Source organism: Pseudomonas sp. 2024-210 (assembly GCF_045062345.1).
In the GTDB taxonomy this organism is placed as follows: domain Bacteria; phylum Pseudomonadota; class Gammaproteobacteria; order Pseudomonadales; family Pseudomonadaceae; genus Aquipseudomonas.
Map to the genome: position 1 here is coordinate 115,343 of NZ_JBJGEJ010000007.1, position 57,671 is coordinate 173,013.

44 protein-coding genes (2 of these 44 running past the window's edge) are annotated in these 57,671 nt (G+C 54.5%); 23 read left to right on the forward strand and 21 right to left on the reverse strand.

Translation table 11 applies throughout. The annotated features are described in order from the left end of the window. The 8 genes from nuoH to ACI7MX_RS12335 form a co-directional block, all read left to right on the forward strand. Positions 1 to 939 carry the 3' portion of an NADH-quinone oxidoreductase subunit NuoH gene (nuoH, locus tag ACI7MX_RS12300; protein ID WP_122784558.1) on the forward strand. Its footprint begins 69 nt before the window's first position, so only the last 939 of its 1,008 coding nucleotides appear in the window; its start codon lies off the left edge, out of view; its stop codon occupies positions 937 to 939. Between the two features lie 12 nt (positions 940 to 951). Beyond that, complete coding sequence (nuoI, locus tag ACI7MX_RS12305; RefSeq protein ID WP_122784557.1) at positions 952 to 1,500, forward strand: NADH-quinone oxidoreductase subunit NuoI; 549 nt, start codon at positions 952 to 954, stop codon at positions 1,498 to 1,500. A 9-nt stretch (positions 1,501 to 1,509) separates the two neighbouring features. After that, complete coding sequence (gene nuoJ / locus ACI7MX_RS12310; protein ID WP_405587664.1) at positions 1,510 to 2,013, forward strand: NADH-quinone oxidoreductase subunit J; 504 nt, start codon at positions 1,510 to 1,512, stop codon at positions 2,011 to 2,013. A 1-nt stretch (position 2,014) separates the two neighbouring features. Next, positions 2,015 to 2,323 (forward strand): NADH-quinone oxidoreductase subunit NuoK, encoded by a 309-nt coding sequence (gene nuoK / locus ACI7MX_RS12315; RefSeq protein ID WP_122784555.1) that lies wholly within the window; start codon positions 2,015 to 2,017, stop codon positions 2,321 to 2,323. After that, positions 2,320 to 4,173, forward strand: coding sequence for an NADH-quinone oxidoreductase subunit L (gene nuoL / locus ACI7MX_RS12320; RefSeq protein ID WP_405587667.1), 1,854 nt, complete (start codon positions 2,320 to 2,322; stop codon positions 4,171 to 4,173). The genes nuoK and nuoL overlap by 4 nt, the downstream gene beginning before the upstream one ends. A gap of 38 nt (positions 4,174 to 4,211) precedes the next feature. Continuing rightward, entirely contained in the window at positions 4,212 to 5,744 is a 1,533-nt protein-coding gene (nuoM, locus tag ACI7MX_RS12325) for an NADH-quinone oxidoreductase subunit M (RefSeq protein ID WP_405587670.1), read from the forward strand. Positions 5,745 to 5,751: 7 nt separating this feature from the next. Then, the gene (gene nuoN / locus ACI7MX_RS12330; RefSeq protein WP_122784552.1) at positions 5,752 to 7,221 is read left to right on the forward strand and encodes an NADH-quinone oxidoreductase subunit NuoN; all 1,470 of its coding nucleotides are present in this window, start codon (positions 5,752 to 5,754) and stop codon (positions 7,219 to 7,221) included. Positions 7,222 to 7,573: 352 nt separating this feature from the next. Beyond that, the gene (locus ACI7MX_RS12335) at positions 7,574 to 9,691 is read left to right on the forward strand and encodes a TonB-dependent receptor family protein (protein WP_405587673.1); all 2,118 of its coding nucleotides are present in this window, start codon (positions 7,574 to 7,576) and stop codon (positions 9,689 to 9,691) included. Here ACI7MX_RS12335 and ACI7MX_RS12340 read toward each other — a convergent pair. Beyond that, positions 9,688 to 10,770, reverse strand: a complete 1,083-nt coding sequence (locus ACI7MX_RS12340) for an AI-2E family transporter (protein ID WP_314490837.1) — start codon at positions 10,768 to 10,770, stop codon at positions 9,688 to 9,690. The two genes, ACI7MX_RS12335 and ACI7MX_RS12340, sit on opposite strands and share 4 nt — an antisense overlap. Positions 10,771 to 11,004: 234 nt before the next feature. On the opposite strand from ACI7MX_RS12340, the gene ACI7MX_RS12345 reads away from it, so the two are divergent. From ACI7MX_RS12345 to yegQ, 9 genes are all read left to right on the forward strand, one after another. Beyond that, positions 11,005 to 12,300 carry an OprD family porin gene (locus ACI7MX_RS12345; RefSeq protein ID WP_314490833.1) on the forward strand — a complete coding sequence of 432 codons (1,296 nt, stop codon included), beginning with the start codon at positions 11,005 to 11,007 and terminating at the stop codon, positions 12,298 to 12,300. 227 nt (positions 12,301 to 12,527) lie between these two features. Further along, on the forward strand, positions 12,528 to 13,355 hold the full coding sequence (locus ACI7MX_RS12350; RefSeq protein WP_405587678.1) for an NAD-dependent epimerase/dehydratase family protein: 828 nt from the start codon (positions 12,528 to 12,530) through the stop codon (positions 13,353 to 13,355). A gap of 45 nt (positions 13,356 to 13,400) precedes the next feature. Continuing rightward, positions 13,401 to 14,288 (forward strand): SMP-30/gluconolactonase/LRE family protein, encoded by an 888-nt coding sequence (locus ACI7MX_RS12355; RefSeq protein ID WP_405587681.1) that lies wholly within the window; start codon positions 13,401 to 13,403, stop codon positions 14,286 to 14,288. 58 nt (positions 14,289 to 14,346) lie between these two features. Further along, on the forward strand, positions 14,347 to 15,330 hold the full coding sequence (locus tag ACI7MX_RS12360; RefSeq protein WP_405587684.1) for a TRAP transporter substrate-binding protein: 984 nt from the start codon (positions 14,347 to 14,349) through the stop codon (positions 15,328 to 15,330). 60 nt (positions 15,331 to 15,390) lie between these two features. Continuing rightward, positions 15,391 to 15,918, forward strand: a complete 528-nt coding sequence (locus ACI7MX_RS12365; protein WP_405587687.1) for a TRAP transporter small permease — start codon at positions 15,391 to 15,393, stop codon at positions 15,916 to 15,918. Continuing rightward, positions 15,919 to 17,199 carry a TRAP transporter large permease gene (locus ACI7MX_RS12370; RefSeq protein WP_314490817.1) on the forward strand — a complete coding sequence of 427 codons (1,281 nt, stop codon included), beginning with the start codon at positions 15,919 to 15,921 and terminating at the stop codon, positions 17,197 to 17,199. A 182-nt stretch (positions 17,200 to 17,381) separates the two neighbouring features. Next, the gene (locus ACI7MX_RS12375; protein WP_405587690.1) at positions 17,382 to 18,296 is read left to right on the forward strand and encodes an EamA family transporter; all 915 of its coding nucleotides are present in this window, start codon (positions 17,382 to 17,384) and stop codon (positions 18,294 to 18,296) included. Between the two features lie 26 nt (positions 18,297 to 18,322). After that, positions 18,323 to 19,195 carry an aldose 1-epimerase gene (locus ACI7MX_RS12380; RefSeq protein ID WP_405587693.1) on the forward strand — a complete coding sequence of 291 codons (873 nt, stop codon included), beginning with the start codon at positions 18,323 to 18,325 and terminating at the stop codon, positions 19,193 to 19,195. Positions 19,196 to 19,345: 150 nt separating this feature from the next. Next, entirely contained in the window at positions 19,346 to 20,680 is a 1,335-nt protein-coding gene (yegQ, locus tag ACI7MX_RS12385) for a tRNA 5-hydroxyuridine modification protein YegQ (protein ID WP_405587696.1), read from the forward strand. Between the two features lie 106 nt (positions 20,681 to 20,786). Here the strand turns inward: yegQ and ACI7MX_RS12390 are convergent, their stop codons facing one another. Next, positions 20,787 to 21,515: a dienelactone hydrolase family protein gene (locus ACI7MX_RS12390; RefSeq protein WP_314490806.1), complete on the reverse strand. Its 729-nt coding sequence runs from the start codon at positions 21,513 to 21,515 to the stop codon at positions 20,787 to 20,789. Positions 21,516 to 21,574: 59 nt separating this feature from the next. Further along, complete coding sequence (gene htpG / locus ACI7MX_RS12395) at positions 21,575 to 23,482, reverse strand: molecular chaperone HtpG (protein ID WP_405587699.1); 1,908 nt, start codon at positions 23,480 to 23,482, stop codon at positions 21,575 to 21,577. 233 nt (positions 23,483 to 23,715) lie between these two features. Here htpG and ACI7MX_RS12400 point away from each other — a divergent pair, with 233 nt between their 5' ends. Further along, a complete protein-coding gene (locus tag ACI7MX_RS12400; RefSeq protein ID WP_314490800.1) occupies positions 23,716 to 23,985 on the forward strand; it encodes a hypothetical protein in 270 nt (89 codons plus the stop codon). A 171-nt stretch (positions 23,986 to 24,156) separates the two neighbouring features. Here the strand turns inward: ACI7MX_RS12400 and brnQ are convergent, their stop codons facing one another. From brnQ to sdhC, 10 genes are all read right to left on the reverse strand, one after another. After that, entirely contained in the window at positions 24,157 to 25,470 is a 1,314-nt protein-coding gene (gene brnQ, locus ACI7MX_RS12405; protein ID WP_314490797.1) for a branched-chain amino acid transport system II carrier protein, read from the reverse strand. 448 nt (positions 25,471 to 25,918) lie between these two features. Then, positions 25,919 to 26,800, reverse strand: a complete 882-nt coding sequence (gene sucD / locus ACI7MX_RS12410) for a succinate--CoA ligase subunit alpha (RefSeq protein WP_095002114.1) — start codon at positions 26,798 to 26,800, stop codon at positions 25,919 to 25,921. Further along, complete coding sequence (gene sucC, locus ACI7MX_RS12415; RefSeq protein ID WP_122784531.1) at positions 26,800 to 27,966, reverse strand: ADP-forming succinate--CoA ligase subunit beta; 1,167 nt, start codon at positions 27,964 to 27,966, stop codon at positions 26,800 to 26,802. Before sucC ends, sucD begins: the two co-directional genes overlap by 1 nt. 224 nt (positions 27,967 to 28,190) lie before the next feature. Further along, positions 28,191 to 29,627, reverse strand: coding sequence for a dihydrolipoyl dehydrogenase (gene lpdA, locus ACI7MX_RS12420; protein WP_405587704.1), 1,437 nt, complete (start codon positions 29,625 to 29,627; stop codon positions 28,191 to 28,193). Positions 29,628 to 29,732: 105 nt separating this feature from the next. Further along, on the reverse strand, positions 29,733 to 30,956 hold the full coding sequence (gene odhB, locus ACI7MX_RS12425; protein WP_405587707.1) for a 2-oxoglutarate dehydrogenase complex dihydrolipoyllysine-residue succinyltransferase: 1,224 nt from the start codon (positions 30,954 to 30,956) through the stop codon (positions 29,733 to 29,735). Between the two features lie 38 nt (positions 30,957 to 30,994). Then, on the reverse strand, positions 30,995 to 33,826 hold the full coding sequence (locus tag ACI7MX_RS12430) for a 2-oxoglutarate dehydrogenase E1 component (protein ID WP_405587710.1): 2,832 nt from the start codon (positions 33,824 to 33,826) through the stop codon (positions 30,995 to 30,997). A 260-nt stretch (positions 33,827 to 34,086) separates the two neighbouring features. Next, positions 34,087 to 34,791: a succinate dehydrogenase iron-sulfur subunit gene (locus tag ACI7MX_RS12435; protein ID WP_405587713.1), complete on the reverse strand. Its 705-nt coding sequence runs from the start codon at positions 34,789 to 34,791 to the stop codon at positions 34,087 to 34,089. An 11-nt stretch (positions 34,792 to 34,802) separates the two neighbouring features. After that, positions 34,803 to 36,578: a succinate dehydrogenase flavoprotein subunit gene (sdhA, locus tag ACI7MX_RS12440; RefSeq protein WP_405587715.1), complete on the reverse strand. Its 1,776-nt coding sequence runs from the start codon at positions 36,576 to 36,578 to the stop codon at positions 34,803 to 34,805. A gap of 3 nt (positions 36,579 to 36,581) precedes the next feature. After that, positions 36,582 to 36,950, reverse strand: coding sequence for a succinate dehydrogenase, hydrophobic membrane anchor protein (gene sdhD, locus ACI7MX_RS12445; protein ID WP_153377267.1), 369 nt, complete (start codon positions 36,948 to 36,950; stop codon positions 36,582 to 36,584). Next, positions 36,944 to 37,330, reverse strand: a complete 387-nt coding sequence (gene sdhC, locus ACI7MX_RS12450) for a succinate dehydrogenase, cytochrome b556 subunit (protein WP_339405114.1) — start codon at positions 37,328 to 37,330, stop codon at positions 36,944 to 36,946. Before sdhC ends, sdhD begins: the two co-directional genes overlap by 7 nt. Positions 37,331 to 37,679: 349 nt before the next feature. Between sdhC and gltA the strand changes: the two genes are divergently transcribed. Beyond that, a complete protein-coding gene (gene gltA, locus ACI7MX_RS12455; protein WP_122784526.1) occupies positions 37,680 to 38,969 on the forward strand; it encodes a citrate synthase in 1,290 nt (429 codons plus the stop codon). Positions 38,970 to 39,323: 354 nt separating this feature from the next. Here gltA and ACI7MX_RS12460 read toward each other — a convergent pair whose 3' ends face one another. From ACI7MX_RS12460 to ACI7MX_RS12470, 3 genes are all read right to left on the reverse strand, one after another. Further along, on the reverse strand, positions 39,324 to 40,982 hold the full coding sequence (locus tag ACI7MX_RS12460; RefSeq protein WP_405587720.1) for a cation acetate symporter: 1,659 nt from the start codon (positions 40,980 to 40,982) through the stop codon (positions 39,324 to 39,326). Then, positions 40,979 to 41,290: a DUF485 domain-containing protein gene (locus ACI7MX_RS12465; RefSeq protein ID WP_314482356.1), complete on the reverse strand. Its 312-nt coding sequence runs from the start codon at positions 41,288 to 41,290 to the stop codon at positions 40,979 to 40,981. Before ACI7MX_RS12465 ends, ACI7MX_RS12460 begins: the two co-directional genes overlap by 4 nt. A 223-nt stretch (positions 41,291 to 41,513) precedes the next feature. After that, on the reverse strand, positions 41,514 to 42,368 hold the full coding sequence (locus ACI7MX_RS12470; protein WP_405587723.1) for a glycine betaine ABC transporter substrate-binding protein: 855 nt from the start codon (positions 42,366 to 42,368) through the stop codon (positions 41,514 to 41,516). Positions 42,369 to 42,648: 280 nt separating this feature from the next. Here ACI7MX_RS12470 and ACI7MX_RS12475 point away from each other — a divergent pair, with 280 nt between their 5' ends. Further along, the gene (locus ACI7MX_RS12475) at positions 42,649 to 44,196 is read left to right on the forward strand and encodes a beta (1-6) glucans synthase (protein ID WP_405587726.1); all 1,548 of its coding nucleotides are present in this window, start codon (positions 42,649 to 42,651) and stop codon (positions 44,194 to 44,196) included. Positions 44,197 to 44,334: 138 nt separating this feature from the next. On the opposite strand, the gene ACI7MX_RS12480 is transcribed toward ACI7MX_RS12475, so the two are convergent. Further along, entirely contained in the window at positions 44,335 to 44,700 is a 366-nt protein-coding gene (locus ACI7MX_RS12480) for a hypothetical protein (protein WP_314482348.1), read from the reverse strand. Positions 44,701 to 44,930: 230 nt separating this feature from the next. Here ACI7MX_RS12480 and ACI7MX_RS12485 point away from each other — a divergent pair, with 230 nt between their 5' ends. The 3 genes from ACI7MX_RS12485 to ACI7MX_RS12495 all read left to right on the forward strand — a co-directional run bounded on the left by ACI7MX_RS12485 (position 44,931) and on the right by ACI7MX_RS12495 (position 47,863). Next, positions 44,931 to 46,229: a serine/threonine protein kinase gene (locus tag ACI7MX_RS12485; protein WP_314482344.1), complete on the forward strand. Its 1,299-nt coding sequence runs from the start codon at positions 44,931 to 44,933 to the stop codon at positions 46,227 to 46,229. Then, positions 46,222 to 47,010 (forward strand): VacJ family lipoprotein, encoded by a 789-nt coding sequence (locus tag ACI7MX_RS12490; protein ID WP_405587730.1) that lies wholly within the window; start codon positions 46,222 to 46,224, stop codon positions 47,008 to 47,010. The genes ACI7MX_RS12485 and ACI7MX_RS12490 overlap by 8 nt, the downstream gene beginning before the upstream one ends. Before the next feature lie 217 nt (positions 47,011 to 47,227). Beyond that, the gene (locus ACI7MX_RS12495; protein WP_405587733.1) at positions 47,228 to 47,863 is read left to right on the forward strand and encodes a response regulator; all 636 of its coding nucleotides are present in this window, start codon (positions 47,228 to 47,230) and stop codon (positions 47,861 to 47,863) included. A 102-nt stretch (positions 47,864 to 47,965) separates the two neighbouring features. On the opposite strand, the gene ACI7MX_RS12500 is transcribed toward ACI7MX_RS12495, so the two are convergent. From ACI7MX_RS12500 to ACI7MX_RS12515, 4 genes are all read right to left on the reverse strand, one after another. After that, the gene (locus ACI7MX_RS12500; RefSeq protein ID WP_405587736.1) at positions 47,966 to 51,559 is read right to left on the reverse strand and encodes a sugar-binding protein; all 3,594 of its coding nucleotides are present in this window, start codon (positions 51,557 to 51,559) and stop codon (positions 47,966 to 47,968) included. Between the two features lie 78 nt (positions 51,560 to 51,637). Then, positions 51,638 to 55,051, reverse strand: coding sequence for a hypothetical protein (locus ACI7MX_RS12505; RefSeq protein ID WP_405587739.1), 3,414 nt, complete (start codon positions 55,049 to 55,051; stop codon positions 51,638 to 51,640). A gap of 78 nt (positions 55,052 to 55,129) precedes the next feature. Then, positions 55,130 to 57,523 (reverse strand): hypothetical protein, encoded by a 2,394-nt coding sequence (locus tag ACI7MX_RS12510; RefSeq protein ID WP_405587742.1) that lies wholly within the window; start codon positions 57,521 to 57,523, stop codon positions 55,130 to 55,132. Between the two features lie 38 nt (positions 57,524 to 57,561). Beyond that, positions 57,562 to 57,671, reverse strand: the 3' portion of a protein-coding gene (locus tag ACI7MX_RS12515) for a hypothetical protein (RefSeq protein WP_405587745.1). It continues 1,684 nt past the right edge of the window; 110 of the gene's 1,794 nt are visible here — the last part of the coding sequence; its start codon lies off the right edge, out of view — the gene reads right to left on this strand; the stop codon is at positions 57,562 to 57,564.

Consider the following 57,671-nt stretch of genomic DNA (forward strand, 5'->3'; position numbering starts at 1 on the left):
GCCGTGGTGGTGTGCGGCGCGCTGCTCAGCTGGGTAGAGCGTCGCCTGCTGGCCTTGTGGCAAGACCGTTACGGTCCGAACCGCGTCGGCCCGTTTGGCGCGTTCCAGATTGCCGCCGACATGATCAAGATGTTCTTCAAGGAAGACTGGACACCGCCGTTTGCCGACAAGGTAATTTTCACCTTGGCACCCGTGGTGGCCATGAGCGCCCTGCTGATCTCCTTTGCGATTATCCCGATCACCCCGACCTGGGGCGTGGCGGATCTGAACATCGGCATCCTGTTCTTCTTCGCCATGGCCGGCCTGTCGGTCTACGCGGTGCTGTTCGCCGGCTGGTCGAGCAACAACAAGTTTGCCCTGCTGGGCGCCTTGCGCGCCTCGGCGCAGACCGTGTCCTATGAAGTATTCATGGGCCTGTCGCTGATGGGCATCGTGGTGCAGGTTGGCTCGTTCAACATGCGCGACATCGTTGAATACCAGGCACAGAACCTGTGGTTCATCATTCCGCAGATCTTCGGTTTCCTGACCTTCTTCATCGCTGGCGTGGCCGTGACTCACCGTCACCCCTTCGACCAGCCTGAAGCCGAGCAGGAACTGGCCGATGGTTACCACATTGAATACGCCGGCATGAAATGGGGCATGTTCTTCGTGGGTGAGTACATCGGGATCGTGTTGATCTCGGCGTTGCTGGTGACTTTGTTCTTCGGCGGCTGGCACGGGCCTTTTGGGCTGCTGCCACAGATTCCGTTTATCTGGTTCGCCCTGAAGACCGCGTTTTTCATCATGATCTTTATCCTGTTGCGCGCCTCCATTCCGCGCCCTCGGTATGACCAAGTGATGGACTTCAGCTGGAAGTTCTGCCTGCCGCTGACCCTGATCAATTTGCTGGTGACCGCCGCAATCGTGTTGTTGAACACGCCTGCCGGCGCGGTTCAGTGAGGATAGAGACCCATGTTCAAGTACTTGTTTGACATCGTGCATGGCACCTACACCCAGCTTCGCAGCTTGGTGATGGTGTTTAGCCACTCCTTCCGCAAGCGTGACACGTTGCAATACCCGGAAGAGCCGGTCTACCTGCCACCGCGTTACCGTGGCCGGATTGTCCTGACCCGCGACCCTGACGGCGAAGAGCGTTGTGTAGCTTGCAACCTGTGCGCCGTGGCCTGCCCGGTAGGCTGCATCTCGCTGCAAAAAGCCGAAACTGAAGATGGCCGTTGGTACCCGGAGTTTTTCCGCATCAACTTCTCACGCTGCATTTTTTGCGGTCTGTGCGAGGAAGCCTGCCCGACCACCGCGATCCAGCTGACACCGGATTTCGAAATGGCCGAGTTCAAACGTCAGGACCTGGTGTACGAGAAAGAAGATCTGCTGATCTCCGGCCCCGGTAAGAACCCTGATTACAACTTCTATCGTGTTGCAGGTATGGCCGTTGAAGGCAAGCCGAAAGGTGCCGCCCAGAACGAAGCTGAGCCGATCAACGTGAAGAGCTTGCTGCCTTAAGGAAGAACGATGGAATTCGCTTTCTATTTCGCATCGGGTGTCGCTGTCGTGTCCACGCTTCGCGTGATCACCAACACCAACCCTGTGCACGCCCTGCTCTACCTGATTATTTCGCTGATTGCCGTGGCGATGACCTTCTTTAGCCTCGGCGCACCCTTTGCCGGTGTGCTCGAAGTGATCGCTTACGCTGGCGCCATCATGGTGCTGTTTGTGTTCGTGGTGATGATGCTCAACCAAGGCCCGGCCTCGGTGACGCAAGAACGCCATTGGCTCAAGCCCGGCATCTGGATCGGGCCGAGTATCTTGTCCGCGATCCTGCTGGCTGAACTGCTGTACGTGCTGTTCGCACAACAGAGCGGTGTAGCAATCGGTCAAACCACCGTGGATGCAAAAGCTGTGGGCATCAGCCTGTTCGGCCCGTATCTGCTGGTGGTCGAACTCGCCTCGATGCTGTTGCTTGCTGCAGCGGTGACGGCGTTCCATTTGGGCCGCAACGAGGCGAAGGAGCAATAACATGCCAGCAATACCACTCGAACACGGTCTGGCGGTTGCCGGCATCCTGTTCTGCCTCGGTCTGGTTGGACTGATGGTTCGCCGTAATATTCTCTTCGTGTTGATGAGTCTGGAAATCATGATGAACGCTGCAGCGCTGGCGTTCATTGTGGCCGGTGCACGCTGGGCGCAGCCGGATGGACAGGTCATGTTCATTCTGGTGATCACCCTGGCAGCCGCCGAGGCCAGTATTGGCCTGGCGATCCTGTTGCAGCTGTATCGCCGCTTCCACACGCTTGATATCGATGCTGCCAGTGAGATGCGCGGATGAACCTACTCTTTCTGACTTTCGTATTCCCCCTGATCGGCTTTTTGTTGCTGTCGTTCTCCCGTGGACGCTTCAGCGAAAACCTCTCGGCCCTGATCGGCGTTGGCTCCATTGGCCTGTCGGCCATTGTGGCTGCGTACGTTATTTGGCAATTCAATGTGGCACCGCCAGCAGGCGGCCAGTACACCCAAGTGCTGTGGCAATGGATGGCGGTAGGTGGCTTCAATGCCAACTTCGCCCTGCATCTGGATGGCCTGTCGGTGACCATGCTCGGTGTGGTGGTCGGTGTCGGCTTCCTGATCCACATGTTTGCCTCCTGGTACATGCGCGGTGAAGTCGGCTACTCGCGCTTCTTCGCCTACACCAACCTGTTTATTGCCAGCATGCTGTTCCTGATCCTGGCCGATAACCTGTTGTTCGTGTACTTCGGCTGGGAAGGTGTAGGCCTGTGCTCCTACCTGTTGATCGGTTTCTATTACAGCAACCGCAACAACGGTAACGCCGCACTGAAAGCCTTTATCGTGACCCGCATCGGTGACGTATTTCTGGCCATCGGCCTGTTCATCCTGTTCCAGCAACTGGGCACGTTGAACATTCAACAGTTGCTGGTGCTGGCGCCACAGAAGTTCCAGGCCGGTGATTTCTGGATCGTGCTGGCCACCCTGATGCTACTGGGCGGCGCGGTCGGTAAATCGGCTCAACTGCCCCTGCAAACCTGGTTGGCTGATGCGATGGCAGGCCCTACCCCGGTGTCGGCACTGATTCACGCCGCCACCATGGTAACTGCCGGTGTCTACTTGATTGCCCGTACCCACGGTCTGTTCACCTTGGCACCTGAAGTGCTGCACCTGGTGGGCATCGTCGGCGGTGTCACGCTGGTACTGGCCGGTTTTGCCGCGCTGGTGCAAACCGACATCAAACGTATCCTCGCCTACTCGACCATGAGCCAGATCGGCTACATGTTCCTGGCGCTGGGTGTGGGTGCATGGGACGGAGCTATTTTCCACCTGATGACCCACGCCTTCTTCAAGGCCCTGCTGTTCCTTGCCTCCGGTGCGGTGATCGTTGCCTGCCACCACGAGCAGAACATCTTCAAGATGGGCGGCCTGTGGAAGAAACTGCCATTGGCCTACGCCAGCTTCATCGTCGGCGGCGCGGCGCTGTCTGCCTTGCCATTGCTGACGGCAGGTTTCTATTCCAAGGACGAAATTCTTTGGGAAGCCTTCGCCAGCGGCAACACCGAACTGTTGTACGCAGGCCTTGTCGGCGCGTTCATGACCTCGCTATACACCTTCCGCCTGATCTTCATCACCTTCCACGGTGAAGCCAAGACTGAAGCGCACCCGGGTCACGGCGTTACCTACTGGCTGCCACTGAGCGTGCTGATCGTCCTGTCGACCTTTATCGGCGCCATGATCACACCACCCTTGGCGGGCGTATTGCCACAAAGCGTTGGCCATGCCGGCGGCGAAGCACAGCACAGTCTGGAAATCGCCTCGGGCGCCATTGCGCTGGCCGGTATCCTGCTGGCAGGCCTGCTGTATCTGGGCAAACGTCGCTTCGTGACCGCCGTCGCCAACAGCGGCATTGGTCGCTTCCTCACGGCCTGGTGGTTTGCCGCCTGGGGCTTCGACTGGCTGTACGACAAACTGTTCGTCAAACCGTATCTGTTGATCTGCCGTGTACTGCGCAAAGACCCTCTGGACCAGACCATCGGTTTGATACCCAAAGTGGCCAAGGCCGGGCATAACGCCCTGAGCCGCAGCGAAACCGGTCAACTGCGTTGGTACGCTGCTTCCATGGCCGCCGGTGCTGTACTGGTCATGGGCGCCATCGTACTGGTAGCGGTCTGATATGAACCTTCGACATTGCGAAAGGAATTGAGCCCGTCATGATTCTGCCTTGGCTAATCCTGATCCCCTTCATCGGCGGCCTGCTGTGCTGGCTGGGTGAGCGCTTCGGCCCTACCCTGCCACGCTGGATTGCGTTGCTGACCATGTCCCTCGAACTTGCCCTCGGCCTTTGGCTGTGGGCACACGGGGATTACCATCTGGCGCCGAACCCCGGCGCCGATCCGGCCTGGGCACTTGAGTTCAAGCACGTCTGGATTGAGCGCTTTGGCATCAGTGTGCACCTGGCGCTGGACGGCCTGTCACTGCTGATGATCCTGCTCACCGGCTTGCTGGGTGTGCTGTCGGTCTTGTGTTCCTGGAAAGAAATTCAGCGTCATGTGGGCTTCTTCCACCTGAACCTGATGTGGATCCTGGGCGGCGTGGTTGGCGTGTTCCTCGCCATCGACCTGTTCATGTTCTTCTTCTTCTGGGAAATGATGCTGGTGCCGATGTACTTCCTCATCGCGCTCTGGGGTCACAGCTCGTCAGACGGCAAAAAAACCCGTATCTACGCCGCGACCAAGTTCTTCATCTTCACTCAGGCATCCGGCCTGATCATGCTGGTGGCGATCCTCGGTCTGGTGCTGGTGAACTTCAATGACACCGGCGTGCTGACATTCAGCTATGCCGAGTTGCTGAAAACCAAGATGTCACTCACCACCGAGTACATCCTGATGCTGGGCTTCTTCATTGCCTTTGCCGTGAAGCTGCCGGTCGTACCTTTCCATTCATGGTTGCCTGACGCTCACGCTCAGGCGCCGACCGCGGGTTCGGTCGATCTGGCCGGTATCCTGTTGAAGACCGCTGCTTATGGTCTGCTGCGTTTCGCCCTGCCGTTGTTCCCGAATGCCTCGGCCGAGTTTGCGCCGATTGCCATGACCCTGGGTCTGATCGGGATTTTCTACGGCGCGTTCCTGGCCTTCGCACAAACCGACATCAAGCGTCTGATCGCTTTCTCCAGCGTTTCGCACATGGGCTTCGTGCTGATCGGCATCTACTCCGGCAGTTTGCTGGCGTTGCAAGGTGCGGTGATCCAGATGCTGGCACATGGTGTTTCGGCGGCTGCGCTGTTTATCCTCAGCGGCCAGTTGTACGAGCGCCTGCACACCCGTGACATGCGTGAAATGGGCGGCTTGTGGTCGAAAATTGCTTACCTGCCCGCCATCAGCCTGTTCTTCGCTGCGGCGTCACTGGGCTTACCGGGTACCGGTAACTTCGTGGGTGAGTTCCTGATTCTGATGGGCTCGTTTGCCAGCTTCCCTTGGGTGACGGCGATTGCAACAACCGGCCTGGTATTTGGTTCGGTCTACTCGCTGATCATGATTCACCGTGCCTATTTCGGCCCGTCCAAGTCCGACGCAGTATTGGCCGGCATGGATGCACGTGAACTGATCATGGTGCTCGGTCTGGCGGTACTGCTGATTTTCATCGGCGTGTACCCACAACCGTTCCTCGATACTTCGGCTGCCACCATGAATGGCGTGCAGCAATGGATCGGCACCGCCTTCACTCAACTCGCTTCGGCCCGGTAAGAGCGCTATGGAATTTACGATCCAACACTTTATCGCGCTTGCTCCACTGCTGATTACCAGCCTCACCGTTGTCGTGGTGATGCTGGCAATCGCGTGGCGCCGCAATCACTCACAGACCTTCCTGCTTTCGGTGGCGGGTCTCAACCTGGCCCTGCTGTCGATCTTCCCGGCGTTGAAAGTGGCTCCATTGGCGGTCACCCCGCTGCTGATGATGGACAACTTCGCCTACCTGTACATCGGACTGATACTGGTCTCCACGCTGGCTTGCGTCACCCTGGCTCACGCCTATCTGGGTGAAGGCGGCACAGGGTATCCGGGCAACCGTGAAGAGCTCTACCTGCTGATCCTGCTGGCCGCTACGGGCGGTATCGTTCTGGTCAGCGCGCAACACCTCGCCGGTTTGTTTATCGGCCTGGAGCTGCTCTCGGTGCCGGTTTACGGTCTGGTGGCCTATGCCTTCTTCAACAAGCGCTCCCTGGAAGCTGGCATCAAGTACATGGTGCTGTCGGCGGCGGGCTCTGCGTTCCTGTTGTTCGGTATGGCGCTGTTGTACGCCGAAGCGGGCAGCCTGAGCTTCAGCGGCATCGGTCACGCACTGGCAGCGACAGGCGCGCCTAGCGCCATTGCACAGCTGGGTCTGGGCATGATGCTGGTGGGTCTGGCGTTCAAACTGTCGCTGGTGCCCTTCCATCTGTGGACGCCGGACGTGTACGAAGGTTCTCCCGCGCCCGTGGCTGCGTTCCTGGCGACCGCCTCCAAAGTTGCTGTGTTTGCGGTGATGGTGCGTTTGTTCCAGATCTCGCCTGCCGCGACAACCGGCGTGATGAGCGACGTACTGACCGTGATCGCGATTGCCTCGATCCTCTTCGGTAACCTGCTGGCCCTGACCCAAACCAACCTCAAGCGTCTGCTGGGTTACTCCTCCATTGCTCACTTCGGCTACCTGGTCATTGCTCTGATCGCGAGCAAAGGCATGGCCATGGAAGCTATCGGCGTTTACCTGATCACCTACGTGCTCACCAGCCTGGGTGCCTTCGGTGTCATCACCATGATGTCCTCGCCGTACAAAGGACGTGATGCGGACGCCCTGTACGAATACCGCGGCCTGTTCTGGCGCCGACCGTACATGACCGCCGTACTGACCGTGATGATGCTGTCGCTGGCCGGTATCCCGCTGACCGCCGGCTTTATCGGCAAGTTCTACATCATTGCCACTGGCGTTGAAGCTCACCAATGGTGGCTAGTCGGTTCGCTGATTCTGGGCAGCGCCATCGGCGTGTTCTACTACCTGCGTGTGATGGTGACTTTGTATCTGGTCGAACCAAAACTGCATCGCCACGATGCTCCGCTGAACTGGGAGCAGAAAGCAGGCGGCGTGATGCTGCTGGCCGTGTCGGTACTGGTATTCGTGCTGGGTGTATACCCACAACCGATGCTGGAACTGGTACAACGCGCGACCTTGGGCCTCGTTGGCTAAGTGATAGCTGCTGTACCCAAACCCCGTTGGAGACTTGGTCTTCAACGGGGTTTTTTGTTGTGGGCAGTGCTGCACTCATGCGCAAAACCACGGTTCTACTGCGGACATATCCCAGTCTCCGCGCCCATCTGAAATGTGGGTTTGGCTCTTACACCGAGTTCCTTCTTGAAGAACACATAAGGAACCAAAACGTCCTCACTCCCCCCAGGTTCACCGGAGCCTGCCCTTCGCGGCTATCAAAGAGGCACGCAGCGCGCCTTACAACGGGATTGCAGCCCATGACAGTTGCGAGTGATTACGGGCTTGTATAGGCTTGCGCGCCGCCCGCCCATCGATGTGGAACTGTCAGCCAATGCGCCCCGCCCTTTCTTCGCTTCTACCCTTGGCGCTCATATGCGCCGCCCCCGTCTATGGCAATACCCTTGAGCTGGGTGAAGTACAGGTGCGCAGCGAAGAAAGCAGCGAGGTGGAAGCCGCTCGGAGCGCGCTCGATGAAGTCCCCGGCGCCAGCAACGTGATTGACTTGAGCCGCGTCGAAAATGGGCGCACCGCCAGCAATACCGATGTGCTGGCGTACCAGCCGGGTATTTATGCGCAGTCGGCCGGTAATGACGGGGCCAAGGTGTCGGTACGCGGTTCGGGTATTAACCGCGCCCCCAGTGCCCACGGCTCTGGTCTGTATGTGATGTTCGACGGGTTGCCGCTCACCGGGCCAGGGGGCACGCCTTATGAGCTGTTCGAGCCATTGTGGCTCAGTCGCGCGGAGGTACTACGCGGTGCCAATGGTTTTGACACGGGTGCTTTAGCGCTGGGCGGCTCCATCAATTACGTCACCCATACCGGCTACGATGCCGCACCGCTGCACGTACGCTACGAAGCAGGCAGCTACGGCTATCAAAAACGCCAGATCAGTTCCGGACAGGTGCTCGGGGATCTCGATTACTACGTCTCTTTGACTGACTCCGACACCGACGGCTATCAGAACCATACCGCAGGCAGCAGCAAAGGCATTGCAGCCAATGTCGGCTATCGCTTCAGTCCGCAACTGGAAACCCGCTTCTATCTGCGCTATCGCGAAACCGACAATCAACTGGCCGGGCGCGTGACCAAAGAAAGCATTAAGCATCACCCGCGTGCCGCCAACCCGGCTTACGTGAGCGGTGATTACAACCGTCCGCAGCCGGGCAGTACATGGTTGGGCAACAAGACCACGATGTATCTGGATGATGACTCGCAACTGGAAGTCGGCCTCGTTTATCACGATTACCCGATGGACCTGCGCGAAGGGCCGAACCGCTTGAAGGTCGCTTACACCGATGTCAGCGGTACGTTGAATTACAAGCGGCGCGACACGCTGTTCGGACTTGAAAGCAAAACCACTGTGGGTCTGCGCTCAACCAAGCATCTGCCCAACAGTGGCGCGTCGGAGTATGTGCGCATTCCCTTAGGCAATACGGCAGGTTATGCGCCGGGCACCAAAATCCGTGATTTCAGCTATCAAGGTTCGGACACGGTTCTTCACGCCAGCAATGATCTGGAGTTGATGCCAGACCTATGGCTTACCACCGGCATGGCACTCATTTATACCCGCCGTGAAAGTGATGTGAGTTACCCCGACAGTGGCGGCAAAGTCAGTCAGCACGACTGGGATTACGCGCCACGGCTCGGCCTGCGCTATGAGTTCAACCCGCACCTGCAGGTATACGGCAATCTCAGTCGCTCGGTTGAGCCGCCTCACCCGTGGTCGATGATCTGGGGGTCACCGTTTACCTTCCCGATTGGCAGTGGCCCGGCAACCGGCCGTCAAAGCACTCCGGTGTCGCTGGACAATCAAACCGCTACCACATTGGAGCTGGGGACTCGTGGCGATGCCTGGATCGGGCAATGGGATCTTGCCTGGTATTACTCAGCCATTCGCCACGAACTACTCAGCGTCGAAACCCAGGCCGCGACCGCCACACAAAGCCCTATTGTTGGTGAGTCCAACGCCAGCCCCACGGTGCATCAAGGCATTGAAGCAGGTCTGAACAGCGTGTTGTGGCAAGGCGAAGCGGCGGGCAAGGTGTCGTTGCGTCAGGCGTACACGTTTAGCGACTTTCATTACCGAGATGATGAGCGCTTTGGTGACAACAAATTGCCGGGCATCCCGCAGCATTACTACCAGGCTGAGATGCGCTACGACCACCCACAAGGTTTTTACGTCGGGGTTAATACCCAAGTGGCCTCACGCATGGCAGTGGATTATGCCAACACGTATTACACCTCGTCCTACATGCTGTGGGGGGCAACACTGGGCTATGCCTCCCCCAAGCAGGACTGGCACACCTGGCTCGATCTGCGCAACCTGAGCAATGAACACTACGCCGCTACGGTCACACCCGGCTATGACGACAAAGGGCAGGACGCCGCACGCTCAACCCCCGGCGAGGGCCGGGGCGCATACGTGGGCGTTTCTTACAGTTTCCGTTAGTCCTCGGTGTGAATGTCCGCAGGCAGCCGCACTTTTCGGCGGGTGCCACTGAACAGTCCCCAACTGGACAGAAAAAGGGCGGCAATCAACGGGCCGATCACAAACCCGTTCAGGCCAAAAATGGCCATGCCGCCCAGGGTTGAAATCAGAATAAGAAAGTCCGGCATTTTGGTGTCTTTGCCGACCAGTATCGGACGCAGTACGTTGTCGACCATGCCGATGACAAACACCCCGTAAAGGGCCAGCACGACGCCTTCCCAGATGGCCCCCGTGACCAGGAAGTAGATGGCTACTGGCGCCCAGACAATTCCTGCACCCACGGCCGGCAGTAACGACAGAAACATCATCAGCACCGCCCAGAACAGCGAACTGTGTATGCCCAGAATCCAGAAAATGACCCCGCCCAAAGCCCCTTGAGTGATCGCGACGGCCAGGTTGCCCTTGACCGAGGCCCGCACTACACGGCGCAGTTTGAGTTGCAGTAATCGTTTTTGTTGTTCCGCCAGCGGCACTGCGTTACGAATCATGCGCACCATTTGCTGGCCGTCACGAATAAAGAAATACAGCAAATACAGCATGATGAAAAAGCTCACAACCAGTTCAAACGTACTCTGGCCGAAGCTGAACACCTGTGTGGCAAAGTACTGGCTGCCTTCCAGCGCGCCCTTAGAAACTTTTTCACTCAAACCATCGATGTTCCCCAGCCCAAAACGATCAAGCCAGTCCTGCACGGTGGGCGGCAGAATATCCTTGAACTGCATCACGAAGCTGGCGACGTTGATCTTGCCACTTTCCACATCCTTGTAGAGTGTGGCCACTTCTTGCACCAGCAAGCCCGTGGTGATGACCACCGGGATAATCGCAATCACCGTACAGGCACCCAAGGTGGTGAAGGTTGCCAGATTACGTCGGCCTCTCAGTTTAAGCAGCATCTTGCGTTGCAACGGCGCGAATAATATCCCCAGCGCAACAGCCCAAAAAATCGCTCCGTAAAACGGCAACAAAATCCAGATAAAGGCAATTGTGACCAAGGCCAGCAACAGAAGCAGGGTTTTTCGTTGAAGGCTTGTTTCGTTCATATGCCGTCCATGTCGATAAGGCGCGTGTGAGGAATTAGCCGAAGCTTAGTCAGCCAATATACAGACGAGTGCCCTCTTTTTTAACAAAGGTCATCGATGTCCATTATTCCCCCCATTTGTAGCGACAACCGTAGTGGCATATTGCATTGACAAGCCAGTGCAAAGGGAAAATAATCCAGCCGCTGTTGTACGACAACAGATAACAAAAATAATAAAAGTCAAGGAACTCACACTATGCTCACGGCTTACTGCTCGCGGACCCGTCTCGCACCCTCAAAAATATCGCCGCACACGCGCTCTCTGGCCTTGATCGGCCTGGGCAGCATGGCCCTGGCCCTGCCTATCACCGGGATGGCCGAGGGGTTTCTTGACGACACCAAAGCCACACTGAATTTGCGCAATGCCTACATCAACCGCAATTTCACCAACCCCGACCACCCGCAAAGCAAGGCCGAGGAGTGGACACAAAACTTTATCCTGGACGTTAAATCCGGGTTTACTCAAGGCACGGTCGGTTTCGGCGTGGATGTGCTGGGGCTGTACTCACAAAAGCTCGATGGTGGCAAAGGCACTGCTGGCACACAGTTGCTGCCGACCCACAGTGATGGCGAACCGGCTGATAACTTCGGACGCCTGGGGGTAGCAGCCAAAGCCAAGCTGTCTAATACCGAGTTGAAGATCGGTGAGTGGATGCCCGTGCTGCCCATTTTGCGTTCGGACGACGGGCGCTCATTGCCACAGACCTTCCGTGGCGGCCAGATAACGTCCAAAGAGATTGCCGGCCTGAGCCTCTACGGCGGCCAGTTCCGCGCCAACAGTCCGCGTAACGATGCGAGCATGGAAGACATGTCGCTCAACGGCAGAGGCGCGTTTACTTCCGACCGTTTTAACTTTGCCGGTGGTGAATACAGCTTTAACGAGAAACGCACGCAGGTCGGGCTTTGGTATGCGCAACTGGAAGACATTTACCAGCAGCAGTTTATTAATGTGTTGCACAGCCAACCCATTGGCGATGTGACGCTGGGGGCCAACCTCGGTTATTTCTGGGGCAAGGAAGACGGCAGTCAACTGGCGGGGGATCTGGACAACAAGACTGCGTACGCCCTGCTGTCGGCCCGTTACAAAGGCAACACGCTGTACCTGGGCCTGCAAAAAGTCAGCGGCGATGATGGCTGGTTCCGGGTTAACGGCACCAGTGGCGGCACACTGGCCAACGACAGTTACAACTCCAGCTACGACAACGCCAAGGAACGCTCATGGCAACTGCGCCATGACCTGGACTTCGCCGTACTGGGCGTGCCAGGCCTGACCATGATGAACCGCTACATCAGCGGCGATAATGTTCATACCGGCGCTATAACCGACGGCAAGGAATGGGGGCGCGAATCGGAGCTGGCTTATACCTTTCAGAGCGGCACGTTCAAAGACCTCAACGTTCGTTGGCGTAACGCGACCATGCGTCGCGACTACAGCACCAATGAGTTCGATGAAAACCGCATCTTTATCAGCTATCCGTTGTCGTTGATGTAAGGCATGAACCGGAGTGTCCATTCGACCCTCACCCCAGCCCTCTCACAGAGGGAGAGGGGGCAGTTTTAGGGTGCGACGCCAATAGGCTTTTTTGCTTTTAGTCCCCTCTCCCTTCGGGAGAGGGTTAGGGTGAGGGGCTCTATTGACAAGCGTTGTAATGGCTGCGAATAATTCAACCCAAGTCATACGACAACAGATGACACTAATAAGAAATACAGGGATATTTGATGACAACCACCCGCACTGTCCAAACCCCCTTCAATCGCCTTCTTCTTACGGGTGCCGCCGGTGGCCTGGGGAAGGTTCTACGCGAAAGCCTCAAGCCGTACGCCAAAACCTTGCGACTCTCTGACATTGCCCCTTTGGCACCCGCCATTGAGAGCAGTGAAGAAGTCGTCCTATGCGATCTTTCGGATAAACAGGCCGTTCATCATCTGGTAGAAGGCGTCGATGCGATTCTGCATTTTGGCGGTGTTTCTGTAGAACGCCCCTTCGAAGAAATCCTCGGCCCGAACATTTCCGGGGTTTTCCATATTTACGAAGCCGCACGTCGTCATGGCGTTAAGCGCGTAATTTTCGCCAGTTCCAACCATGTCATCGGTTTTTACAAGCAGAGTGAAACCCTTGACGCCCACTCCCCTCGCCGCCCGGATGGTTATTACGGCTTGTCCAAGTCCTACGGCGAAGACATGGCCACTTTCTACTTCGATCGCTACGGTATCGAAACCGTCAGTATCCGCATCGGCTCCTCATTCCCGGAACCACAAAACCGCAGAATGATGAGCACCTGGCTTAGTTTTGCCGACCTCACGCAACTGATAGAGCGTTCGCTGTATACCCCAAACGTAGGCCATACCGTGGTCTATGGCGCGTCGAACAACCTCAACGTGTGGTGGGACAACCTCTATGCCGCACATTTGGGCTTTGAGCCTAAAGACTCCTCAGAAGTGTTCCGCGCCAAGGTCGAAGCGCAGCCAATGCCGGCAGCCAATGACCCGAGCATGATTTATCAAGGCGGTGCCTTCGTGGCCGCCGGCCCGTTCGGGGACGAGTAAATCCCTGCGGTCATAACAATAAAAATAAACAAGGATCGAGTCGCCATGACTGCTGAACTCATTCTCGATGCACGCAATGCCACCGGCGAAAGCCCGGTATGGAGTACCACCGAACAGGCGCTTTACTGGGTCGATATTCCTGCCCGGCGCCTGCATCGCTGGAACCTCGCCGACGGCTACAGCCAAAGCTGGGAAGCCGACGAAATGCTGGCCTGCATCGCCAGAAACAGTGATGGCAGCTGGATTGGCGGCATGCAGAGCGGCGTGTTTGCGCTCGAGCCGCAGGCAAACGGCCGTCTCGAAACTCGCCTGTTGTGCAGTGTTGATCACGCACAGCCGCACATGCGTTTCAACGATGGCCGCTGTGACCGGCAAGGCCGCTTCTGGGCAGGCACAATGCACCTGGACATGGCCGCGGGATTGCCAGTGGGCGCCCTGTACCGCTACGACGCCCGACACAGCGAAGAACTCAACGCACAGATAAACGGACTGACCGTGCCCAACGGCTTGGCCTTTAGCCCTGACGGCACCCTCATGTACCTCTCGGACTCACACCCGGACGTGCAAAAAATATGGGCCTTTGATTACGACACTGACAGTGCCACCCCACACAATCGCCGTCTGTTCGTGGACATGAAAGAGTACCCGGGCCGCCCCGATGGCGCCGCCATTGACGCTGATGGCTGCTACTGGATCTGCGGCAACGATGCTGGCGCCATCCATCGTTTTACCCCCGAGGGCAAACTTGATCGCTCCCTGGCCGTGCCCGTGAAAAAACCAGCGATGTGCGCCTTTGGCGGTACCAATATGGACACGCTGTTTGTGACCTCGATTCGCCCGCAAGGTGATATCAGCGACCAACCTTTGGCTGGCGGCGTGTTTGCGCTACAGCCAGGGGTCAAGGGGCTGCCGGAACCCGTGTTCAAAACGTGACCGTTTAACCCTGTTGACTCACCCCCTTAAATAAAAACAACAAGAGTTGGAGTGCCCCATGAATTTCAAACGCACCTTGCTTCTCGCTGCGCTGCCGCTGGCTTTTTGCCTTAGCGGCGTGGCTCAGGCCGAAATCAAAATCAAGTTTGCCGAAGTTCACCCTACCGGCTATCCGCCCGTTCAGGCTGAGCAAGAGATGGGCAAAAAACTCCAGGCGCAGAGTAACGGAGATATCAGCTTCAAGATGTTTGCTGGCGGTGTACTGGGTTCCGAAAAAGAGGTGGTAGAACAGGTTCAGGCCGGTGCCGTGCAAATGACCCGCGTGAGCCTGGGCATCCTGGGACCTGTTGTGCCAGAAACCAACGCGTTCAACCTGCCGTTTGTGTTCCGTGATCAAGCCCACATGCGCAAAATCATCGACGGCGAAATCGGTCAGGAGATGCTGGATAAAATCACCAACTCGGACTTCAACATGGTTGCATTGGCGTGGATGGATGGCGGCACGCGCAATCTGTACACCAAGAAACCTGTGCGCGAAATGGCTGACCTTAAAGGGATGAAAATCCGCGTTCAAGGCAACCCGGTGTTTATCGACACCATCAACGACATGGGCGGTAATGGCATCGCCATGGCCACGGGCGAGATTTTCAGCGCCTTGCAGACCGGTGTGATTGACGGCGCAGAGAACAATCCGCCTACTTTCCTCGAACACAATCACTATCAGAACGCGAAATATTTCACCTGGACCGATCACTTGATCCTTCCGGAGCCCATCGTGATCGCCAAGACCACCTGGCAAAAGCTCAGCCCTGAGCAACAAGCTTTGGTGAAAAAACTGGCGCGCGAAGCACAGATGGAAGAGCGTGTGATATGGGACAAAAAATCAGCCGACAGTGAAACCAAGCTCAAGGCTTCGGGAGTTGAGTTCATCACCCTCACCCCTGAACAGAAAAAAGCGTTCTACGACGCCACTCAGCCCGTTCGCGATAAGTACGGTGCGAATTACAAAGACCTGATCTCGCGCATCGAAGCCGTCCAATAAGCCAGTCCGACAACGCCGCGGTGGCAGGCTCACGCCTGCTTGCCGCACAGTGGTGAGCCCATGAAAAATACCGTGCTGCGCTTCAACGACTTGCTGTACAGGGTCTGTATCGGGATCGCCGGTTTATCGGTGCTGACCATGACCATGATTATTCCCTGGGGCATTTTTGCCCGCTATGTGCTGGGCAGCGGCGCCAGCTGGCCAGAGCCCACTGCCATTCTGCTGATGGTGGTGTTTACCTTCTTTGGCGCTGCCGCCAGCTATCGTGCAGGGGCCCATATGGCGGTATCGATGGCCGTCGACCGTATGCCGGCTGCAGTGCGCAAACAAGCTGCCGTGCTGGTGCAACTGCTGATGGTCACTGTCTGCCTGTTTATGACCGTCAAGGGCTTCAAACTGTGCGCGACCACCTGGAATCAATTTCTGGGCGAAATGCCGAGCGTGCGGGTCGGTATTTCTTATCTGCCCATCCCGCTGGGCGGCATCGTGACACTGATCTTCGTCCTCGAAAAACTCTTCCTGGGTGACCAAAGCCATCGCCGCGCCGTGCGGTTCGATATCGTAGAAGCCAGCGAAGAGGCCGTATAAATGGACGCTTTTATACTGTTGGGCAGCTTTATTACACTGATCCTCCTCGGCATGCCCGTCGCCTACGCCTTGGGCCTGTCGGCTCTGGTCGGCGCCTGGTGGATCGAGATTCCATTCGATGCGCTGATGATTCAGGTTGCCGGCGGCGTCAATAAATTCTCCCTGCTGGCGATCCCCTTTTTCGTCCTTGCCGGGGCCATTATGGCCGAGGGTGGCATGTCACGCCGACTCGTGGCGTTCGCCGGGGTGCTGGTGGGGTTTGTGCGGGGCGGCCTGTCACTGGTCAACATCGTGGCGTCGACCTTCTTCGGCGCTATTTCCGGATCATCGGTGGCCGACACGGCTTCCGTCGGCTCGGTACTGATTCCGGAAATGGAACGTGCAGGTTACCCCCGTGAATTCTCTACGGCGGTGACGGTCAGTGGTTCGGTACAAGCCCTGCTCACACCGCCCAGTCACAACTCGGTGCTTTACTCGCTTGCGGCGGGCGGCACGGTGTCGATCGCGTCGCTGTTTATGGCCGGGATTATGCCGGGCCTGCTGCTTAGCGCGGTGATGATGGGCCTGTGCATGATCTTTGCGCGCAAACGCAATTACCCCAAGGGAGAGGTGATCCCGCTGCGTCAGGCGCTGAAAATCGCCGGTGAGGCCATGTGGGGTCTGATGGCGATGGTCATCATCCTCGGCGGGATTCTGAGCGGCGTTTTTACCGCTACCGAGTCAGCAGCCGTTGCGGTGGTCTGGTCGTTCTTCGTCACCATGTTTATCTACCGCGACTATAAATGGCGTGACTTGCCCAAACTGATGCACCGGGCGGTTCGGACCATTTCAATCGTGATGATTCTGATCGGTTTTGCAGCCAGCTTCGGTTACATCCTGACGCTGATGGAAATCCCGATGAAGATCACCACAGCGTTCTTGACGCTGTCGGATAACCGTTATGTGATCCTGATGTGCATCAACGTCATGTTGCTGCTGCTGGGCACCGTGATGGACATGGCGCCGCTGATCCTGATCCTGACGCCAATCCTGCTGCCTGTGATCGTCGGTATCGGTGTAGACCCGGTGCACTTCGGCATGATCATGCTGGTGAATCTGGGTATCGGCTTGATTACGCCGCCTGTGGGCGCGGTGCTGTTTGTAGGCGCGGCCGTGGGCAAAGTCACGATCGAGAACACTGTAAAAGCTCTGCTGCCGTTCTATGTCGCCCTTTTTCTGGTGCTCATGCTCGTGACCTACGTTCCGGCCATCTCACTGTGGCTGCCAAGCGTGGTTCTGTAACACTACGAAAATGTAGCAGCTGCCGAAGGCTGCGTCCGGCAGCGTAGCTGTCGTGAAACTTGAAGATCGGGTATTCATTTCATATCGGGTTGATGGCTTTACGATTGCTGCGCAACCGGACGTCGCCTTCGGCAACTGCTACGGATAGTGATGAACCTTACAGCCAAGGAGGCTGGTTGTTTATGTCTGCTCCTGCATTGTTCCCCCGCCATATTGCGGTGCTGATTCTGGTGCTGCTGGCCTGTGCTTTCGCGGGTAACCATATCGCCGCCCGCATCGCCTTTGACCACGATACTGGCCTGCTTCTGGCTATTCTGTGCCGTGCTGGAGTGACCTTGCTGGTACTCACCGGCCTGGTACTGTGGCAACGCGAACGGCCTCGTCTGACACCCACTCACTGGCGCTGGCAACTCTTGCTGGGACTGTTGATTGCGGCACAAAGCTTCTTTATTTATTCAGCCGTGGCGCGGATCCCCGTGGCATTGGCCTTACTGATCGCCAACGTGGCGCCGATCCTGCTGGTATTGCTGACCTGGGCATTGGGCGGCGCAGCCCCCACCCGACGCGCCGCTGGGCTGATGGGCATGATCATGATCGGCCTGGTCTTCGCGCTCGACGTGCCTGAGCGCCTGTCCAGCCAAGGCACCACTGAAGCGCAATGGCTGGAAGGCATCGCCTTTGGCTTCGCTGCAGCCACGGTGTTTGCTTGCGCGCTATGGATCACTGATCACAAACTATCAAGTCTGCGCGGTACCGTTCGCAGCATGCTGACAATGTTGATTGTCTTCAGCGCTGCGGCAGTGGCCGGATTCAGCGGCGTGTTACCCGACGGCGTCTCCCTGCCGAGTTCATCCACCGGCTGGACCGCCCTCGCCTTTCTGGTGGCGCTGTATGGGCTAGGCTTTTGTTTGCTGTTCATCTGCGTGACCCGTCTGGACATGGCCCGCAACGCACCCGTGATGAACGTGGAGCCCGTAGCGAGCCTGCTGTTCGGTTGGTTGATTCTGGATCAGCTGCTGAGCAGCGGGCAGATTATCGGCGGGCTGATTGTGGTCGCAGGCATTGTGTTGCTGACCTGGCGACGTGCCACGGATTGACCTGACACTTATTACGGTAGTGTTTTATGACCCCACACCTGTTGACCCTTGAAGATGGCCTTACACGCCTGACCCTTGCGCCACTGATAGGCGGCAGCATTCTTGACTGGCGCCTTATTGCCAGTGGCCAGCCCTTATTGCGCAATAGCCGTGCCGATGCATTGAACAGCGGCTCGGCCAATCAGTTGGCATGCTTTGCATTGGTGCCATGGTCTAACCGTGTGGGCGGTGGTGGCTTCCACGGCCCTGACCACTGGTTTGCACTGGAGCCCAACAGCCCGCCGGGGGCGCTGCCCATCCACGGCAGCGGCTGGCAGCAAGCCTGGACCGTGATTGAGCACAGTTCCCGGCATGCCTGCCTGCAACTCGAGAGCACGATCCCGTTCGCCTATAGCGCACAACTCATCTACACAGTCAGCGATGGGCAATTAAACATCGAGTTGAGGGTGACCCATCAAGACGAACATGCCGTCTGGCATGGCTTGGGTTTGCATCCCTACCTGCCGCGCACTGCCAACACCCGCTTACAGGCTAAGACCGCGCAGGTGTGGCTGTGCGATGACCAAGGGCTGCCCACGGATTGCGTGCCCATGCCGGCCGAATGGGATTTTAATCATGGCAATACGTTGCCCCATTCACGGCTCGACAACTGTTTTACCGAATGGGACGGCCATGCGCGGATTATCCAGCCAGACTTGGGCTACACCCTGGAATGCCAGGCAAACGGCACCGATTTTTGCTTGGTGTATTGCCCACCGGGACAAGATTTTTTCTGTTTCGAGCCCGTCACCCACCCCGTCAACGCCCATCACCTGCCCGGCCATCCGGGGCTGACGTTGCTGCACAAGGGGCAAACGCTGGGAATCAGCTGCACGCTGCACGTAAAAGATCTCTCGTGAAGCTCATAGCTCATAGCTCATAGCTCATAGCTCATAGCTCATAGCTTGAAGCTTGAAGCTTGAAGCTTGAAGCTAAAACCTTAGACCTAGATCAATAACCGGGGCTTGGGACTCGACTAGGATCGCGCCTTTTTCGCGACTGGTCAGACTATGCTCCTTGTTCCACCTGAACTCCTCGCCCCAGCTGGTTCTCTGAAAAACATGCGATACGCTTTCGCCTATGGCGCGGACGCGGTGTACGCGGGCCAGCCGCGCTACAGCTTAAGGGTACGCAACAACGAATTCGATCACGCCAACCTGGCGATCGGCATTGCTGAAGCTCAGGTGCAAGGCAAGCGCTTTTACGTGGTGGTCAATATCGCCCCGCACAATGCCAAATTGCGCACCTTCCTCAACGACCTGGAGCCCGTCATCGCGATGGGCCCAGACGCACTGATTATGTCCGATCCGGGCTTGATCATGCTGGTGCGCCAGCACTTCCCCCATATGCCGATTCATTTGTCGGTACAAGCCAACACCGTTAATTGGGCGAGCGTGAAATTCTGGCAGCAACAAGGTCTGAGCCGGATCATTCTGTCCCGTGAACTGTCATTGGAAGAGATCGAAGAAATTCGCCAGCAAGTACCTGACATGGAGCTGGAGATATTCGTGCATGGAGCACTGTGCATGGCTTACTCCGGGCGTTGCCTGCTATCCGGGTATATGAACAAACGGGATGCCAATCAGGGCAGTTGCACCAATGCCTGTCGTTGGAAGTACGAAGCAAAACCCGCCACGGAAAATGAGCTGGGCAATGTCGTCAAGGTGGTTGAGCCTACGCTGGGCCTGGGCGCACCTACCGATGAAGTTTTTACGCTGCATGAAGCTAATCGCCCCGATGAACCCATGTCGGCGTTCGAAGACGAGCACGGCACCTACATCATGAACTCCAAAGACCTGCGGGCGGTTCAGCACGTGGCGCGTTTGACAGCGATGGGGGTTCACTCCCTGAAAATCGAGGGCCGCACCAAGTCGCACTTTTACTGCGCACGGACAACTCAGGTGTATCGCAAGGCGATTGATGATGCGCTGGCGGGCCGTGAATTTGATCGCAGCTTGATGACCGATCTGGAGTCACTGGCGCAGCGGGGCTACACCGAGGGCTTTTTACGTCGCCATGTACACGATGAGTATCAAAACTATCTGCACGGCAACTCACTCTCGCATTTTCAGCAGTTTGTTGGGGAGATGACCGGGGAACGACGAAACGGTCTGGCTGAAGTCAAGGTCAAAAACCGATTCGCCTTGGGTGATCATCTGGAATTAATGACGCCGGGCGGCAATTACCACTTTGATCTCGATCAGTTGCATAACAGCGTGGGGTTAGCGGTTCAGGTGGCGCCGGGGGATGGTCATACGGTGTACCTGCCGATCCCAGAGCAGGTGGATTTGAAATTTGCGCTGCTGATGCGGGATTTGACCGTAAGTGAAACGCTGGAGCGGTAAAACCCCTCACCCGAGAGAGAGGGGACTGAAATATTTTCTGAAAACAACGCGATCAAGCCCCCTCTCCTCTGGGAGAGGCCTGGAGTGAGGGTGCTCTTGATTCACTTCAACCCCTAAACACTTCATCCAACAAGTTGTGCATCGCCGTAAACGCCCGGCTGGCTGTTTTAGCGTCATACATCATCTTGCCTGGTACGTTGGCGTGTGGATCGGTAAAGGAATGCACTGCACCGCCATAGCTGGTCAACTGCCAGTCCACACCTGCCGCGTTCATCTCTTCTTCGAAAGCTGGCAGTTGATCACGGGGCACTAATGGATCGGACGCACCATGCAGCACCAACACTGACCCTTTAATGCTCTGTGCATCGACAGGATTGGGGGTGTCCAGCGTGCCGTGGAATGACACTGCCGCTTCCAGTGGCGCGCCACCACGGGCCAATTCCAGAGAACAGCAGCCGCCAAAACAGAAACCGAATGTTGCCAGTTTGCTGCCGTCAACCTTGGCCTGCTCCTGATTCTTCAACAGGTCATAAGCCGCCCACATCCGCTTGCGTAACAAGGCACGGTCATTCTTCAACGGCATCATGGCCGCACCCGCCTCGTCTGCATTGCTCGGGCGAATGCTTTTGCCATACAAATCGGCAATCAACACCACATAACCCTGCTCGGCCACTGACTTGGCAATCTCTTCGGCCCCTGCGCTGATGCCCATCCAGTTAGGCGCCATCAGCAAACCCGGCAGCGGATCTCCTCGGCTTGGGTCAAAGGCAAGACGCCCTTCGAATGGCTGGCCGTCGATTTGGTACGCCACAGACATCACCGTGATCGGTTCCATGTAAAGCTCCTGAATTCAAAACCAAAAAAAACCCGCCGAAGCGGGTTTTTATAACGCGGTTAGACCGACAACTCTACTAACAATTTGTTTAGCCGGCGTACATACGCCGCCGGGTCTTTCAAACTGTCGCCAGAAGCCAGTGCCGCCTGATCGAACAGAATGTGCGACAGGTCGCCAAAACGCTCTTCACTCTGTTCCGCATCGAGTTTTTCGATCAGGGGGTGAGCCGGGTTGAATTCGAAGATCGGCTTGGACTCCGGCACTTTCTGGCCACTGGCCTCCAGAATCTGACGCATCTGCATGCCCATGTCCTGTTCACCGATAGCCAAAATAGCCGGAGAGTCAGTCAGTCGGTGCGATACACGCACTTCGCTGACGCTTTCGCCCAAGGCTGCCTTGATGCGCTCAACCAGACCTTCTTTAGCCTTAGCGGCCTCTTCTGCGGCCTTTTTGTCCTCTTCAGAGTCTAGGTTGCCCAGATCGAGATCACCGCGTGCCACATCAACAAAGCTTTTGCCGTCGAACTCGCTGAGGTAGCTCATCAGCCACTCATCGATACGGTCGGTCAACAACAGCACTTCGATGCCTTTCTTACGGAAAACTTCAAGATGCGGGCTGTTTTTGACCTGTGCGTAGGATTCGCCAGTCAGGTAGTAGATCTTGTCCTGACCTTCTTTGGCGCGCTCAAGGTACTGAGCCAACGACACAACCTGCTCGCCACCCTCTTCGTGAGTCGAGGCGAAACGCAGCAGACCGGCAATTTTTTCCTTGTTGGCGAAATCTTCAGCAGGGCCTTCCTTCATGACCTGACCGAAGTTCTTCCAAAAGCCCTGATATTTCTCAGGCTCGTTCTTCGCCAGTTTTTCCAGCATGTCGAGCACACGCTTGGTCAATGCCGACTTCATGGAATCGATGATCGGGTCTTTTTGCAGAATTTCACGCGACACGTTCAACGACAGGTCATTGGAGTCGATCACGCCTTTAATGAAGCGCAGATACAGCGGCAGGAACGATTCTGCCTGATCCATGACAAATACACGCTGTACGTACAGCTTCAGCCCTTTAGGCGCTTCGCGCTGGTACAAGTCAAAGGGAGCACGCGCCGGTACATAGAGCAGCGAACTGTACTCAAGCTTGCCTTCAACCTTGTTGTGGCTCCAGGCCAGCGGGTTCTCGAAGTCGTGGGCGATGTGTTTGTAGAACTCCTGATACTCTTCGTCTGTGACTTCAGTACGAGGACGGGTCCACAGGGCACTGGCGCGGTTAACGGTTTCCCATTCCAGCGCTGGCGCCTCTTCACCTTCGGCCACGGTCTGCTCTTTAGGCAATTCGATTGGCAAGGCGATATGGTCGGAATACTTCTTGATGATGTTGCGCAGACGCCAGCCGTCAGCGAACTCAGATTCGCCAGGCTTCAGGTGCAGAACAATTTTGGTGCCGCGCTCGGCTTTTTCGATGTTGGCAACTTCAAACTCGCCTTCGCCCTTGGAGGACCAGTGCACACCTTCGCTTGCAGGCGTGCCCGCTCGACGGCTGTAGACGTCAACCTTGTCAGCAACAATAAAAGCCGAATAGAAGCCCACACCAAACTGACCGATCAGGTGAGAGTCTTTTTTCTGATCGCCTGTCAGGTTCTTCATGAAGTCGGCTGTACCGGACTTGGCGATGGTCCCCAGATGAGTGATCACATCGTCGCGGTTCATACCGATACCGTTGTCTTCGAGTGTGACGGTATTAGCGTCCTTGTCGAAGCTCACACGGATTTTTAACTGGTCAGCGCCGCCTTCCAGCAGTTCTGGCTTGGACAGCGCTTCAAAACGTAATTTATCGACAGCATCAGAGGCGTTCGAGATCAATTCGCGAAGGAAAATTTCCTTGTTGGAGTACAGCGAATGGATCATGAGGTGCAAGAGTTGCTTGACCTCGGTCTGGAAGCCCAGGGTTTCCTTTTGAGTTTCCACGCTCATTGTTATCAAACTCCGATTAGATGGCATGAGCCACGCCCTAGTGGGTTGGCGGCGGGATGAGTTTAAAGTTGGGGTCTTGGATTAAGATTTCAAGGGCTACTTGAAACCTGCGGGCTTTTTAACAATAATCGCCGCCCGCGGAGCTTTACTTATATATGTGCATGGCCATGGAACTTAAGCGATCGGCCAATGCTCAAACGCCCCGTAGATCTACTCATAAGGAGAAACACCCCATGCGTAATACTTTTGCTGTTGCCTTGATGCTTGCTGCTTCGCTTGGCCTGGCTGCCTGCGATAAAAAATCTGAAGACAAAGCGCAAGATGCTACTCAGCACGCTGAGCAAGCGCAGGATAAAATGTCTGAAGCTCAGGACAAAGTGAACGACGCGGCGAAAGAAAATGCCGAAGCGGCCAAAGCTCAGGCTGAGTCCAACAAAGCCGCCGCTGAAGAAGCGGGCCAGGCTGCCCCAGCAGCACCTGTGGCTACTCCAGAAAGCAAGTAATCGCGCTTTCTGCGACAACGACAAAGCCCGCCAAGTGCGGGCTTTGTTGTATCTGGCTTTTAACGCTAATGGATCTAACGTTTAAATACCGGCCATAAAAAATGCCCTGCATCTAATTGATGCAAGGCATTTTTATTATCCAGTGATGCTTTTGGCGAACTGGATAGTTACTTATGCAAGCGCTTGGACAGGTTTACCCAGTAAGCGATCGCAAACAACGGCGCCAATCAATGTGACTACACTCGGCACGAGCCAGGCCAAGCCTTGTTCACTGAATGGCATGTTGGCCAATGTGCTCGGAATCCACTCACCAAAACCTGCACCTTTAAGCGCATCGATGGTGCCGAAGAAGAACGACACCAACATCACCGGGCCAACAATCCGCGATTGCGCATGCCAAAACCCTTTGCAGAAGCTCAGAGCAACCAGAACGATGCAAGGCGGATAGATCGCAGTCAGCAGCGGGATCGAGAACGCGATCAGTTGAGTCAGCCCCAGGTTCGACACGCCCAACGAAAACACGGCAAGAATGATCACCAGCGTTTTATAGGACAACGGCAGAACAGTGCTGAAATATTCAGCACAGGCGCAGGTCAGGCCAACAGCTGTGACCAGGCAAGCCAACGCGATCAATACCGCGAGGAAGCCGCTGCCCAACGAGCCGAAGGTATGTTGAACGTAAGCATGCAGTACCGCAGCGCCGTTGGTTGCGCCCATCGCCACTTCGTGGCTGCCGGCACCCAGGCGAAACAGGCTGACGTAAACCAGTGCCAAACCAACACCGGCGATCAGACCGGCAATGATGGCATAGCGGGTGATCAACTTCGGCGACTCAACACCACGCGAGCGGATCGCATTCACAATCACGATGCCGAACACCAAGGCGCCCAAGGTATCCATGGTCAGGTAACCATTGATAAAACCTTGGGAAAAGGGTGCGCTGACGTATTCCGCTGTAGCAACGCCCACGTCCCCGGCAGGCAGTGCGAAAGCCGCAATGCCCAGAATCGCCAAGGCAATAATTTTCAGTGGCGCCAAAAAGCGCCCGACGGTGTCCAACAGACGGCCTGGATACAGTGAAACGAAGAACACGATCAAAAAGTAAACCGAGCTGTATAGAAACAGCGCCAGTGGACTTTCACCCGTCAACGGAGCCAAGCCTACTTCAAACGAAACCGTTGCCGTACGTGGCGTTGCGAACAACGGGCCCACTGCCAGATACGCAACAGCCGCCAACAAGCCGCCAGCAATTTTGCCGATGGGGCTGCTCAGCGCGTCCATGCCGCCGCCGACTTTAGCCAGCGCTACCACGGTGATAACCGGCAAACCTACCGCTGTGACCAGAAAGCCCAGTGCAGCAATCCAGACATGCGGCCCAGCTTGCAGGCCAACAATAGGCGGGAAAATGATGTTGCCAGCCCCGACAAACAGGGCAAATGTCATAAACCCAAGTGCCAGAATGTCCTGGCCTTTCAATACTTTCATTACGGAAATACCACACTACTGAATCGGAATTTAGAGGGGAATTTCCCGTGCGGATGTGGGAAATGCTGCCAGCCTTAGTAAGACCAACCCGTCTAGCGCGCGGTTTCCTTGTGGGATGCCTACGCAGATTTGGCTGTTAGCCTACCGATTTTTCGTATGAAACGCACTGTTACAGGGCGAACTGTCCGATGAACGCACGCAGTTGTCGCCTTGTTGACATCGAAAATGAAATGGGTGTGATTCCCTTACTTACAAGCTCACTATTTCCTACATTCAAGTACATGGCGCGACATCAAGATTGGAAGACGATACGACCGGTTCACAGCCGTTCGCAGGCTTCGTTCTCCATCGTCGACTACCGGCCTTCAATAAAACGTTAACGTCCAAACGCACAAAGGCCACCCGAAGGTGGCCTTTGTCTGGTGAAGCAGTCAGTTAAGCGCGAGGCTTACTTCATTGCCCAGCCAGTCAGCTCGGACAGAGCCTTGCCGATGTCTGCCAGCGAACGCACGGTTTTAACGCCTGCGTCTTCCAGGGCAGCAAACTTCTCGTCTGCAGTACCCTTGCCGCCAGAGATGATTGCGCCCGCGTGGCCCATGCGCTTGCCTGGAGGGGCAGTCACACCAGCGATGTAGGAAACAACCGGCTTGGTTACGTTTGCCTTGATGTAGGCAGCCGCTTCTTCTTCAGCCGAACCGCCGATCTCACCGATCATGACGATCGCTTCGGTCTTCGGGTCTTCCTGGAACAACTTCAGGATATCGATGAAGTTGGAACCTGGGATTGGGTCACCGCCGATGCCTACACACGTTGACTGGCCGAAACCGGCGTCAGTGGTTTGCTTCACAGCTTCGTAAGTCAGGGTGCCGGAACGCGACACGATGCCTACTTTGCCTGGCAAGTGAATGTGACCTGGCATGATGCCGATCTTGCATTCGCCTGGCGTGATAACGCCCGGGCAGTTAGGGCCGATCAGGGTAACACCCAGTTCGTCGCACTTAACTTTGCAGTCCAGCATGTCCAGGGTAGGAATGCCTTCAGTGATGCACACGATCAGCTTGATGCCGCCGAACGCTGCTTCAAGGATGGAGTCCTTGCAGAAAGGAGCCGGTACATAGATAACGCTGGCAGTTGCGCCAGTCGCTTCTACGGCTTCTTTCACGGTGTTGAAAACAGGCAGGTCCAGGTGAGTGGTGCCGCCTTTGCCCGGAGTAACGCCACCGACCATCTTGGTGCCGTATTCAATGGCTTGCTGGGTGTGGAAGCTGCCCTGCGAGCCAGTGATGCCTTGGCAGATAACTTTGGTGTCTTTATTGATCAGGACGCTCATTACTTGCCCTCCGCAGCTTTAACTACTTGTTGAGCAGCGTCGGTCAAGCTGGTAGCAGCGATGATGTTCAAGCCGCTTTCTGCCAGTACTTTAGCGCCCAGTTCAGCGTTGTTGCCTTCAAGGCGTACAACCACCGGGATTTTTACGCCGACTTCTTTCACGGCGCCAATGATGCCTTCGGCAATCATGTCGCAACGAACGATGCCGCCGAAGATGTTAACCAGCACTGCAGCGACATTGCTGTCGGACAGGATGATTTTGAACGCTTCGGTAACGCGTTCTTTGGTTGCGCCGCCGCCAACGTCAAGGAAGTTGGCTGGCTTGCCGCCATGCAGGTTGACGATGTCCATGGTGCCCATGGCCAGGCCAGCACCGTTGACCATGCAACCGATGTTGCCTTCCAGCGCCACGTAGTTCAGTTCGAACTTGGCAGCGTGCGCTTCGCGCGGATCGTCTTGCGACGGATCGTGGAAAGTTTTCAGCTTAGGCTGACGGTACATGGCGTTTGCATCGATGTTGATTTTGGCATCGAGGCAGTGCAGATCGCCGTCAGTCTTGATAACCAGCGGGTTCACTTCCAGCAGCGCCAGATCGTGATCCTTGAACAGTTTGGCCAGACCTACGAAGATTTTGGCGAACTGAGTAACTTGCTTGCCTTCCAGACCCAACTGGAAAGCCAACTCGCGACCTTGGAATGGCTGAGCGCCAACCAGTGGATCGATCGTTGCTTTCAGAATTTTTTCTGGTGTGTCGTGAGCGATTTTCTCGATGTCCACGCCACCTTCGGTGGAAGCCATGAACACGATACGGCGGCTCGAACGGTCAACAACAGCGCCCAGGTACAGCTCTTTAGCGATATCAGTGCACGATTCAACCAGGATCTTGGTGACCGGCTGACCATTGGCGTCAGTCTGGTAAGTCACCAGACGCTTGCCCAACCATTGTTGTGCGAATGCTTTAGCGTCTTCTTTGCTGCGAACCAGCTTTACGCCGCCCGCTTTACCACGACCACCTGCGTGAACCTGAGCTTTTACAACCCATTCGGTTCCGCCGATCTTGTCGCACGCTTCTGCGGCCGCTTCCGGGGTATCTACTGCATAACCCTTGGATACTGGCAGGCCGTATTCAGCGAACAGCTGCTTACCCTGATACTCGTGAAGATTCATGCTTTTTACCGTCTTCGTTAGGTACTGCGCATTCGGCGCTGCACTTTAATTAGTGCCGCACCACCTGTGACTGCTGCTTGTGCTGTTTTCGACAAGCCGGCACTGCGTGAGCAGCGACGGCCTGGCGCAATTCAGACAAGACTGCGTCCGGCGGAAGTTCCGCGGTGAGGCTTGCAAGCAAGGCTCACGACGGGCAGACCGCCGTGGTTTATTATTGTCTGATCTTAACGTTTCTTACGGTTGGCAATGTGGATGGCGCCGCCATTCACTGCCAGTGCTGCTTCGTGCAAGGCTTCGGACAGGGTTGGATGGGAGAAAACCATCATGCCCAGATCTTCAGCGCTGGTGCCGAATTCCATACCGATCGCGCCCTGCTGTACCAATTCTGCTGCGCTCGGGCCAATCACGTGGACGCCCAGTACGCGGTCAGTTTTGGCATCAGCAATGACTTTAACAAAGCCACCGGTGTCGTTTGCTGCCATGGCACGGCCACTGGCGGCGAACGGGAAGGTGCCGACGTTAACTTCAACGCCTTCAGCTTTCAAGGCCTGTTCGGTTTTCCCGACCCACGCGATCTCCGGGTGAGTGTAAATAACCGATGGAATCAGGTCGTAGTTCATCTCGGTCTTGTGACCTTTGATGCGCTCAACAACCATGATGCCTTCTTCGGAAGCTTTGTGTGCAAGCATCATGCCGCGAACCACGTCACCGATAGCGAAGACGCCCGGTACGCTGGTCGCGCAATGATCGTCAACAAACACGAAACCGCGCTCGTCGATGGTCACACCGCTGTCAGCTGCCAGCAGTTCGGTGGTCACCGGACGGCGACCCACGGCTACGATCAGCTTGTCGAAGGTAATGGTCTGTTCGCCGTTGGCGTCGGTGTAGGTCACCACAACTTCGTCGCCGTTGACCTTGGAACCGGTAACGCGAGCGCCCAGCTTGATGTCCAGACCTTGCTTGGTCAGCGTTTTGTAGGCTTCTTTGGACACAGCAGCGTCAGCCGCCATCAGGAACGTGTCCAGTGCTTCCAGAACAGTGACCTGAGCGCCCAGACGGGACCATACCGAACCCAGTTCCAGACCGATAACGCCAGCGCCGATAACGCCCAGACGCTTAGGTACGGACTGGAATTCCAGTGCGCCGGTCGAATCAACGATTACGTTGTTATCAACAGGAGCCGGCGGAATGTCGATTGGGCGCGAACCGGAAGCCAGAATCACGTTCTCGGCTTCGATGATTTCAACGCTGCCGTCTGGCTTGGTCAGTTCAACACGCTTGCCGGCCAGCAGTTTGCCGTGGCCCTGCAGGGAAGTAACGCCGTTAGCCTTGAACAGGGTCGCAACGCCGGAAGTCAGACCTTTAACGATGTTGGCTTTACGGCCAACCATCGCCGGCACGTCCATGTTCACTTCACCGGTGGTGATGCCGTGGATGGCGAAGGCATCCTTGGCTTCGTGATACTTCCAGGAGCTGTCCAGCAGCGCCTTGGATGGAATGCAACCCACGTTCAGGCAAGTACCGCCCAAGGCCAGTTTGCCTTCCTTGTCGGTGTATTTTTCGATGCATGCAGTCGAAAGGCCCAGTTGAGCGGCCTTGATCGCGGCCACGTAGCCGCCAGGGCCCGCACCAATCACTACAACGTCAAATTTCTGAGACATGAAAATAGATCCTCTATTAGCTACAAGCTGTCAGCTGCAAACTGCAAGCCCAAGCCAAGCTGCTTTATCTCGCAGCTTGTCACTTGAAGCTTGCAGTTGCTTCTATTAGATATCCAGCAGCAGACGTGCCGGGTCTTCCAGCAGGTTTTTGATTGCTACCAGGAAACTTACAGCTTCTTTGCCGTCGATCAAGCGGTGATCGTAAGACAGAGCCAAATACATCATCGGACGAATCACAACCTGACCGTTGATTGCCATTGGACGCTGAAGGATGTTGTGCATGCCCAAGATAGCGGCTTGCGGCGGGTTGACGATCGGAGTCGACATCATCGAACCGAAAGTACCACCGTTGGTGATGGTGAATGTGCCACCGGTCATTTCGTCGATGGACAGTTTGCCGTCACGGGCTTTTTTACCGTAAGCAGCAATACCGCCTTCGATTTCAGCCAGGCTCATCAGTTCGGCGTTACGCAGAACCGGAACCACCAGACCACGGTCGCTGGAAACAGCAACACCGATATCGGCGTAGCCGTGGTAAACGATGTCGGAGCCGTCGATCGAAGCGTTAACAGCCGGGAAGCGTTTCAGCGCTTCGGTCGCTGCTTTCACGAAGAACGACATGAAGCCCAGACGTACGCCGTTGTGGGACTTCTCGAACAGGTCCTTGTACTTCGAACGCAGTGCCATGATTTCAGTCATGTCGACTTCGTTGAAGGTGGTCAGCATCGCCATGTTCGACTGAGCTTCAACCAGACGCTTGGCTACGGTGGCGCGAACGCGAGTCATCGGAACGCGTTTTTCTACGCGATCACCCGCAGCGAAGACCGGTGCAGCAGCGACAGGTGCAGCAGGCTTGGCCGGAGCAGCAGCCGGAGCGGCTTTCTTGGCAGCCACAGCAGCTACTACGTCTTCCTTGGTCACACGACCGCCTTTGCCAGTGCCGGCAACGGAAGCGATGTTGATGCCGTTTTCTTCAGCGATCTTGCGAGCGGCCGGAGCAGCAATCGGGTCGTCTTCGCCATCAGCAGCCGGGGCAGCCGCTTGAGCAGCCGGTGCAGCAGCGGCGGCCGGGGCGGCAGCAGCAGCAGCGCCACCTTCAACGATGGAACCCAACACTTCGTCGGACAGAACGGTGTCGCCTTCGTTCTTGACGATAGCGCCCAGCACGCCATCCGCTGTTGCCAGCACTTCCAGCACAACTTTGTCGGTTTCGATGTCAACGATCAGGTCATCACGCTTTACAGCGTCGCCCGGTTGTTTGTGCCAAGTGGCAACGGTGCCATCGGCAACCGATTCCGGAAAAGTAGGGGCTTTAATCTCGATAGCCATGTTCGTGGTTCCTTAAATTCGGTTTCAGTGCGAAGGCGTTAAACAGTAAACGCGTCTTGCAACAGTTTTGCCTGTTGCTCAGCGTGCATCGATGCATAACCACAAGCAGGTGCAGCAGAAGCATCACGGCCCGCGTACTCAAGTACGAGAGATTTATCGTGACTACCAATGATGCGACGCATGTGATGCTGGCTGCAGTACCAGGCACCCTGGTTCATCGGCTCTTCCTGACACCAAACAATGTGTTTGAGGTTTTTGTACGGAGCCAGGACTTCAATCAAGTCGTCCTCAGGGAACGGGTACAGCTGCTCAAGACGCACGATGGCGATGTCTTCACGACCTTCGGCACGGCGTTTTTCCAACAGGTCATAGTAGACCTTGCCGCTACACAGCACGATGCGATCGACCTTGGCCGGATCTTGTGCATCGATTTCTGGAATAACGGTCTGGAACGAACCTTCGGCCAGATCTTCCAGGGTCGAAACGGCGAGCTTGTGACGCAACAACGACTTCGGTGTCAGGACGATCAGCGGCTTGCGCAGCGGACGGATGACCTGACGGCGCAGCAGGTGATAGATCTGCGCTGGAGTAGTCGGTACGCACACCTGAATGTTGTGCTCGGCGCACAATTGCAGGTAACGCTCAAGACGTGCAGAGGAGTGCTCTGGGCCCTGACCTTCGTAGCCGTGTGGCAACAGCATGGTCAGACCGCACAGACGGCCCCACTTGTGTTCGCCGCTGGTGATGAACTGGTCGATAACAACCTGAGCACCGTTGGCGAAGTCACCGAACTGGGCTTCCCAGATCACCAGGCCGTTAGGCGTGGTGGTGGAGTAACCGTATTCGAAGGCCAGAACCGCTTCTTCGGACAACAGCGAGTCGTACAGGTCAAAGCGAGGCTGACCTTCGTACAGGTGCTGCAGCGGAATGTAGGTACTGGCATCTTTCTGGTTGTGCAACACGGCGTGACGGTGCGAGAACGTACCGCGGCCGATGTCTTGACCGGTCATGCGAATCGGGTGACCTTCGAACGCCAGGGTCGCGTATGCCATGGTTTCGGCATAACCCCAGTTGATCGGCAGGCCGCCGGCTTGCATTTTTTGACGGTCTTCGTAGATCTTCGCAACCTGACGCTGAACCACGAAGCCTTCTGGAATTTCCAGCAGCTTGGCCGACAGTTCTTGCAGGGTTTTCAGATCGAAGCTCGTGTCGTGACGCGCAGTCCAGGCGTGACCCAGGTACGGACGCCAGTCAACGAACAGCTCTTTGTTCGGCTCCTTGACCAGACTTTTCACAACATGCAGACCGTTGTCCAGCGCGTTGCGGTATTCGTCGATCTTGGCCTGAACGCGATCTGCGTCAACCACGTTTTCTTGTGTCAGACGCTCGGCATACAGCTCACGCGTGGTGCGCTGTTTGGCGATTTGCTGATACATCAACGGCTGAGTACCGTTTGGCTCGTCGGCCTCGTTGTGACCGCGACGGCGGTAGCAGAACAGGTCGATCACGACGTCACGCTTGAACTGCATGCGGTAGTCGATAGCCAACTGGGTCACGAACAATACGGCTTCCGGATCATCACCATTAACATGGAGGATCGGCGCCTGAATCATTTTCGCGACGTCAGTGCAGTACTCGGTCGAACGGGAGTCTTCCGGGTTGCTGATGGTGAATCCCACCTGGTTGTTGATCACCAAGTGAACAGTACCGCCCGTCTTGAAGCCGCGTGTTTGCGACATCTGGAAGGTTTCCATGACCACACCCTGACCTGCGAAAGCAGCATCACCGTGAATGGAAATAGGCAGCACTTTTTCGCCAGTCTTGTCATTACGACGGTCTTGACGTGCACGAACAGACCCTTCAACCACTGGAGAAACGATTTCCAGGTGGGACGGGTTAAACGCCATTGCCAGGTGGACTTCGCCGCCCGAGGTCATGACGTTGGAGGAGAAGCCCTGGTGATACTTAACGTCACCGGAACCCAACTCGATCTTCTTCTTGCCTTCGAACTCGTCGAACAACTCGCGCGGGTTTTTGCCGAAGGTGTTCACCAATACGTTCAGACGACCACGGTGGGCCATGCCGATAACGATTTCTTTGGTGCCGTAGTTGCCCGAACGCTGAATCAGCTCGTCCAGCAAAGGAATCAGGCTCTCACCGCCTTCCAGGCCGAAACGCTTGGTGCCCGGGTATTTGGTACCCAGGTACTTCTCAAGACCTTCAGCCGCTGTAACACGCTCAAGCAGATGGCTTTTGACTTCAGCCGAATACGTTGGACGGCCGCGTACGCTTTCGAGGCGCTGTTCAAACCAGTGGCGCTGCTCGGAATCGACGATGTGCGTGAACTCGGCGCCGATGGTGCGGCAATATGTCTGCTGCAACGCGTCGAGAATTTCGCGTAGGCTCGCTTCCTCTTTGCCGATGTACAGGTCGCCGGCACGGAAGGTCGTATCAAGATCGGCATTGGTCAAGCCGTAATGATTGATTGACAGGTCTGCAGGTGCAGGACGTTGCCACAGCCCCAGCGGATCAAGCTGGGCTGCCTGGTGGCCGCGCATCCGATAGGCCTGGATCAATCGCAGCACTTCAACCTGCTTCTTCTCGTGCTCACTGCTCACGCTCCCGGCAGAAACCGGTTGGGCGCGGCGCTGGTTCTTTGCCAGCAGCACGAAATGATCGCGGATTGTGGAGTGCGAAACATCGTTGGCAGAGTTCCCTTCAGTAGGCAACGTCTGAAATTTGGTGCGCCATTCTTCTGGCACAGCGTTAGGGTCGTGCAGGTAGAGCTCATAGAGCTCTTCCACATAGGCAGCGTTACCACCTGAAAGATAGCCGCTGTTCCACATGCGCTGCATCACGCTTTCTTGCATGCTTGGTCACCCTCGGTTAGGGGACACCATCGGCGAAAACACCAGAGCACACTTGAGAAAGTCCGAATACAGCGACTAAAACAAGCCACTTAGGATCACGCTGATAGTCCGGGTACCAGCCCGGATGCCCCTGCTGGTCTCATTTCTTCAAAATAAGAGCCGCAGCTTTATGAGCTGTTGCTCAGGTTATAACTACGGCGCCGGTTGAAGCCTGCGCCGTAGCATCTACGGTTACAGCGATCTACGGTACAGCTTGTGCATCAAACGCCGCTATGCAGCAGCATGCTACGCACGTGACCGATGGCCTTAGTCGGGTTCAGGCCCTTCGGACACACGTTTACGCAGTTCATGATCCCGCGGCAGCGGAATACGCTGAACGGGTCATCCAGTGAAGCCAGACGCTCATTGGTCTTGGTGTCACGGCTGTCAGCCAAGAAACGATAGGCTTGCAGCAGTGCAGCAGGGCCCAGGAACTTGTCTGGGTTCCACCAGAAGGACGGGCACGACGTCGAGCAGCAAGCGCACAAGATGCACTCGTACAGACCGTCGAGCTTTTCACGCTCTTCTGGCGATTGCAGACGCTCGATGGCCGGGGCCGGCGTATCGTTCTGCAGGAACGGCTTCACCTTCTCGTATTGCTTGTAGAAGATGCTCATGTCGACAACCAGGTCACGGATAACCGGCAAACCTGGCAGAGGACGAACGATCAACTTGTTACCTTTTACGACAGCAGACAGCGGCGTGACACAGGCCAGGCCGTTTTTGCCGTTGATGTTCATGCCGTCGGAGCCGCAAACGCCCTCACGGCAAGAGCGACGATAGGAGAAACCCTCGTCCTGCTCTTTGATCAGGGCCAGCACGTCCAGCACCATCAAGTCTTTACCGTTGGTATTGACCTGGAATTCCTGCATGAACGGTGCGGCGTCCTGATCCGGGTTGTAGCGATAAACACTGACTTTCAACATATCGGCCACCCTTAGTAAGTCCGAATCATTGGCTGGAAGGTCGGAACGGTTTTCGGCGAGAAGTTCACCGCACGCTTGGCGACGCGCTTGTCACCCGGGAAGTACAGGGTGTGGCACAGCCAGTTAACGTCGTCACGATCTTCGAAGTCTTCACGGGCGTGAGCACCGCGCGATTCTTTACGGGTTTCAGCAGCGATTGCAGTCGCTTCAGCCACTTCGAGCAGGTTTTGCAGCTCAAGGGCTTCGATACGGGCCGTATTGAAAGCCTGGCTCTTATCGTTGATTTTCACATTGGCGATACGCTTGCGCAGATCAGCCAACTGAGCGATGCCCTTCTGCATGTATTCGCCAGTACGGAATACACCGAAGTAGTTCTGCATGCAGCTTTGCAGCTCTTTACGCAGGGTCGCAACGTCTTCGCCATCAGTGCGCGAGTTCAGGCCATCCAGACGCGCCAGGGCAGCATCGATGTCAGATTGACGTGGACGGGCGTAATCAACGCCTTCTTTAAGTGTTTGCTCAAGGAACAGACCAGCAGCACGACCGAATACCACCAGGTCGAGCAACGAGTTGCCGCCCAGACGGTTGGCACCGTGTACGGATACGCACGCCACTTCACCCACTGCGAACAGGCCAGGGATGATTTGGTCAACGCCTTCGGCGTCTTGAGTGATCGCCTGACCATGAATGTTGGTGGCAACGCCGCCCATCATATAGTGGCAAGTTGGCACGACCGGGATCGGCGCCAGAGCAGGATCGACGTGAGCGAAGGTTTTGGACAGCTCCATGATGCCTGGCAGACGGCTGTGCAGAACTTCTTCACCGAGGTGATCAAGCTTGAGCATTACGTGGTCGCCATCTGGACCGCAACCGTTGCCCGCGATGATTTCTTTAACCATCGAGCGAGCGACAACGTCACGTCCAGCCAGGTCTTTAGCGTTCGGAGCGTAACGCTCCATGAAACGCTCGCCGTGCTTGTTGATCAGGTATCCACCTTCACCACGGCAACCTTCTGTAACCAGTACACCGGCACCGGCGATACCGGTTGGGTGGAACTGCCACATTTCGATGTCTTGTACCGGAACGCCTGCACGCAGCGCCATGCCAATACCGTCACCGGTGTTGATCAGGGCGTTGGTTGTAGAGGAGTAGATACGACCTGCGCCGCCAGTCGCCAGAACGGTGGCGTTAGCGCGAACGTAGGAAGTCTCACCCGTCTCAATGCAGATGACGATCATGCCGACAAAGGCGCCGTCTTCGTTCTTGACCAGATCGACACCGTAGTATTCGTTAAGGAATACAGTGCCGGCTTTCAGGTTGGCCTGATACAGGGTGTGCAGCAGTGCGTGACCGGTACGGTCGGCTGCGGCGCATGTACGGGCAGCCTGACCACCTTTACCGAAGTCTTTGGACTGACCACCGAAAGGACGCTGATAAATACGGCCCTGTTCGGTACGGGAGAACGGCAAGCCCATGTGTTCGAGTTCGAACACGGCTTCCGGGCCTACGGAACACATGTATTCGATAGCGTCCTGGTCACCGATGTAGTCGGAACCCTTGACGGTATCGTACATGTGCCAGCGCCAGTCATCGTTCGGATCTGCAGACGCGATGGCGCAGGTGATGCCACCCTGAGCCGATACGGTGTGCGAACGGGTCGGGAAAACCTTGGTGATTACGGCAGTCTTGTGACCGCCCTGTGCCAGTTGCAAAGCTGCGCGCATACCAGCACCGCCGCCGCCAATGATGATGGCGTCGAACGAAAGTGTATTAACTGTGTTAGCCATGACTCAGATACCCCAAAGAATCTGCACACCCCAGACGAAGTAAGCGAACATTGCAACGCCGCAGACTGCCTGAAAGAGGAAACGTACTGCTGTCGCGGACTTGCCCAGCGCCATCGGCGTCAGGTAGTCGGTCGCGATGGTCCACATGCCGACCCAGGCGTGAGCGCCCAGTGCAACAAGGGCCAGCAGGCTGAAGATGCGCATCCAGTTGCTTGCGAACAGGTCATGCCATTGGGCGTAGCCAATGCCTGGGTTCGCAACGAGGTACCCGATCAGGAAGATGAAATAAGCCGCTAGAACAACCGCAGACACACGTTGTGCCATCCAGTCATAGAGGCCCGAACGCGACAGGTTCGTAACGCTGGTTACCATATCCAAACTCCCGCCAGAACAATCATCACTACAGAAATGACGATTACGATTTTCGAGCCCAGCTTGCCGCCTTCCAGCGTCTCACCAATGCCCATGTCCATAATCAAGTGGCGCACACCGGCAACCAGGTGATACAGCAAGGCAGAGAGCAGGCCCCACGCTACGAACTTGGCCAGTGGACTGGTCAAGCATGCCTTCACCTCGGCAAAACCTTCTTCGGAACCCAGGGATTTGCTCAATGCGTAAAGCATGAAGCCCAGGCCGAGAAAAAGAATGATGCCCGAAACACGGTGCAGAAATGACGTAACGCCGGTGATCGGGAGTTTGATGGTCCTTAGGTCTAGGTTTACAGGTCGTTGGCTATTCACGGCTTTTTTCACACTGAAGAGCCCCTAACTATCAGGGCAAGTTTGTTGGGATGCGCACTGGTCAGGTACCCACCACCCGGGAGTGACGACCCCCATCTAAACAGGCCCAAAAGCCTCTGGCGGTCGGCTGCCGAGTATAGACAGTTAGGTTACTAATGACAACGCAATCACCTCCCTCTAATAGCGCATTGCGCTGGCTCGATAAAAGGCGTAAACGGCGCTGATCATCTTAAAAAAAGACATTCCAAAGCCTTGTACAGCAAGACTTTAGGCAAATTGACATTCGAATTTATCTATCTATAGTGGTGCGGGCCCTGCGTGGGGGGCAGTCTGATGATTTCAAGCATAAATAGGAGGCCACATGGCTGACAAAAAAGCGCAGTTGATCATCGAGGGCGCAGCCCCCGTCGAGCTGCCCATTTTAACTGGCACCGTGGGTCCCGATGTAATCGATGTGCGAGGCCTGACGGCCACGGGCCGATTCACATTTGACCCTGGCTTCATGTCGACCGCGTCTTGCGAGTCGAAGATCACCTATATTGATGGTGACAACGGTATCCTGCTGCACCGCGGCTACCCGATCGAACAGCTGGCTGAACACTCTGACTACCTTGAAACTGCCTACCTGCTGCTGAACGGCGAATTGCCGACCGCAGAACAGAAAGCGCAGTTTGTCAGCACCGTGAAGAACCACACCATGGTTCACGAGCAGTTGAAGACCTTCTTCAACGGCTTCCGTCGTGACGCCCACCCGATGGCGGTCATGTGCGGTGTAGTCGGCGCCCTTTCGGCCTTCTACCACGACTCCCTTGACATCAATAACCCGCAGCATCGCGAAATCTCTGCGGTGCGTCTGGTTGCCAAGATGCCAACCCTGGCAGCGATGGTTTACAAGTACTCCATGGGGCAACCCATGATGTACCCGCGTAATGACCTGAGCTACGCCGAAAACTTCCTGCACATGATGTTCAACACGCCGTGCGAGATCAAACCGATCAGCCCGGTACTGGCCAAGGCAATGGATAAGATCTTTATCCTGCACGCTGACCATGAACAGAATGCGTCGACCTCTACCGTACGCCTGGCAGGTTCTTCGGGGGCCAACCCGTTTGCCTGTATTGCTGCCGGTATTGCCGCACTGTGGGGCCCTGCTCACGGCGGCGCCAACGAAGCCGTGCTGACCATGCTCGACGAAATTGGCGATGTGTCCAACATCGACAAATTCATCGCCAAGGCCAAGGACAAGAACGATCCGTTCAAACTGATGGGCTTCGGTCATCGCGTATACAAAAACCGCGACCCGCGCGCCACCGTCATGAAGAAGACCTGCGACGAAGTGCTAAAAGAGCTGGGGATCAAAAACGATCCGCAACTCGAACTGGCCATGCGTCTGGAAGAGATCGCTCTGACCGACCCGTACTTCATCGAGCGTTCGCTGTACCCGAACGTCGACTTCTACTCGGGGATCATCCTCAAGGCGATCGGCATTCCAACCAGCATGTTCACCGTGATCTTCGCCCTGTCGCGTACAGTCGGCTGGATCTCGCACTGGAAAGAAATGCTCTCCAGCCCTTACAAAATTGGCCGTCCACGCCAGCTGTACACCGGCTACGAGCAGCGTGACCTGACCAAGCTTGAAGACCGCAAGTAAGACCTGTCATGCCACGATAGTGTCTTAGCTGCACCGAATACGGCCTCTATCTAATAGAGGCCGTATTTTTTTGCGCCCACAAAAACCAAAACCCATTCCTAGCAGTTGCCTAGCCTGCGTCCGATGGCGAATTCATCGTAAATGCCAAGCGAGGTTGAATTGACACACCGCAGTCCATGACTTTGCGACTGCCATGCAGTCGTACGTAGCCTCGCAAGCTCGACAACTGCTACGGGATTTGTGCGTGCCGCAGATGTCGGGGCCAATAAAAAATCCCCCTGCCTCACGACAGGGGGATCTGATTACACAGACTGCTTCAACCTTGCAGCTTGCAGCTGAAAACTTGCTGCTGCCTTAATGATCCACCGCCCCGCTCGCCCCCAGTCCCGTTTGTGAACGCACGAACTGCGGGAAGAACAGCGCACGCTCTTTCTCCGCTGACTTGGATTTGTCAGTAATAGAGAAGAACCAGATACCCACGAACGCAATGACCATGGAGAACAACGCCGGGTATTCGTAAGGGAAGATAGCCTTTTCATGATGCAGGATCTGCACCCAGATGGTTGGACCCAGAATCATCAAGCCAACCGCACTGATCAACCCCAGCCAGCCACCAATCATGGCACCACGCGTGGTCAGGTTCTTCCAGTACATGGAAAGCAGCAGGACCGGGAAGTTACAGCTCGCCGCGATCGAGAATGCCAGACCCACCATAAACGCAATGTTTTGGCTTTCAAACAGGATGCCCAGGCCAATCGCCAGCACGCCCAACGCAATAGTGGTGATCTTCGAGACACGAATTTCATCCTTATCGTTGGTTTTGCCTTTCTTGATAACACTGGCATACAGGTCGTGGGACACCGCCGAAGCACCGGCCAGCGTCAGACCGGCAACGACCGCCAGAATCGTTGCAAAGGCTACTGCGGAAATAAAGCCCAGGAAGATACTGCCGCCCACCGCATCAGCCAAGTGCACGGCCGCCATGTTATTGCCACCCAGCAAAGCCCCTACCGCGTCTTTGAACGCAGGGTTGGTGCTCACCAGAATGATTGCGCCGAAACCGATGATGAAGGTCAAAATATAGAAGTAACCAATAAAGCCGGTCGCGTAAAACACACTTTTACGGGCTTCTTTGGCATCACTTACAGTGAAGAAGCGCATCAGGATATGCGGCAAGCCTGCCGTACCGAACATCAGCGCCAGACCCAGCGAGAAGGCCGAAATCGGATCCTTCACCAAACCACCCGGGCTCATGATCGCTTCACCTTTAGGGTGAATCTTGACCGCTTCGGCAAACAGCGCATTGAAGTCAAAGTTGACGTGCTTCATGACCATTACAGCCATAAACGTAGCACCTGACAGCAACAGTACCGCCTTGATGATCTGCACCCACGTGGTTGCCAGCATGCCGCCGAACAACACATACAAGCACATCAGGATGCCTACCAGGATGACCGCAACGTGGTAATCCAGACCAAACAGCAATTGAATGAGCTTACCGGCCCCCACCATCTGCGCGATCAGATAAAACGCCACCACCACCAGCGAGCCGCAGGCAGACAGCGAGCGAATCTGAGTTTGGCCCAGGCGGTACGAGGCGACATCGGCAAAGGTGTACTTGCCCAGGTTACGCAAACGCTCTGCGATCAAAAACAGAATGATGGGCCAGCCCACCAGAAAGCCGATCGAGTAGATCAGGCCATCGTAGCCAGAGGTGTAAACCAGCGCGGAAATACCCAGGAAAGACGCAGCGGACATATAGTCACCCGCAATCGCCAACCCATTCTGAAAGCCTGTGATCTTGCCACCGGCCGCATAGTAGTCCGCCGCTGATTTATTACGTTTGGAGGCCCAGTACGTAATACAGAGCGTTGCCCCTACAAACACAACGAACATGATAATTGCAGCGACGTTCAAGGGTTGCTTTTGCACTTCCCCGGTCAGGGCGTCAGCCGCCAAAACAGCAGGAGCAAAGGCTGCAGTGCCCAGTATTGCCAGTAGACGCCTGATCATTGCCCTGCCTCCTTGAGAATTGCATTGTTCAGGTCGTCAAACTCGCCATTGGCCCGCTTTACATAGATACCCGTCAGGATAAAAGCCGAAAGAATCAGCCCCACGCCTATCGGAATACCCCAGGTGATTGACGAATCAGGGCTTAACTTGGCCCCCATGATGTGTGACCCATAAGCAATTAACAGGATGAAAGCAACATATAAGCCGAGCATGATTGCCGAAAGAATCCAGGCAAATCGTTCTCTTTTTTTGACCAGCTCCTTGAATCGGGGGCTGTTTTGAATCGTGAGGTAAATGCTGTCGTTCATTATTTTTGTCCTCGCAGCACAGATGAGATGTAACGTTTTCACTATTGGCGGGCTTCAAAATCAACACCAGACGACTTTAGTAGTAGAGCTCAGAATTTCGCTACAGCCCTTGTATTCTCTAGCCCGCACAGCCGAGCAGCTCCCAGTGAAGCCCTCTTATACGCAAAAACCGCTTGGCTTAACGCCAAACGGTTCTGTGGACTGCGAGCTAGACGCCTCGCGATTATTCAGCTACCCACTCGGCAACGCGCTCCGGGTGTTTGGCAACCCACTCTTTAGCCGCTATCTCAGGTTTTTCACCATCCTGTATTGCCAGCATTACCTCACCAATTTCATCTTTTGAATGCCACGAAAACTTCTTCAAAAAAGCCGCGACTTCAGGGGCTTTCCCCGCCAGGTCTTTACTGCCGATGCTATTAACAGTTTCGGCTGCACCATAAACCCCTTTGGGATCATCCAAAAAACGCAACTTCCACTTCGCAAACATCCAGTGAGGCACCCAACCTGTCACAACAATAGGCTCTTGCTTGGCATAAGCACGGCCCAGTTCCGAGGTCATCGCCGCGCCTGAGCTGGCTTGCAGTTTATAGCCCAGACCATACTCCTTGATCGCTTCATCGGTTTTCAGCATCACCCCGGAGCCAGCGTCAATACCGACGATCTTCTGTTTGTAACCCGTGTCATTTTTCAAATCCGCAATGGACTTGGCTTTCACATAGTCAGGGACGATGAGCCCAATTTTCGCATCGTTGAAGTTAGGCCCGTAGTCGACCACTTTGTCTTTGTTTTTTGCCCAGTATTCGCCATGGGTCACAGGCAACCAGGCTGACAACATGGCATCGAGTTTGCCCGTCGCCACACCCTGCCACATGATCCCGGTCGCAACTGGCATAAGCTTCACGTCATAACCCAGTTTCTGCTTGATCACTTCAGCCGCTACATGCGTCGTGGCCACGCTATCGGACCAACCATCTACATAACCGATGCTCAAGGTCGGCTTCTCTTGGGCGCTCGCTAAACCCGCACTCATCGCCAACATCAAGGCAGTTACCGTGCGCAATAGTCGTCGCATCTTCATTGTCGATTCCCCAGCGTGCGGGGCCCGACGAGTGCCGGGCCGCATCAAGACATTGAGGCAGGCACACCCGGCCCACACTCTTTGCGCCTTGATCATTAACTGCCCCAGCCCTGCGGTCTGCTCTGACGACGACCTTGAGACAATCAGTAACGACACTGAGGGCCCATTCCCTTTTAATGCCAAAACGTCCTTTTCTCGTAACATGTCCAAATTTTGCCAAGCACGCTCAGAGGCCTAATTACAGGTAAGATGCGCGCCTTTGCTTAGATATGGCCTGACAATGCCCGCGACCGAACGCTTCCCTGCCCTGCCTTATTTCTTCGCCTCCTTACTGGCCGTACTGGCTATTACGGGTTTCTGGTATGGCCTGGGACAACCGGTCATATTGCCGGACGCGGCCACCCCTACCCATAAGCTGCAATGCGCGTCCTATACGCCGTTCGACAAGGATCAGTCGCCCTTCGACCAGCCCTTCGTGCCTCGCGTAGAACGCATGGACGCAGATCTCGCCCTGCTCGCCACACGCTTTGAGTGCATTCGCACCTATTCGCAGACCGGACTTGAAGCCCTGCCTGAGTTGGCGCGCAAACATGGTTTGAAAATCATGAGCGGTGCCTGGGTCAACGGAAACAACGAAGACACCCAGAAAGAAATCTCAGCCCTGATCAAGTCGGCCAATGACAACCCCGATGTCATCAGCGCCTTGATCGTCGGCAACGAGACACTGCTGCGCAAAGAGGTGACAGCGACTCAGCTGGTCAAACTGATCAACCAGGTGAAAAGTCAGGTCAAGCAGCCAGTCACCTATGCCGATGTGTGGGAGTTTTGGTTGCAGCACCCGGAAATTGCCCCGGCAGTCGACTTTCTTACTATTCACCTGCTCCCCTACTGGGAAGATGATCCTGCAGGAATCGACCGGGCGGTCAATCACGTCGCAGAAATTCGCCAGGTTTTCGGTAACAAGTTCGCCCCCAAAGACATCTTGATTGGTGAAACCGGCTGGCCAAGCGAAGGTCGCCAGCGTGAAACCGCCCTGCCCAGCCGCGTAAACGAAGCCAAGTTCATTCGCGGCTTTGTCTCCCTGGCAGAACAAAATGGCTGGAAGTACAACTTGATAGAAGCCTTCGACCAGCCGTGGAAACGCTCAAGCGAAGGCGCTGTAGGAGGTTACTGGGGTTTGTTTGATGCTGACCGTCAGGATAAAGGCATTCTTGCCGGCCCAGTCACCAACTTGCCGCACTGGCCCGTTTGGCTGGGTCTGGGTCTTGCGCTGTTGTTGAGCACGCTACTGATCGGGGGGCGGGTGAACACTACCCGCTCAGCATTGCTGCTACCCGCTCTGGGAGCGGTCGCAGGATGCAGTATCGTCGCATGGGCCGAGTTGGCATCCGTCACCAGCCGCTTTGCCGGGGAATGGCTATGGGCCGGCTTGCTGATTGGATTGAACCTGATTGTTATGACCCATGCTGCATTGATCCTCGGCCAGAAAGAAGGCTGGCGAGGGCGTTGGTTTGATGCATTGGAGCGCCGCGCAGGCTGGTGGCTGGCGGGTGCGGGTTTCGCCGCCGCCGTCATGATGCTGGGCTTGGTATTTGAGCCGCGCTATCGCAGCTTTCCAAGCGCTGCCGTGCTGCTTCCAGCACTCGTTTACCTGATTCGGCCCATACGTGGGCCGCGCCGCGAATTGGGCTTGCTGGCATTTATCATTGGCGCCGGTGTCCCGGTGCAACTTTACCGCGAGGGGCTGAATAACCAACAAGCCTGGGTATGGGCACTCGTGTGCGTGCTGATGGTACTGGCCTTGAGTCGTAGTGTGCGAAAACGCTGAAACAGGCGCGCGAACTTGATGCTTGCCAATGCCGAGGGCCAGACCGGCAGTTAAATCGATGCAAGCCATCAGGTATCGCGCGCTCACCGAATCATTCTTTACCTGCATCTGACAACCGAACCTAACGGTCGGTAATGATTACGGCCGGGGCGCGCGCACCAATCGCAGCCCCGCAATCACCACAGCAAATACAGCCAGGCTGGCGTTATAGAGCGCCAATGCCGGAAAACCAAACAGCAGCGCCAGTACTGCCAGCGCATAACCAACTCGCCCGCGCGCCAAAAAAGCCAACACTGACGTGATCAAGGCGATCCAGCCCATTACCCTGAAGTGGATCAGCCAACCCAAGTTAGCCCGAAGTTGACATTCCCAGCGCGTAGCTTCTGCAACACAGGTTCCCACCCACTGCGGATCTTCCATCAAGCCATAACGCAGGCCATAACTGGCAACCAGCCATATGGCCAGAGCGACAAACAGCACGATTAATGGCAAACGAGCACGCATAGAAAACTCCGATAAGCAAAACGGCGCTCAGCTTAATCGCCCTTCATCGCTATGCAAGCCTTGCAAACAGATATCTGTTCACTAAAGTCATTCAACGTGTATCTTCCGACAGCCATTTGCCTGCTTGCGACTGTGTGGGAATTAATTAGTGCTGCGGTATGGCACTTTGGCAGTCGCCCTGCGGTCTTAGCCTGCGAATCTTCTCAGCACCTTCTCTAGGGATTGTCTTCATGCTTCGTTCTCTGCCCCTTGCTGCCCTTTTGGTCGGCCTATTTTTGAGTGCGTCCGCACAGGCGGTGGATGTCGATCCCGCCACCTATGGCTACCCCATCACCAACCCTTTTGAAGCGACCATTGCTACCACGCCTCCGCAAATGCGTCCGTATTTGCCCAGCGAAGATGATATCGATCAATCTGATTACACCCTGACGATGCGACCTGATCGCGAGTTCACGCTGCCTGCTAACTTCTGGGCAGTGAAAAAACTCACCTACCGCATGGCAAAACAGGATCACCCGGCGCCGCTCATGTTTTTGATTGCCGGCACCGGCGCCCCCTATGACAGCAGCCTCAACGAGTTTTTAAAAAAGCTGTTCTATCAGGCGGGGTATCACGTGGTGCAGTTGTCATCGCCCACCAGCTATGACTTTATGAGCGCTGCGTCACGTTATGCCACACCGGGCATCAGCCAATACGACGCTGAAGATTTGTATCGGGTCATGCAGGCCGTACGCGCGCAACAGGCAAGCGTACCGGTGACTGATTTTTACCTCGCGGGTTACAGCTTGGGCGCACTGAATGCAGCCTTTGTCAGTCACCTGGACGAGACCCGCAAAAGCTTCAATTTCAAGAAAGTGTTGATGCTCAACCCGCCGGTCAATCTTTACACCTCCATCAGCAACCTCGACAAGTTGGTGCAGACCGAAGTTAAAGGCATCAGTAACAGCACGACATTCTATGAACTGGTATTGGGCAAGCTCACCCGTTACTTCAAGCAAAAAGGCTATGTCGATATTAATGCCGCGTTGGTCTACGACATTCAGAACTCCAAAGAGCGTCTGACCAACGAACAAATGGCCATGCTGATTGGCACCATGTTTCGCTTCTCGTCGGCTGATATTGTATTCACCTCTGACTTGATCAACCGCCGCGGCCTGATTACCCCGCCCAACTACCCGATCACAGAAGGCACCAGCCTGACACCGTTCCTGAAGCGCTCACTGTTGTGCGACTTTGATTGTTACCTCACCGAGCAAGTCATCCCCATGTGGCGGGCGAAAACCGATGGCGGCGGCCTGTTGCAGTTGATTGACCAAGTCAGCCTGTATGCACTGAAGGACTACTTGCAAAACAGCCCGAAAATTGCCGTCATGCATAACGCGGACGACATCATCCTGGGCCCGGGTGATCTTGGATTCCTGCGTAAAACCTTCGGTGATCGCCTGACGGTTTACCCCTACGGCGGCCATTGCGGCAACCTTAACTACCGTGTCAACGCTGACGATATGCTGGAGTTCTTCCGTGGCTAAACATCTTTTGCTTCTCGCCGCCCTACTCAGCGCAAGCTATGCCCAAGCGGATAACACCAAGACGGATACAGAGCGCAGCCAGGACATCGACGGCTTTACCCAGCCCTTGAAACTCCTGAAGTTCAATCCCGGGCTGGATCAGCGCGAGTTTGAACGAGCAACAATGAGCGCCCTCAGCGTGTACGACCCGCTGGAGCCCATCAACCGTCGCATTTACCACTTCAACTACCGCTTCGATCAGTGGGTATTCTTACCCGTAGTCGACGGCTACCGGTATGTCACACCGAGCTTTTTACGCACGGGCGTCACCAATTTTTTCAATAATCTTGGCGATGTACCGAATCTCTTCAACAGCTTGCTGCAACTCAAAGGGCACCGCTCGCTGGAGACCACAGGCCGGCTCTTGTTGAATACAACGTTGGGTGTTGCAGGCTTATGGGATCCGGCAACGGCCATGGGCCTGCCGCGCCAAAGCGAAGACTTCGGGCAAACGCTGGGGTTCTATGGCGTACCCGGCGGCGCTTACCTGATGCTGCCGATTCTGGGACCTTCAAACCTGCGCGACACCACAGGGCTGGTCGTGGATTACGGCGTCAATCAGGAAATCAACTTTCTCAACGTCCCTCACGAAAGCACACGACACCCGGAAATCTGGGTGCTCGGCGCAGTCGATAAACGCTACAACACCAGTTATCGCTACGGGCAGTTCGATTCGCCGTTTGAATATGACAAGTTGCGCTACATCTACACCGAAGCGAGAAAACTGCAGATAGCCGAGTAGGAGTATTCAGGGCTGCGTGCAGCCCTGAACCGCTTTTATTGCACTTGCAGTCCAAAGTAGCACTCTCACAAACATCAATACTCAGCTTTGAGCAGATATAACCTACAGCATTTGTAACGGCACACTTATTAAAATACTGCCCCCACACTGCTCAATGGTCCAACATGCGCACCTCTTCTTACTTCGCACCTTTAATACCCTCGCACCGTGTGACTTCATGAGCCTGCGCATTATCGCTGCTGACGATCATCCGGTAGTGTTAATGGGCATACGCATGGCCCTCTCTCACTCACCCTACCCCACTGCCATCGTCGGTGAAGCGGTCAGCACCCATGAGCTTGTACAACGTCTCGAATGCCAACCTTGCGATATGTTGATCACCGATTTTTCGATGCCAAATGGAAACTTTCCCGATGGCATGGTGCTTATCCGCTATATCCGCCGAAACTTCGCCTCCATAAAAATCATTGTGATGACAATGCTCAGCAATCCTCATTTATTAAGCGATCTTTTAAAAAACGGGGTTCAAGGCTTATTTGACAAACATCAGCCACTGGAGGGGCTCATACACGCCATTCATCGCATAAGTCGGGGGCAGACTTATATCAGCGAAACCTTTTCATCGGTGCAGGCCCGACCGAGGCGGGGCGAAACACTCAACAGCCCTCTGACTGAACGGGAACTTGAAGTGCTTCGTTTAATTGGTCAAAACCAGTCCGGCCGGGAAATTGCTGAGCATTTGAATCGAAGCGAAAAAACTATCAGTCGGCAAAAGCGCATGGCAATGCAAAAACTTGGCATCCAGTGCAACAGTGACCTGATGGAGTTTGTTCGTAAGAGCGGGCTTGTCTAAACCTCGCCAAGCCAAACAGGAAGAACCTGCTTGGCCAACCTCCCTTGTGTCCAGGCAAAACTCTACTTGCCGCAGGGTAACGGCAAGCGGAGCAAGAAACTTTTAGGTACTCACGCTACTCAAGCGTCCCAGGCTGTCATATGCCAGAGTACGGCCTGCTTCATCCTGAATCAGGTTCCCATCTTCGTCATAGTACAATTCAATCCTTGCAGGGTAGTCAGGTTGATAACTATTGGTAATTGCCGTTAGCTGACAGGCATCAGCATCATTTTTGTATTCGTAATAGCTCTTGTTCAATCCGTCTTCAAATTTTGTTTCAACGAAGGTGATATTGTCTTGGCCATCGAAACTAAATATTTGTCTCTTAATGACTTTACCGTATGGGTCTATGGGTGCCTGACTGCCACTGCACAAATATACAATCAACCGTGATCGCAAGTCATATTCATACGTTTCATCACGCAATATTTCACTGCCTTGCTTCAACGTACGCTGAACGATCCGGTCACTTGGGTCATAGATTTGCTCAAGGGTTTGACTGACCCCATCACCAAGGTGGAATGTGCGTAGTTTTTCACGACCGAAATCATCGTATTCAAGGTCAATTTTTAAGCTTTGCGCTGTATCGACAGTTTCGATTCCGGTCATTTGCCCCAGATGATCGTAAGAAAATGTCGAGCTGAGTGAGCCTAACGATGTGGTCAACAATCGTGCATGTTCATCATATTCGTAAGTCTGGGTTTGACCGAGCACATCGGTGTATGCGAGTAATCGCGCTTGCAAACTGTACTCATAATGCATGATGTGAGTTTCTTGACCGCCTTCTTCTCGACTCTCACTTTTAATCTCACCGGAGCTGAAATAATCGCGCTGCAGAGTTATACCCTGCTCTTTAGTGCGTAATAACCGCGCATTCTGAGGATCGTATTCATAAGTTGCGGTACTTTCCTCCGCGACCCTTTGTTCTGGGTCTTCACCCAGTTCTGGCCGGTAGACGTAACCCGTTACCTTGCCACTTGGCCGCCGAACGCTTTTGGGTTGACGCTGGCCTGGATCGAAGGAATAAAGACTGGTACGCCCTCCAGTGATCGAAACCGTCATGCGATCAAGACCATCGAATTCTTGCTCTCCCAGCACCTTGCCATCCACACTGATTTTAATCGGCAAGTCTTCGCTGCTGTGCCCGGCGTACTCACGCACGACCTCGCTGCTGTCAGGCAATATCGTTTTAGTCAGTCGATTGAAAGAGTCGTACTCAAATCGGGTCCAACCACCTGAAGGGTCGATTTCCTCAGCAGTACGTCCCAGGCCGTCGTAGTGATAGACATGCTCGCTGAGCTGCTGCCCATTAAGGTCGATACGAATTACGCTGGCGGGCTTGTCGAATACATTGTTCGTGGTCACTGTTTTGCCCATGCCTTCGACCCACTTGGCGGAGGTACGGGCAATCGGGTCAGTGACCTCATGTTCCTCAACTTTATCGGGGCGGATCATACTGCGTTGCACGCCCCAATCGTCATATCTAAAGACAGTGGTCAAGGGTACGGTTTTATCTCGCTCCCAATCCAGGGCCGTTTCACTGATCTTCTGGTCAAGGTGGTTGTAACGTGCACGGTAGATTTCACGGAACTCATTTGGATTACCGCCCAAACCATCAGCATCCAGCCGGGTTTCTTTAACTACGCGATGATGGCCGTCCAACCATGTAATGGTCTCTACGCCCTTGACATTCAAGGCGCTTTGCCTGGCTTGTTGTCCTTGCTCATTACAGAGCGAGTAGGTGTAGCTGCGATTGGCACTGTAGTCGGTGTCCGGCGCCACGGTTTCTTTAGTCACACGGCCCAACAGGTCATATTCGTAGGCAACCTCCACATCGTTTTCATCACGATTGAGCAGGGGTTCGCCGCTGAGTAATGAGTGCTCCAGAGTAAATACTTTGCGAACGTACTTGTCTGGATTTTCATCATCGTGGTCAAAACCAGTCAAGGTCGTCACTGTGCGCAGTACAAACTCACCAGTTCGAATATTTTTGCTCGGGTTATAGGCGTATTCGGTGGTGGTGGTATTGCCGTTGATACTGACGGTGTCCTGCAGTTTTCGCCCGTGCTCAAAGGGGTTGTCCGGCGCCTCAATGTAGCTGAAGGTTTGGCGCTGCAGGGAAGCGTCGTTCTCATACAAGGCCTCCTCGGTCATCGCCAGCCACGACCCGTTACCGGTGAGTCCTTTATATTCGGTGTAGCTGTACCGAGTGTGCAGAGCGGGTGCAGTTCCATAAACGGAGGGCGCCGGTGTCACGGTTTTACTTTTAAGGTTGCGTACAAACTGTTGAGGATCAGCCGGACAACCTTCTTCGCCGTTTTTGTCATACCACGTAGAGGTTTCGGTCACACCAGAGGCGTCGACCTGGGTGAGCAGGTTGCCGAAATGATCATAGGTGTAGCTCTCCACCTCTCTGTATCGGGGATCGCTTGCAGCTTGCTTACGCCACGTGCGAGTCACTGTCTTTGGCAGTTGGCAATAAGCTGGTTGATCCTGGAAATCTACCGAAGGATTAATGTAGTACTCGGTTTCGGTCACCAATAAGGTGTCGTCGCTCTCGAGCAAGGCTTTTTGACTGACCTCTTCGCGCAGCATCAGATGAAAGCGGTTGAAGAGCCGACGGGTAGTGCGTATCGCTCGATTGCTGGAGGAATCCCAAAGCTGCTCATGCGTTTCGTATTCATAATCGGGGCTAACCTTATAAAGGTTGTCCAGACCGTCGTCGCTCCATGCAATATCACTTCCGTAGCCGAGAAAGTTATGGTCGTTGGTTCTATCAGGTTTCCTGGAACCGTAGGTGAAGCGGGTTTCGATTGGCGGTTGCTCAAAGCCTGGATTCCGAATGAACGTGCCCACCCGAGGCAACCTACGCTCGGTAATGCCCGGAAAGTAATGGGGCGTGGCTGAATAGCTGACTGTTTCATGGCCTCCGGCCGGGGTGTAGATATGCTGCAGACACGTAAAACCATTCAAGAAGATGTAGGTAAAACGCCAGGACGCGCTGTCATCAGTCGGCAATACGATGCTGCGGGTTTCACCGTTGATGATATTGAGCACAAACAAGGCTTCGTATGCAGTACCAGGATGCAGTTTGATTTTTAGTTCATTGGTTTCGCGCACTACGCTCAGCAATGTTGAGCCATCAGCATTACTGATGCTGCTGAGCAGAGGCTCAGTTGCGAAAGATTCATAGTCGAAGGTAACGCTGTGGCCCTGTGGCGAAATCATTTGTACGGGCATGGCCAGTTGACCTTGACCCACCTCAAGAATTTCGATCAAACCGGATTTATGCTCGACACGATAACGCTGGTTGCCCAATACATGAAAGTGAAAAGAGTCGAGTTTCTTCTCCGGAATGATCACTTCAGAATCTTGCAGATTGATTTTAAATACTTCACCGGTGTGCAGTGACAGAACCCGGCTGGCCGGATTAAATTGCGTAAGTTGTAAATTCCAGCCTTTACCGAATCCGCTGTCTGCGCTATTAAGTGCATTAAAGTTCAATTGCAGGGGAATAATCGGGCCACATAACGAATTGGCCAGGACCTCAGGAAGTTTAATTGAGCACGTGTACTGCCCTGTACGAGGGTCTACCTGCCCTTGAATAAAACTCATGAAGTTGAAAGCATTACTGTGTACGGAAGTTGTCGTTGACATAAGAAACTCTGTAAATAAATTAAAATCAAGAGCGCATTCATTAATGAATGCGCTTTGCGCTAACTGATCGACGCAAAATCAGCCAATAATCCTGAGTTTATTTCGATTCGTCCCGTCGAAGCCAATTTTCAGTTGGTGATTATTTCCATAATTGTCGATAACGACCAAATCCAGAGCTCGGTTAAAATCACTTTTCATATACCGATCGAACGTCCAGTATTCACGTCGCTGCAGGCAGAACAATACCTGACCTGCAGGAGGGGAATCGCTATTTTTGACAATCAATTCTGGGTGCTGAGTCTGGCCAGCTATACGACGCAAGAGAATGTTATCAAAATGCATGATCATATCTCCGTTCTCGTTTCGGTAATCAGCCATTGCCCAGCCAGTGATACTGTGAACATCCTCAAGAGTTGTGTTGCTCTCCCATTGGACCATGCTGGTATTGCCGACAAACTCGACACTTCTGATCGGCTTAACCACCTCAAGAATTTTCAGTTTCAAATAGTAATAATCCAGCGAACTAAGATCCACTTCGTTCGCACCACCCTCAACACGAATAGGCCAAGGTTCAGAGCTAGAATTATCAAATGTGAAAGCAACGCCGCCTACCGTCCCCCCCAAAGGAGGTTCTTTGGCGACAAGTTTAATCACTTTTTTAGTATTCTCATCGTCGCCAGTTTGTGTATTGGTATAGAACGGTCGATAACTGTCACTGAGCAACATGGCGGCAATGCGCAAATCTTCGACTTTATGGCACTGAACGAAGAATTCTTTGAGTTGAACTGTCTTGAGGGAGTGACCTTGCTCCACTTCGCTAGCCACGAAGCCGGGATGCGGATAAGGATCAAACCTGTCATCTGCTACTTCAGTGCAATGCCACTTGTCACCCTTAGGTACACCCCCTATACCCACCTCAGGTAATGGAATTTTCTGATCTGCAGTCACGAGACAAATACTGGCCATTTCTGTATCTGACAGCATCACCTCATTATTATTGACATCAGTGGGACGCACACGCACAACCACTCTGGCTTGTTGCAGACCGTTGGCGTAGACCGTAGGTGACGGCATGGTTACTTCAAACTCGAACACATCCAGCTGATACCAATTGGACTGTTTGGCGTGCTCAGACAAATGAATAACGCAATAGCCTTGATGGTTGAAAAAATCATCCTCTACACTGACTTTCACCACGCTGTAGGGAAGCGATATTTCTTCGGGCGCTGTGAATATTCCTGTCTCGGGATCAACCTGCCCCTCTCCAACGACCACTTCCCATTTAAAAACAGTCGGGGCATGATCGCCTGCAACCTTCAGCAGTGCGGAGCTGGCGGGTCTTAAACCAGGATGGAGTGGCGGCGACATATCAAGCGCATAATGCCCTTGACGCAATATCACAGTACCGATAGCTTTTTCGCCGGTGACAGTGTCCTCGACATCAAACAACACTGCTTGCAACGTGCCATCGGGTAAAGATGCAGACGGAGGGGTATACACGGCATCTGTGCCATCGGCGACCAAGCTGCCGACATCATCCCTGGGCGTCCACTTCAAAGAGCCGGTACCCAAGGTCGATGCTTTTAGATTTACGCTTTTGCGCGCATCCATGTCGATCACTGTAATTGCGGGGGTTACCACCACGCCCGCCATCACCACTGTGACCAAGGCCGAAGCAGTTACTTCCTTGCCAGTTGCAGGGTCGGTGTAAGTGGCAGTGACCACATTGCGAGACGCAGAGCCGTCCAGTAGCTGAATTGAAGGCGCCGTATAAGTCCCATTATCAATGGTCCCCAAAGCACGTACGCCGTCTACACTGCGAACACTCCAGCTCACCTCCGCGGCTTTAAGGTTTAACTGCTTAATATCGAAACTAATGCTGTTACCCGCTTTGATGACGGGCAGCAAAGGCTCAAGGGTGAAAGTGGTTTCTTTCGGATCAATATGCCCCACCATCAGCAGATCACCCGGCAGCCGGGCATCGGTCAAATGCAGAGCATTTCTTTCAGGAAACAATAGATTACTAATGGCAAGGGTATTGATTTCAGGGATACCAAAATTTTTAAACTTTGCGGCATCCTGAAAAAAAAGTTTGTATTCATTCAACTTGTTTATTACGGCAGGTATGCAGACATCGTACATACCTCGGGAAAACTCCAAGTTCCTGTAACTTTCAACCACAGGTTGATAATCTTGGGAAAAATTGGCTTTCAGCGTGCGTGTTTTGAACAGCAATGAATTATCAGATGGGTCGACCACAGGATCGAACACGATATTAACGTCAGCCGTCACCTCACCGTCAGAGTCATAATAGGTATGACCGAACGGGAAGTGCCAGATGTCTACCTGGAAGGGTTGTTTTTGCACGCCCGGATTCCAGGAAATAGATAAAGCAGCATCCTCGGTGGGCAGAATTCTTAACGCATTATCAGTGACTGGGTTATAAAACGGAATCTTGTGCCGCCCAATGGTGGACACCTTTTCTGTTAGTACAGCAGAGTCATGCCATTGATGGTAATAAGCTGGCAATAGGAGGTCTCCACTGACAGCCTTAAGTGAACGGGCTACATAATTTGATTCAAACACACGCTCAAACGTAATGCCATTCCCCACCATTGCCTCAATCGGGTATTGAATATACCAGTCAAACATTACTCGGCTGGCCAGAACCAATGCCCCTGAATACTTCGCTTTACCCGTATTGGCATCCACATCATTAGGGATCAGATAATCAAATGCGCCCTCAGCAGGATCGTCCCCTTCATTAGGATTACCCTTGGTACGGACCATCAGTACGACTGCGCCCTCGCCATAGTCGTCGGAACTGCGAATTTTTCCTTGCTCGGTCGCCATGGTCCGGATCTTGAATGAACGAGGAGCCAGCAAATCCACGTCCCGTAAATCCAGCATGCCCAACTCATAGACGCGATCTTCAGGTTTTTGCTCCATGAACAAAGTCTTGAAAAAATCGCCGAGCTTCTCTTGAGCTTTAGATTCATTCACCAAATTACAGCGGCAGTTATAACCATCACCAATATCGATAATGACCCTGCCTTGTTCATTGACCGTGCCTTGACTGGCGGCCAAATCGATATCCATCGTGACAGTATGCCCTTGGTGAGCACTCACGATATAGCTATAAACAACACTGCTAGGGCTTTGTAACGAGCCTTGGCGCACATAAGATACCGTTCCTGAAACAATATCCATGGTTGCTGTCACGCGCGAGTCACGTAGCGACGCTGCCTCAAAACTTAACCGTGGTTGGCTCAATATCAAGCCACTCAGCTCCACCACTTCCTCCCCGTCAGGCGTCATTGGAGCAACGCCTGTAATACGCTTCATAAAACTGTCGCGATTAAAGCGAGTAATATATTGCTGCTCCAATAACCTGTTGACCTTGGCGCGGTTCATAAACATAACGGCATCCCAGCCGAGGGTGACTGACTTGCCGGACATGCGTTTGGTTAATTCAGATAATGAATAAGTCATGACGTGTATACCTTGAAATACGAAGTAAAAATAACCCCTAAATGCTCATTAAGTGGCATTTAGAGGAAAACGTGAAAATTATTCTGCGAGTACCACAGGGGGATCTGAGTACTCAATTATCTCGACATATTTAGAAAGTGGCAGGGGAACAACTGCGTAAGCATGGATATCAGCAAAGTCACCAGGCACCGTACCGGACACCACAATAAAACTGGAGGGGAGAATAGTTGAAGGCTCGGTGTAAATCCCGTTGAGATCATCGAATGTTCCCTCGCCACTGATCAATTTCCAGATCACATTAGTGGGATCAATGGGACCATTCTTTCCTCTGAGTTCAAATTGTACGGTACCGCTCGAAGGCTCACTGTCCTCGGTTATCCACATCGGAGTTGACACCCCTTGCTTAAGAATCAATACCTGTATATAAGCTATTGTCACCACGCCATTGACGTTTTGTTTAACTTCAAACTTGTCAAGAAAAAAGGCCGTGTCGGGGTCCGGCGGGCACCCGGCGGTATAGTGACGCAGGTCGGGTTTCCCTGGAACCTCACTCAATGTGGACCCCCACTCCGGAGTCAAATGTGTCCACTCAAGAATGGCTCCATTTAATGACTTGGCAGAGAGCTCTTTCGTTTGCAACGCATCGCAATTGGTGTAGCTCGCTGCCACCGTGATCATGCTATTAACCACGGTAACCAGCGCCGAACTTTTAACCGGCTGGTTATTTAGCGTGCCTTCGGCGGTCACGATAACGGCCACGAAACCATCAGGCATTTCTGCCTGAGTGGGCGCACTATATAAACCGCTGGCACTGATGCTACCCGCTGGCGCATTTACCCCATCCACGTCCCGCACCTGCCAGTTCACGTTTTCGGCTTTGGGTGTCAAAAAGAACTGCAACAAACTGCCTGCTTCGATGCACGAATTAAGTGGCGACAACACGGTGCTTGTTCGCAACGGATCGATTTGACCGAATACTGCCAAATCGCCGGGTACAAATGCTTCCGTCAATTGCAGGGCATTGTGGCCAGGAAATAAAAGATTGCGAAGAATGAACGTTTCTAGCGTGGGTGTGGTAAGCGATTGGAGAATACCCTCCAGTTGGGGCCGGTAAAAATCATCAGCGAGAGCGATCATATTGATCCCCTCCCAAACAAGGTCTTTCAAATGTTCAAAGCCTCCTATCTTTAATTGAAAGTCAGAGGAGTTCTCATTTTTTTTGAAACTGACTTGGCCTGTAGCATTATCCAAAACCACATCGAAACTAACAGTGTATTTAATATCAAATGAAGCCCCTCCGTAGGCCCACTCATCGCAAGTCGGCCAAGCATAATGAATAACTCGACTGAACGGACGGGTATAGTGTTTATCCAGGACAAACTCAATACGATTCCCCGCTCCTCTTATCGTCAGAGCAGGCCCACCGTCATCAGCTGCAAAATTTAGTGTCAGGTTTGTTTCAAATCTCGCATCAAAATCCTCACTTCTGATCTGGTAGTCATGCACAAACTGATAATTGACGCCTCCCTCTTTTGCTTTAAGACTCCAGCCGATATCACTGCCTCCGCCATTGTCCGTGGTATAGTCCAGAAACTCGATACCATGACCAATATCAACCATCGCCGGAGCCCGTATGATCTTGTCAAACAGCACCCGACTGGAAAGCAACATCCCCCCTGTGAATTTCAGACCACACTCGTCAACGGGTAGCAGGTAAAGCGAACCACTGGCGGGGAAATTTTTACCGTCTTCACCATTTTCCAGTGTAATAAACAACATGACCGCACCATCGCCGTAATCCAGATCGCCCAAAACAGAGACGGGATTGGATTTGACGACTTTGATTTCGAAATTACGGGGTGTCAAAACGCCATTGGCTATACCGTCAATGGAACCGAGCGAAAACTTCTTTTGGCCAGGCGGCAACTTGCAAAAGTATTTTTGGAAATGCTGGCCTACCTCACTCTGTGCAAGTGAACCGACAACAAAGTTGGCCTTGAAATTATCGGCTTTGGCAATGTCTATGATCACCTCACCCAGTCCGCTAACATCACCTTTTGTTATCGGCTGGTCCATCCAGAGTTGCGGCCCCCCGATAGGCAGAATTTCAGAAATCTGGGTGACAAAGTGCGGCCCACCTGAAGGCTTTTCTGTCCTGATGATCAGGCCGCCGATCATATCGAGGGTCAGCCTGGCTCGCGGATCAATTTCAGGGCTAGAACTTTCAAAGGACAATCGAGGCGCGCTCAATTTTAGATTGAAGAGATGGTCTTTAATTACCCCATCGCCCCACGGCGCCACGGTTGAAATAGGCTTAATGTATCCATCCGACGTATTAAAACGCTCTATATATAACTGCATCAACAATTCATTGGCTTTACGTTGATCATACAGTGTTACAGCATCCCAACCACAGGTCAGGGACTTACCTTGCATCTCTTCGATCAATTCGACTAACGTCAGTTGGCTCATAATGTGTATCCTGTAATCAGCGAAGAAGTTAATTGGCGTCAGGCCAGCAATTTTATTTGCAAGGGGTTATTAAAGTTAGTGATGGAATTCCCGCCATCAAAACTGACGCTAAATCGTAATGTAAATATTCCATTTATCGGGACACCCG

Bases quoted from the DNA above. Each gene is read 5' to 3' on its own strand.
- nuoI (WP_122784557.1), top strand. From the start codon at position 952: ATGTTCAAGTACTTGTTTGACATCGTGCATGGCACCTACACCCAGCTT.
- nuoJ (WP_405587664.1), top strand. From the start codon at position 1,510: ATGGAATTCGCTTTCTATTTCGCATCGGGTGTCGCTGTCGTGTCCACG.
- nuoK (WP_122784555.1), top strand. From the start codon at position 2,015: ATGCCAGCAATACCACTCGAACACGGTCTGGCGGTTGCCGGCATCCTG.
- nuoL (WP_405587667.1), top strand. From the start codon at position 2,320: ATGAACCTACTCTTTCTGACTTTCGTATTCCCCCTGATCGGCTTTTTG.
- nuoM (WP_405587670.1), top strand. From the start codon at position 4,212: ATGATTCTGCCTTGGCTAATCCTGATCCCCTTCATCGGCGGCCTGCTG.
- nuoN (WP_122784552.1), top strand. From the start codon at position 5,752: ATGGAATTTACGATCCAACACTTTATCGCGCTTGCTCCACTGCTGATT.
- ACI7MX_RS12335 (WP_405587673.1), top strand. From the start codon at position 7,574: ATGCGCCCCGCCCTTTCTTCGCTTCTACCCTTGGCGCTCATATGCGCC.
- ACI7MX_RS12340 (WP_314490837.1), bottom strand. From the start codon at position 10,770: ATGAACGAAACAAGCCTTCAACGAAAAACCCTGCTTCTGTTGCTGGCC.
- ACI7MX_RS12345 (WP_314490833.1), top strand. From the start codon at position 11,005: ATGCTCACGGCTTACTGCTCGCGGACCCGTCTCGCACCCTCAAAAATA.
- ACI7MX_RS12350 (WP_405587678.1), top strand. From the start codon at position 12,528: ATGACAACCACCCGCACTGTCCAAACCCCCTTCAATCGCCTTCTTCTT.
- ACI7MX_RS12355 (WP_405587681.1), top strand. From the start codon at position 13,401: ATGACTGCTGAACTCATTCTCGATGCACGCAATGCCACCGGCGAAAGC.
- ACI7MX_RS12360 (WP_405587684.1), top strand. From the start codon at position 14,347: ATGAATTTCAAACGCACCTTGCTTCTCGCTGCGCTGCCGCTGGCTTTT.
- ACI7MX_RS12365 (WP_405587687.1), top strand. From the start codon at position 15,391: ATGAAAAATACCGTGCTGCGCTTCAACGACTTGCTGTACAGGGTCTGT.
- ACI7MX_RS12370 (WP_314490817.1), top strand. From the start codon at position 15,919: ATGGACGCTTTTATACTGTTGGGCAGCTTTATTACACTGATCCTCCTC.
- ACI7MX_RS12375 (WP_405587690.1), top strand. From the start codon at position 17,382: ATGTCTGCTCCTGCATTGTTCCCCCGCCATATTGCGGTGCTGATTCTG.
- ACI7MX_RS12380 (WP_405587693.1), top strand. From the start codon at position 18,323: ATGACCCCACACCTGTTGACCCTTGAAGATGGCCTTACACGCCTGACC.
- yegQ (WP_405587696.1), top strand. From the start codon at position 19,346: ATGCTCCTTGTTCCACCTGAACTCCTCGCCCCAGCTGGTTCTCTGAAA.
- ACI7MX_RS12390 (WP_314490806.1), bottom strand. From the start codon at position 21,515: ATGGAACCGATCACGGTGATGTCTGTGGCGTACCAAATCGACGGCCAG.
- htpG (WP_405587699.1), bottom strand. From the start codon at position 23,482: ATGAGCGTGGAAACTCAAAAGGAAACCCTGGGCTTCCAGACCGAGGTC.
- ACI7MX_RS12400 (WP_314490800.1), top strand. From the start codon at position 23,716: ATGCGTAATACTTTTGCTGTTGCCTTGATGCTTGCTGCTTCGCTTGGC.
- brnQ (WP_314490797.1), bottom strand. From the start codon at position 25,470: ATGAAAGTATTGAAAGGCCAGGACATTCTGGCACTTGGGTTTATGACA.
- sucD (WP_095002114.1), bottom strand. From the start codon at position 26,800: ATGAGCGTCCTGATCAATAAAGACACCAAAGTTATCTGCCAAGGCATC.
- sucC (WP_122784531.1), bottom strand. From the start codon at position 27,966: ATGAATCTTCACGAGTATCAGGGTAAGCAGCTGTTCGCTGAATACGGC.
- lpdA (WP_405587704.1), bottom strand. From the start codon at position 29,627: ATGTCTCAGAAATTTGACGTTGTAGTGATTGGTGCGGGCCCTGGCGGC.
- odhB (WP_405587707.1), bottom strand. From the start codon at position 30,956: ATGGCTATCGAGATTAAAGCCCCTACTTTTCCGGAATCGGTTGCCGAT.
- ACI7MX_RS12430 (WP_405587710.1), bottom strand. From the start codon at position 33,826: ATGCAAGAAAGCGTGATGCAGCGCATGTGGAACAGCGGCTATCTTTCA.
- ACI7MX_RS12435 (WP_405587713.1), bottom strand. From the start codon at position 34,791: ATGTTGAAAGTCAGTGTTTATCGCTACAACCCGGATCAGGACGCCGCA.
- sdhA (WP_405587715.1), bottom strand. From the start codon at position 36,578: ATGGCTAACACAGTTAATACACTTTCGTTCGACGCCATCATCATTGGC.
- sdhD (WP_153377267.1), bottom strand. From the start codon at position 36,950: ATGGTAACCAGCGTTACGAACCTGTCGCGTTCGGGCCTCTATGACTGG.
- gltA (WP_122784526.1), top strand. From the start codon at position 37,680: ATGGCTGACAAAAAAGCGCAGTTGATCATCGAGGGCGCAGCCCCCGTC.
- ACI7MX_RS12460 (WP_405587720.1), bottom strand. From the start codon at position 40,982: ATGATCAGGCGTCTACTGGCAATACTGGGCACTGCAGCCTTTGCTCCT.
- ACI7MX_RS12465 (WP_314482356.1), bottom strand. From the start codon at position 41,290: ATGAACGACAGCATTTACCTCACGATTCAAAACAGCCCCCGATTCAAG.
- ACI7MX_RS12470 (WP_405587723.1), bottom strand. From the start codon at position 42,368: ATGAAGATGCGACGACTATTGCGCACGGTAACTGCCTTGATGTTGGCG.
- ACI7MX_RS12475 (WP_405587726.1), top strand. From the start codon at position 42,649: ATGCCCGCGACCGAACGCTTCCCTGCCCTGCCTTATTTCTTCGCCTCC.
- ACI7MX_RS12480 (WP_314482348.1), bottom strand. From the start codon at position 44,700: ATGCGTGCTCGTTTGCCATTAATCGTGCTGTTTGTCGCTCTGGCCATA.
- ACI7MX_RS12485 (WP_314482344.1), top strand. From the start codon at position 44,931: ATGCTTCGTTCTCTGCCCCTTGCTGCCCTTTTGGTCGGCCTATTTTTG.
- ACI7MX_RS12495 (WP_405587733.1), top strand. From the start codon at position 47,228: ATGAGCCTGCGCATTATCGCTGCTGACGATCATCCGGTAGTGTTAATG.
- ACI7MX_RS12500 (WP_405587736.1), bottom strand. From the start codon at position 51,559: ATGTCAACGACAACTTCCGTACACAGTAATGCTTTCAACTTCATGAGT.
- ACI7MX_RS12505 (WP_405587739.1), bottom strand. From the start codon at position 55,051: ATGACTTATTCATTATCTGAATTAACCAAACGCATGTCCGGCAAGTCA.
- ACI7MX_RS12510 (WP_405587742.1), bottom strand. From the start codon at position 57,523: ATGAGCCAACTGACGTTAGTCGAATTGATCGAAGAGATGCAAGGTAAG.